Annotated in this window: 57 protein-coding genes and 2 pseudogenes (1 of these 59 running past the window's edge); 43 read left to right on the top strand and 16 right to left on the bottom strand. The window is 62.8% G+C overall.

The annotated features are described in order from the left end of the window. Positions 1 to 60: 60 nt before the first annotated feature. Genes F3K02_RS21370 through F3K02_RS27675 form a run of 3 tightly spaced genes read right to left on the bottom strand, consistent with a single transcriptional unit; the run spans position 61 to position 2,347 of the window. The gene (locus F3K02_RS21370; RefSeq protein ID WP_177137657.1) at positions 61 to 921 is read right to left on the bottom strand and encodes a DUF4942 domain-containing protein; all 861 of its coding nucleotides are present in this window, start codon (positions 919 to 921) and stop codon (positions 61 to 63) included. A 48-nt stretch (positions 922 to 969) separates the two neighbouring features. Continuing rightward, positions 970 to 1,677, bottom strand: a complete 708-nt coding sequence (locus F3K02_RS21375) for an RES family NAD+ phosphorylase (protein ID WP_177137658.1) — start codon at positions 1,675 to 1,677, stop codon at positions 970 to 972. Further along, on the bottom strand, positions 1,670 to 2,347 hold the full coding sequence (locus F3K02_RS27675; RefSeq protein ID WP_246309690.1) for a hypothetical protein: 678 nt from the start codon (positions 2,345 to 2,347) through the stop codon (positions 1,670 to 1,672). Before F3K02_RS27675 ends, F3K02_RS21375 begins: the two co-directional genes overlap by 8 nt. Positions 2,348 to 2,605: 258 nt before the next feature. Between F3K02_RS27675 and F3K02_RS21385 the strand changes: the two genes are divergently transcribed. From F3K02_RS21385 to F3K02_RS21410, 6 genes are all read left to right on the top strand, one after another. Next, entirely contained in the window at positions 2,606 to 4,147 is a 1,542-nt protein-coding gene (locus F3K02_RS21385) for a methyl-accepting chemotaxis protein (RefSeq protein WP_343067128.1), read from the top strand. Between the two features lie 63 nt (positions 4,148 to 4,210). Then, positions 4,211 to 4,693, top strand: a complete 483-nt coding sequence (locus F3K02_RS21390) for a Csu type fimbrial protein (RefSeq protein ID WP_177137660.1) — start codon at positions 4,211 to 4,213, stop codon at positions 4,691 to 4,693. Positions 4,694 to 4,697: 4 nt separating this feature from the next. Then, positions 4,698 to 5,423, top strand: coding sequence for a fimbrial biogenesis chaperone (locus tag F3K02_RS21395; protein ID WP_177137661.1), 726 nt, complete (start codon positions 4,698 to 4,700; stop codon positions 5,421 to 5,423). Further along, positions 5,423 to 7,732, top strand: coding sequence for a fimbria/pilus outer membrane usher protein (locus tag F3K02_RS21400; protein WP_177137662.1), 2,310 nt, complete (start codon positions 5,423 to 5,425; stop codon positions 7,730 to 7,732). The genes F3K02_RS21395 and F3K02_RS21400 overlap by 1 nt, the downstream gene beginning before the upstream one ends. Beyond that, positions 7,729 to 8,229: a Csu type fimbrial protein gene (locus F3K02_RS21405; RefSeq protein WP_177137663.1), complete on the top strand. Its 501-nt coding sequence runs from the start codon at positions 7,729 to 7,731 to the stop codon at positions 8,227 to 8,229. Before F3K02_RS21400 ends, F3K02_RS21405 begins: the two co-directional genes overlap by 4 nt. 237 nt (positions 8,230 to 8,466) lie before the next feature. Further along, positions 8,467 to 8,676: a hypothetical protein gene (locus F3K02_RS21410; RefSeq protein WP_177137664.1), complete on the top strand. Its 210-nt coding sequence runs from the start codon at positions 8,467 to 8,469 to the stop codon at positions 8,674 to 8,676. 116 nt (positions 8,677 to 8,792) lie between these two features. On the opposite strand, the gene F3K02_RS21415 is transcribed toward F3K02_RS21410, so the two are convergent. From F3K02_RS21415 to F3K02_RS21430, 3 genes are all read right to left on the bottom strand, one after another. Further along, entirely contained in the window at positions 8,793 to 9,506 is a 714-nt protein-coding gene (locus F3K02_RS21415; RefSeq protein ID WP_177137665.1) for an SOS response-associated peptidase family protein, read from the bottom strand. Positions 9,507 to 9,509: 3 nt separating this feature from the next. Continuing rightward, entirely contained in the window at positions 9,510 to 9,902 is a 393-nt protein-coding gene (locus F3K02_RS21420; RefSeq protein ID WP_177137666.1) for a hypothetical protein, read from the bottom strand. A 560-nt stretch (positions 9,903 to 10,462) separates the two neighbouring features. Beyond that, on the bottom strand, positions 10,463 to 11,530 hold the full coding sequence (locus F3K02_RS21430; protein WP_177137668.1) for an NYN domain-containing protein: 1,068 nt from the start codon (positions 11,528 to 11,530) through the stop codon (positions 10,463 to 10,465). Between the two features lie 237 nt (positions 11,531 to 11,767). Between F3K02_RS21430 and F3K02_RS21435 the strand changes: the two genes are divergently transcribed. Further along, positions 11,768 to 12,187 carry an HD domain-containing protein gene (locus F3K02_RS21435; RefSeq protein WP_177137669.1) on the top strand — a complete coding sequence of 140 codons (420 nt, stop codon included), beginning with the start codon at positions 11,768 to 11,770 and terminating at the stop codon, positions 12,185 to 12,187. On the opposite strand, the gene F3K02_RS21440 is transcribed toward F3K02_RS21435, so the two are convergent. Continuing rightward, on the bottom strand, positions 12,180 to 12,488 hold the full coding sequence (locus F3K02_RS21440) for a hypothetical protein (protein WP_177137670.1): 309 nt from the start codon (positions 12,486 to 12,488) through the stop codon (positions 12,180 to 12,182). The genes F3K02_RS21435 and F3K02_RS21440 overlap by 8 nt on opposite strands. 157 nt (positions 12,489 to 12,645) lie before the next feature. On the opposite strand from F3K02_RS21440, the gene tnpA reads away from it, so the two are divergent. The 4 genes from tnpA (at position 12,646) to F3K02_RS21460 (ending at position 15,672) form a co-directional block, all read left to right on the top strand. Next, the gene (tnpA, locus tag F3K02_RS21445) at positions 12,646 to 13,047 is read left to right on the top strand and encodes an IS66-like element accessory protein TnpA (protein ID WP_177137671.1); all 402 of its coding nucleotides are present in this window, start codon (positions 12,646 to 12,648) and stop codon (positions 13,045 to 13,047) included. Beyond that, positions 13,044 to 13,385, top strand: coding sequence for an IS66 family insertion sequence element accessory protein TnpB (tnpB, locus tag F3K02_RS21450; RefSeq protein ID WP_009520737.1), 342 nt, complete (start codon positions 13,044 to 13,046; stop codon positions 13,383 to 13,385). The genes tnpA and tnpB overlap by 4 nt, the downstream gene beginning before the upstream one ends. A gap of 95 nt (positions 13,386 to 13,480) precedes the next feature. Continuing rightward, positions 13,481 to 15,172 carry an IS66 family transposase gene (gene tnpC / locus F3K02_RS21455; protein WP_177137673.1) on the top strand — a complete coding sequence of 564 codons (1,692 nt, stop codon included), beginning with the start codon at positions 13,481 to 13,483 and terminating at the stop codon, positions 15,170 to 15,172. Beyond that, the gene (locus F3K02_RS21460; RefSeq protein ID WP_177137675.1) at positions 15,169 to 15,672 is read left to right on the top strand and encodes a hypothetical protein; all 504 of its coding nucleotides are present in this window, start codon (positions 15,169 to 15,171) and stop codon (positions 15,670 to 15,672) included. Before tnpC ends, F3K02_RS21460 begins: the two co-directional genes overlap by 4 nt. Before the next feature lie 163 nt (positions 15,673 to 15,835). Here the strand turns inward: F3K02_RS21460 and F3K02_RS21465 are convergent. Further along, positions 15,836 to 16,504 (bottom strand): annotated as a pseudogene (locus F3K02_RS21465) (RNA-guided endonuclease InsQ/TnpB family protein); the annotation flags it as partial. Between the two features lie 65 nt (positions 16,505 to 16,569). On the opposite strand from F3K02_RS21465, the gene F3K02_RS21470 reads away from it, so the two are divergent. After that, a protein-coding gene (locus F3K02_RS21470) for an IS5 family transposase (protein WP_177137677.1) occupies positions 16,570 to 17,437 on the top strand; the annotation gives its coding sequence in 2 pieces (ribosomal slippage) (positions 16,570 to 16,991 and positions 16,990 to 17,437; 870 coding nt in all). 69 nt (positions 17,438 to 17,506) lie between these two features. Here F3K02_RS21470 and F3K02_RS21475 read toward each other — a convergent pair. Continuing rightward, on the bottom strand, positions 17,507 to 18,739 hold the full coding sequence (locus F3K02_RS21475; protein WP_177137679.1) for an NAD(P)/FAD-dependent oxidoreductase: 1,233 nt from the start codon (positions 18,737 to 18,739) through the stop codon (positions 17,507 to 17,509). A 40-nt stretch (positions 18,740 to 18,779) separates the two neighbouring features. Next, positions 18,780 to 19,487, bottom strand: a complete 708-nt coding sequence (locus F3K02_RS21480) for a GntR family transcriptional regulator (protein WP_177137681.1) — start codon at positions 19,485 to 19,487, stop codon at positions 18,780 to 18,782. Between the two features lie 223 nt (positions 19,488 to 19,710). On the opposite strand from F3K02_RS21480, the gene F3K02_RS21485 reads away from it, so the two are divergent. From F3K02_RS21485 to F3K02_RS21620, 28 genes are all read left to right on the top strand, one after another. Then, positions 19,711 to 20,550, top strand: a complete 840-nt coding sequence (locus F3K02_RS21485; protein ID WP_177137683.1) for an alpha/beta fold hydrolase — start codon at positions 19,711 to 19,713, stop codon at positions 20,548 to 20,550. A gap of 64 nt (positions 20,551 to 20,614) precedes the next feature. Then, on the top strand, positions 20,615 to 20,941 hold the full coding sequence (locus F3K02_RS21490; RefSeq protein ID WP_177137801.1) for a 2Fe-2S iron-sulfur cluster-binding protein: 327 nt from the start codon (positions 20,615 to 20,617) through the stop codon (positions 20,939 to 20,941). Positions 20,942 to 20,982: 41 nt separating this feature from the next. Further along, entirely contained in the window at positions 20,983 to 21,927 is a 945-nt protein-coding gene (locus tag F3K02_RS21495) for a catechol 2,3-dioxygenase (RefSeq protein ID WP_177137685.1), read from the top strand. A gap of 175 nt (positions 21,928 to 22,102) precedes the next feature. After that, a complete protein-coding gene (dmpE, locus tag F3K02_RS21500; RefSeq protein ID WP_177137687.1) occupies positions 22,103 to 22,885 on the top strand; it encodes a 2-oxopent-4-enoate hydratase in 783 nt (260 codons plus the stop codon). 20 nt (positions 22,886 to 22,905) lie between these two features. Then, complete coding sequence (bphJ, locus tag F3K02_RS21505; RefSeq protein ID WP_177137689.1) at positions 22,906 to 23,820, top strand: acetaldehyde dehydrogenase BphJ; 915 nt, start codon at positions 22,906 to 22,908, stop codon at positions 23,818 to 23,820. 17 nt (positions 23,821 to 23,837) lie between these two features. After that, complete coding sequence (gene dmpG / locus F3K02_RS21510) at positions 23,838 to 24,881, top strand: 4-hydroxy-2-oxovalerate aldolase (RefSeq protein WP_177137692.1); 1,044 nt, start codon at positions 23,838 to 23,840, stop codon at positions 24,879 to 24,881. A gap of 93 nt (positions 24,882 to 24,974) precedes the next feature. Further along, positions 24,975 to 26,063 (top strand): alkane 1-monooxygenase, encoded by a 1,089-nt coding sequence (locus F3K02_RS21515; RefSeq protein WP_177137693.1) that lies wholly within the window; start codon positions 24,975 to 24,977, stop codon positions 26,061 to 26,063. Positions 26,064 to 26,145: 82 nt separating this feature from the next. Further along, positions 26,146 to 27,219 carry a 2Fe-2S iron-sulfur cluster-binding protein gene (locus tag F3K02_RS21520; protein ID WP_177137695.1) on the top strand — a complete coding sequence of 358 codons (1,074 nt, stop codon included), beginning with the start codon at positions 26,146 to 26,148 and terminating at the stop codon, positions 27,217 to 27,219. 100 nt (positions 27,220 to 27,319) lie between these two features. Further along, positions 27,320 to 29,056, top strand: coding sequence for a GMC family oxidoreductase (locus tag F3K02_RS21525; RefSeq protein WP_177137697.1), 1,737 nt, complete (start codon positions 27,320 to 27,322; stop codon positions 29,054 to 29,056). 107 nt (positions 29,057 to 29,163) lie between these two features. Continuing rightward, entirely contained in the window at positions 29,164 to 30,627 is a 1,464-nt protein-coding gene (locus F3K02_RS21530) for a benzaldehyde dehydrogenase (RefSeq protein ID WP_177137699.1), read from the top strand. Between the two features lie 314 nt (positions 30,628 to 30,941). Continuing rightward, complete coding sequence (locus F3K02_RS21535) at positions 30,942 to 32,138, top strand: ABC transporter substrate-binding protein (RefSeq protein WP_177137701.1); 1,197 nt, start codon at positions 30,942 to 30,944, stop codon at positions 32,136 to 32,138. 73 nt (positions 32,139 to 32,211) lie between these two features. Continuing rightward, complete coding sequence (locus tag F3K02_RS21540) at positions 32,212 to 33,075, top strand: branched-chain amino acid ABC transporter permease (protein ID WP_177137704.1); 864 nt, start codon at positions 32,212 to 32,214, stop codon at positions 33,073 to 33,075. Further along, positions 33,072 to 34,103 carry a branched-chain amino acid ABC transporter permease gene (locus tag F3K02_RS21545; RefSeq protein ID WP_177137706.1) on the top strand — a complete coding sequence of 344 codons (1,032 nt, stop codon included), beginning with the start codon at positions 33,072 to 33,074 and terminating at the stop codon, positions 34,101 to 34,103. Before F3K02_RS21540 ends, F3K02_RS21545 begins: the two co-directional genes overlap by 4 nt. Beyond that, entirely contained in the window at positions 34,100 to 34,861 is a 762-nt protein-coding gene (locus F3K02_RS21550) for an ABC transporter ATP-binding protein (protein ID WP_177137708.1), read from the top strand. The genes F3K02_RS21545 and F3K02_RS21550 overlap by 4 nt, the downstream gene beginning before the upstream one ends. Then, a complete protein-coding gene (locus F3K02_RS21555; RefSeq protein WP_343067130.1) occupies positions 34,851 to 35,555 on the top strand; it encodes an ABC transporter ATP-binding protein in 705 nt (234 codons plus the stop codon). The genes F3K02_RS21550 and F3K02_RS21555 overlap by 11 nt, the downstream gene beginning before the upstream one ends. Before the next feature lie 80 nt (positions 35,556 to 35,635). Next, positions 35,636 to 36,910, top strand: a complete 1,275-nt coding sequence (locus tag F3K02_RS21560) for an aromatic ring-hydroxylating oxygenase subunit alpha (RefSeq protein ID WP_177137719.1) — start codon at positions 35,636 to 35,638, stop codon at positions 36,908 to 36,910. A gap of 16 nt (positions 36,911 to 36,926) precedes the next feature. Continuing rightward, positions 36,927 to 37,418, top strand: coding sequence for an aromatic-ring-hydroxylating dioxygenase subunit beta (locus F3K02_RS21565; protein ID WP_246309692.1), 492 nt, complete (start codon positions 36,927 to 36,929; stop codon positions 37,416 to 37,418). Between the two features lie 11 nt (positions 37,419 to 37,429). Then, positions 37,430 to 38,338: a VOC family protein gene (locus F3K02_RS21570; protein ID WP_177137751.1), complete on the top strand. Its 909-nt coding sequence runs from the start codon at positions 37,430 to 37,432 to the stop codon at positions 38,336 to 38,338. Continuing rightward, positions 38,335 to 39,147, top strand: coding sequence for an SDR family oxidoreductase (locus F3K02_RS21575; protein ID WP_177137753.1), 813 nt, complete (start codon positions 38,335 to 38,337; stop codon positions 39,145 to 39,147). Before F3K02_RS21570 ends, F3K02_RS21575 begins: the two co-directional genes overlap by 4 nt. After that, positions 39,147 to 40,385 (top strand): MFS transporter, encoded by a 1,239-nt coding sequence (locus F3K02_RS21580; protein WP_177137755.1) that lies wholly within the window; start codon positions 39,147 to 39,149, stop codon positions 40,383 to 40,385. The genes F3K02_RS21575 and F3K02_RS21580 overlap by 1 nt, the downstream gene beginning before the upstream one ends. Further along, positions 40,378 to 41,082, top strand: coding sequence for a TetR/AcrR family transcriptional regulator (locus F3K02_RS21585; RefSeq protein ID WP_177137757.1), 705 nt, complete (start codon positions 40,378 to 40,380; stop codon positions 41,080 to 41,082). Before F3K02_RS21580 ends, F3K02_RS21585 begins: the two co-directional genes overlap by 8 nt. Beyond that, complete coding sequence (locus tag F3K02_RS21590; protein WP_177137759.1) at positions 41,082 to 42,110, top strand: amidohydrolase family protein; 1,029 nt, start codon at positions 41,082 to 41,084, stop codon at positions 42,108 to 42,110. Before F3K02_RS21585 ends, F3K02_RS21590 begins: the two co-directional genes overlap by 1 nt. 104 nt (positions 42,111 to 42,214) lie before the next feature. Next, positions 42,215 to 43,222 (top strand): PdxA family dehydrogenase, encoded by a 1,008-nt coding sequence (locus F3K02_RS21595; RefSeq protein ID WP_218179542.1) that lies wholly within the window; start codon positions 42,215 to 42,217, stop codon positions 43,220 to 43,222. 8 nt (positions 43,223 to 43,230) lie between these two features. Further along, complete coding sequence (locus F3K02_RS21600) at positions 43,231 to 43,638, top strand: non-heme iron oxygenase ferredoxin subunit (RefSeq protein ID WP_246309694.1); 408 nt, start codon at positions 43,231 to 43,233, stop codon at positions 43,636 to 43,638. 61 nt (positions 43,639 to 43,699) lie between these two features. Beyond that, positions 43,700 to 45,034: an aromatic ring-hydroxylating oxygenase subunit alpha gene (locus F3K02_RS21605; protein ID WP_177137767.1), complete on the top strand. Its 1,335-nt coding sequence runs from the start codon at positions 43,700 to 43,702 to the stop codon at positions 45,032 to 45,034. Further along, positions 45,031 to 45,537, top strand: a complete 507-nt coding sequence (locus tag F3K02_RS21610) for an aromatic-ring-hydroxylating dioxygenase subunit beta (RefSeq protein WP_177137768.1) — start codon at positions 45,031 to 45,033, stop codon at positions 45,535 to 45,537. The genes F3K02_RS21605 and F3K02_RS21610 overlap by 4 nt, the downstream gene beginning before the upstream one ends. A 19-nt stretch (positions 45,538 to 45,556) precedes the next feature. Further along, positions 45,557 to 46,405 carry a 1,6-dihydroxycyclohexa-2,4-diene-1-carboxylate dehydrogenase gene (locus F3K02_RS21615; RefSeq protein ID WP_177137770.1) on the top strand — a complete coding sequence of 283 codons (849 nt, stop codon included), beginning with the start codon at positions 45,557 to 45,559 and terminating at the stop codon, positions 46,403 to 46,405. Between the two features lie 134 nt (positions 46,406 to 46,539). Then, positions 46,540 to 47,916: an OmpP1/FadL family transporter gene (locus F3K02_RS21620; RefSeq protein WP_177137772.1), complete on the top strand. Its 1,377-nt coding sequence runs from the start codon at positions 46,540 to 46,542 to the stop codon at positions 47,914 to 47,916. A gap of 45 nt (positions 47,917 to 47,961) precedes the next feature. Here F3K02_RS21620 and F3K02_RS21625 read toward each other — a convergent pair whose 3' ends face one another. Continuing rightward, the gene (locus tag F3K02_RS21625) at positions 47,962 to 48,603 is read right to left on the bottom strand and encodes a transposase (RefSeq protein WP_177137774.1); all 642 of its coding nucleotides are present in this window, start codon (positions 48,601 to 48,603) and stop codon (positions 47,962 to 47,964) included. Positions 48,604 to 48,673: 70 nt separating this feature from the next. On the opposite strand from F3K02_RS21625, the pseudogene F3K02_RS21630 reads away from it, so the two are divergent. Then, positions 48,674 to 50,235: pseudogene (locus F3K02_RS21630) on the top strand (IS3 family transposase). Here F3K02_RS21630 and F3K02_RS21635 read toward each other — a convergent pair. After that, positions 50,217 to 50,492 carry a transposase gene (locus F3K02_RS21635; protein ID WP_177137776.1) on the bottom strand — a complete coding sequence of 92 codons (276 nt, stop codon included), beginning with the start codon at positions 50,490 to 50,492 and terminating at the stop codon, positions 50,217 to 50,219. The pseudogene F3K02_RS21630 and the gene F3K02_RS21635 sit on opposite strands and share 19 nt — an antisense overlap. Before the next feature lie 57 nt (positions 50,493 to 50,549). On the opposite strand from F3K02_RS21635, the gene F3K02_RS27680 reads away from it, so the two are divergent. Together F3K02_RS27680 and F3K02_RS27685 are read left to right on the top strand one after the other, a co-directional pair. Beyond that, entirely contained in the window at positions 50,550 to 50,912 is a 363-nt protein-coding gene (locus F3K02_RS27680) for a hypothetical protein (protein ID WP_246309698.1), read from the top strand. Continuing rightward, complete coding sequence (locus F3K02_RS27685) at positions 50,851 to 51,156, top strand: transposase (RefSeq protein WP_343067127.1); 306 nt, start codon at positions 50,851 to 50,853, stop codon at positions 51,154 to 51,156. The genes F3K02_RS27680 and F3K02_RS27685 overlap by 62 nt, the downstream gene beginning before the upstream one ends. 15 nt (positions 51,157 to 51,171) lie before the next feature. Here F3K02_RS27685 and F3K02_RS21645 read toward each other — a convergent pair whose 3' ends face one another. The 4 genes from F3K02_RS21645 to cobA form a co-directional block, all read right to left on the bottom strand. Further along, on the bottom strand, positions 51,172 to 51,783 hold the full coding sequence (locus F3K02_RS21645) for a recombinase family protein (protein WP_177137778.1): 612 nt from the start codon (positions 51,781 to 51,783) through the stop codon (positions 51,172 to 51,174). Between the two features lie 376 nt (positions 51,784 to 52,159). Then, positions 52,160 to 55,072 (bottom strand): Tn3 family transposase, encoded by a 2,913-nt coding sequence (locus F3K02_RS21650; RefSeq protein ID WP_177137780.1) that lies wholly within the window; start codon positions 55,070 to 55,072, stop codon positions 52,160 to 52,162. A gap of 73 nt (positions 55,073 to 55,145) precedes the next feature. Then, positions 55,146 to 55,370, bottom strand: coding sequence for a phospholipase D-like domain-containing protein (locus F3K02_RS21655; protein WP_246309700.1), 225 nt, complete (start codon positions 55,368 to 55,370; stop codon positions 55,146 to 55,148). A gap of 120 nt (positions 55,371 to 55,490) precedes the next feature. After that, a protein-coding gene (gene cobA / locus F3K02_RS21660) for a uroporphyrinogen-III C-methyltransferase (protein WP_177137782.1) crosses the window boundary here: on the bottom strand, positions 55,491 to 55,571 show its final stretch. Its footprint extends 678 nt past the window's final position; only the last 81 of its 759 coding nucleotides appear in the window; its start codon lies off the right edge, out of view — the gene reads right to left on this strand; it ends in the stop codon at positions 55,491 to 55,493.

Genomic DNA, 55,571 nt, shown 5'->3' on the forward strand with positions numbered 1-55,571 from the left:
CCCCTGCCGCAGCTGCCAACCTCAGCGATTTGGATGCCAAGGCCTCGCAATCAAGCGAATTCAACGAATCGAGCATCGATTGAACTTGCATTGGCCTGTCGCGGCATTCGAGGTCACGGATTCAGGACGAGCGTTTCTTGGTACAGGAAGCGAAGCGCCTCGGTGTTTGGCGATCATCTTGTTCATGGCCTCGACAAGATCCTGTCTTTTGAACCGCACGTGCCCGTTGCCGTTCTTGAACCACGTCAGCCGGATGTAGTCGTCTTCATATTCCCGGGCTGTGCCTTTGTCCATGCATTCGAGAATCGCGGTCCGGATGGCGTTTGCATGGGGCGTAGGCCGGCCGTCCATCACATGCATGAAGCGCAATAGGTCGTCGATCTGGTCACAGGTGCTTCGCCCGGGGAGGCCGCCGCTGTACACGTCGGTCACGTTGGTCAAGTGGATGCGCATACCAAAGCAGGATTGTTCGTTGCGCATGTAGCACGGGTGCAGACTCTCGAAGCACTCGACCACGCTTAGCTCGAACATGGTCACACGATCTTGGTGCAGGCTCGTGAGCGTGCCTCGCACTGCCGCCTCATTGAAGGGTGGTGCTTCGCCTTTTGCGATGGCCAGCCGCCACTCGTGCTTTTTTCGCCCGCTCATGAGATCAAGCACATGGGACTTGTGCAACAGCAGTTCCCACGCGGCCGAGTCCGTCAGCGCCACCGCCTTGGCCGCACCGTCGGGTTTCACAAAATGCGCCATGGGCATGAACTGGTGTGGACTGCTCCCGCAGACCGTGCCCATGTTGTTCTGATCCGCAATGGCCTGTGCCTCGCGAAGCAGGGCGTGCGCCTGCTCGATGCGCTGGGCAATGGAGTCGCGTGCAGTGAGCAGGGCCTCGTAGCCGATGGAGGTGATCAGTTGAGAGTCCATGAAAGCCAGCTTCTCACGCCTTCGACCTCAGTCAAATTGAGCGGCTTGTCAGGTGTTGCCGTCTACCAGATGGACGCCAATTCGGCTGGCCATGTCGACCACGTCGGAATAGGCATCTGCGGCGTACAGAAGATCGCGTGACTCTCCGGTTTGACGAATGGTGCCCGAGGCAACGCGATTCCCGAAGATGACAAAGGCCTTGGAATGGTCGTCCTGGCGTGAGACCCACACCAGACCCTGAGCGCTCGGGCACTGGCGATAGATGGCTTGGGCCCATTGTCGGGTGATGGGGTACTGGTCCTTCTCGGTGTCGATCAGCTGCTTGCGCTGTATGCCCAGCTTGCGAAGAGACACGCTGCCCAGGTCGACAAGTTCCAGCTGCTGCAGCACCTCAATCGTGGAGTGCTGTTGCCTTTCCAGCTTTGCCTTGTCCAGTGTTTTGAACCCTAAGCCGTGGGGCACATCATGAAAGACCGATTCCATCAACGCACAGGCCATGGTGGTGCCGGCGTACAGCGTCGGGATGGGGTTGCCTCCATCGTCCTGGATGGGGCTGAACCTCGCGTTGCCTGCGACACCGCGGTTGAACTGGTCCGCAGCATAGGCGTCGAGGTGAACCCGGTGCAGAACAACACCCGCGAGCACCGAGACCAAAGTGACCTGCAAGCCCTCGGGTGGCGCTGGGGTATCGAAAGACGGAATGCCAGTTGCAGCTGCTGCAGGCTGGTTTTGCGCAGAAGGGGGAGTCCTAGGCATGGGCGATCGCCTGAACCTCGTCTTCGGCCGCCTGGATCACGCGATCGGGTCGTTTGCTCAATAGGTCCTGTGGGCGTTTCCCGCCCAGGAAACTGTTCGCCGAGAGAAACCAGTAGGCCATGCCCCAGTCCTTTTTGTGCCCATCAAAGATCGTGATGATCGTGGCCAGGTCCTTGTACGGTCGAAAGCTGTTGTCGGGGTCAAGACCGTAGCCGGGGTAGTAGTCAACACCATTGTGGTGAATGGCAAAGATCTGGCCCAGCTTCTTCCACTTGTTGGGCTGTGCGCTGGGGTTGCGTGTGCTCAGACCCGCCAGTTCTGCGACCTGAGCAGCGGTCAGCCAGTCACCACTCTCCAACACGGCTTTGCGCGCTTGCACAAGCATGGAGGCCTCTTTGAGAAGGCGTGGTGGGGCTGGAGTGCGAGGCACCAGTACCTCTGCAAGCCTTGAGAGAACCTGAGCCTCCTGGTGGTACAGCATCTCTTCAAACATCGAATTCGCCACCCCAGAGATGTTCGAGGCAAAGTGCTCAAGCTCCTTCTTGTTCACAGACTTGCGCACGGTCAGCAGTACCAAGCGTTGTGAAGTCAGTTTCTCAAGCTGCTTCTTCACATGGTCTGATGTGACCACTACAGCCGAAATATCAGACAGATCATGGAGGGAGGTCATGGTGTGCATCCTTTGATGATGTTGGTTATAACATCTTCAGATATCCATGATAACTGTGCGTGTCTCCCGTGACAGCAGTTGCCTGCTGCAGAGCAGTTCATGGGCTCTGAGGGGCGATGTACTTTGCTAGTGTTTTGTTACAACTCCGACAGCCTTTTCATAAAGACTTCCCCTTTGCTGTCGATACAGCCGGGAGTACAGCCAGCCATACAGGATGGCTCAAGTTGAAAAGGAACTTCAGTGCGTTTGAACCAGCCTGTGACCCAGAGAGAGTTTGCGATTCCCGATGGTGCAACGCTCGTGTCCACCACAGACTTGCAGAGTCGCATCACATACTGCAATCCGGCCTTCATCGCGGTGAGCGGCTACGAAAAAGAAGAACTCATCGGCCAGACGCACAACATCGTGCGCCACCCCGACATGCCGCCCGAGGCTTTTCGGGACATGTGGGCGACGCTTCAGGGCGGCTCCACCTGGTCAGCACTGGTGAAGAACCGGCGAAAGAACGGGGACCACTACTGGGTCATGGCCAACGCCACGCCCATCATTGAAAACGGCCAGCCAGTGGGCTACATGTCGGTGCGCACCACGCCCACGCGTCAGCAGATTGAAGACGCCGAGTCGTTGTACAAACGCATGCGATCCGAACCCGGGAACGGTCGCCCCAGCATCGCCCTGGCCCAGGGCCGTGTGGTGCGCACAGGCTGGATCGGTGCACTGCAGCGCTGGACCCGGCCCACCCTGGGGCGCAAGATGGGCGCGATCAGCCTCGGCTTGGCGTACCTCGTACAGGTTCTTGAAAGCGCTACTGAAGGATTGCCGGATGCCGTGCACTATGCCGCGTTTGGCGTGACCGCCGTGCTCGCGATGGCAGCTGCGGCCTTCATGCGACGTCTCTTGGTGCGACCGGTGGAGGAGGCGGTGATCTTTGCCAACCGAATGGCCGCCGGCGATCTGACAGCTCGGTTCAAGGGGCAGACCACGGGCGAACTGGGCGATCTGGCCAGGGCACTGAACCAGCTCAACGTCAACCTGCAGGCGGTGGTTTCGGATGTCCGCCACGAGGTCGATGGCGTGCAGGTGGCATCGGGCGAAATCGCCAGTGGCAACCAGGATCTGTCAGCCCGTACCGAGGCTCAGGCCAGCAGTCTTGCAGAAACAGCCGCCTCCATGGAGCAGCTCACCAGCACGGTCGAGCAAAGCGCCGCATCTGCGCGAGAAGCATCGGTACTGTCCGAACGGGCGGCTCAGGTGGCGCGGGAGGGCAACGCGGCGATGGGCTCGGTGGTGGCGACGATGGACGAGATCAGTCGTTCATCGGGCCGCATGAGTGAAATCATCCAGGTGATCGAGGGCATCTCATTCCAGACCAACATCCTCTCCCTGAATGCGGCAGTCGAGGCAGCGCGGGCGGGCGAGCAGGGCCGCGGATTTGCAGTCGTAGCCGCCGAGGTTCGCAGTCTGGCGCAGCGCACGTCCACTGCGGCCAAAGAGATCAAGGGCCTGATCGATGAGTCGGTGACCCAGGTAGCGCACGGCGGGCAACTGGTCCACAGCGCAGGAAAGACCATGAACAACATCGTGGATTCGGTTCAGCAGGTCAACAGTCTGGTCGGGGAAATCACGGGCGCGGCATTTGAGCAGTCCAGGGGGCTGGCTCAGATCAATCAGGCAGTGGTTCAACTCGATAACGTCACGCAGCAAAACGCAGCCATGGTGGAGGAGCTGACGGCCGCGGCCAGCTCGTTGAAGACACAGTCGAGCGGGATGAACGATGCCGTTGGCATTTTCCGCTGTTGACCAAATTGGATCTTTTGGAGCCTGCAACGCGTGGTAGCTTCGAGCCATAGGAGGACTCGTGTGATGAAACATCCCGGTAAATTTCTGTTCCCAGCGGCGCTGATGGCCTTGCACGGCGTCGCCGGATCGGCCACCGCGACGGACACCTTGCTGGTCACGGCCACGGTGAGCGCTGCCTGCGTGGTGAGCACGTCCCCGGTGGCCTTCGGGGTCTACAACCCCACCGCGGGCACGGTGCTCGACGGCACGGGCACGGTTTCCGTCACCTGCACCAACGGCACCAGCTACACCGTCGCTCTCGATGGGGGCGGCCAGGCCGACGTGGCGGCGCGTGCCATGTCCAATGTGCCCGACCTGCTGACCTACCAGCTGTACAGCGACGCGGCCCGGACCACCGTCTGGGGCACCACCGGTGGCGAGCTGGTCAGCGACACCGGCACCGGTCTGCAGATCGATCACACCGTCTATGGGCGTGTCGCCGCCAGCCAGAACGTGGCGGTGGGCAGCTACACCGACACGGTCAACGTCACCGTCACCTACAACTGAAGCCATGAGACGCCTGTTGCACTGGGTGATCCCAGTTGGTGCGATGCTGTGCGCGTTGAGCGCGCAAGCCGGCAGTCTGTCGGTCATGCCCGTGGTGGTGGCCTTGTCGGCCCACAAGGTCCGCGAGGCCATCACCGTCACCAACCAGGGCACCGAGCGGGTCACCACCCATGTGGACGTGGTGTCCTGGACGCAGTCCGACGGCAAGGACGTCTTTGCGCCGACCGCCGATGTGTTGCTCAACCCGGGTGTCTTCACGCTGGAGCCGGGGCAGGCCCAGGTGCTGCGCCTGGGGTGGCGGGGCCAGCCGCCGCTCGATACCGAACGCAGCTACCGCATCCTGCTGCGCGAGGTGCCCCCGGCGGCACCGGCGCAGCGCCCCTCGGGTGCCTTGCCCAGCCAGGTGCGTGTGTTGCTGGAGCTGCGCATCCCCATCTATGTCGCGCCCCACCAGGTGGTCCACCGACCCGAATGGCAGACACGGCGCGTGGACGGCGACACCCTCGAAGTCCGCTTCAGGAACCAGAGCAATGTGCACACGGTCGTGCATGACCTGCAACTGGCATCGGGCTCGGGCGCACCCCTGGGCGCCCCCCTGGATGTGCATGCCGCGGTGCTGGCCGGGCAGGAGCGCCTTTGGACCCTGCCCTTGCCCAAAGCCGGTGCCGCGGACCTGACGGTGGACGTGCGGGCCGACCAGGGCCATCAGCGCCTGACCATTCCCCGTTGATGCCGCGCCACTGGTTCGCCGTCCGGATCGCCGCCCTGACGTGCTGGGCCGTGCTCAGCGTTGGCATGGTAGGGGCGCAAGCCCGGGGCCAGGACCGCATCCTGATCCTGGACGTCACCGTCAACGGCCAGCGCCTGAACGGTGCGCAGGAAGTTGGCCAATCCGCTGATGGCCGCTGGTCCCTGCCGGCGGCGCTCTGGGGCGAGCTGCGATGGCTTGCTCCCCAGGTTCTGGTGAGCGAGGGCCCCCTGGCCGGCCATGCCTGGCTCGATCAGGTGGCTGGCGTGCAGCTGGCGTTCGATGCCGAACGCCAGTCGCTGACGATCATGGCGCCAGCGAACGCCTTTGCCACCTACCGCCTCGGCTCTGGCGATCAGGCAGCCCTGGCGCCCGGCGCCAGCGGCACTGGCGCCTACGCCAACTACGAACTGCAGGCGGGGCACTCGAACGGACACACCGCCTGGACCGGCGGCGTGGAGCTGGTGGGCTTTGCGCCCGGCGCGCGCCTGACCGGCAGCGGCTACTACCGCGACCAGGCGCAGGGCGGCGGGCGCTGGGTGCGCCTGGACACGGGCATCGAGTTCAGCGACGCGCCCAGGATGCGGTCCCTGCGGCTGGGCGACCAGATCACCAGCGCCGGGCTGTGGGGGCGTCCGGCCCGCATCGGTGGCATCGGCATCGGTACGCGGTTCGCCATGCAACCGGACTTCGTGCCGTTCGCCCTGCCCACCCTGCGCGGTGAAGCCCTGCTGCCCTCGACCATCGATGTGCTGGTCAACCAGAACCGGGTCACCTCCGGGCAGGTGCCCGCCGGCCCCTTCGAATGGAACCAGTTGCCCGCCCTCACCGGCCGGGGCGACCTGCGCCTGAGCTTGACCGATCTGATGGGGCGCAAGACCGAGATCGTGCAACCCTATCTGGTCAGCGACCAGCTCCTGCGCCCGGGGCTGGTCGACTTTGCGGTCGAGGCCGGCCGCATCCGCGAGGACTATGGCTATCGCAGCGGGCGCTACGGCCGCCATGTGCTGCTGGGCCAATACCGGCGCGGCATCGCCGAGCAGCTGACGGCCGAACTCCGGCTGGAAAGCCTGTCGGACCAGCGCACGACCGGCGCCGGGCTGGCCTGGAAGGTCGGCGGCTGGGCGCTGATGCAGGCCACCGCGGCGGCCAGCGAGCGCGAAGGGCAAGACGGGCATGCCGGGTCCGTGGGCCTCGATGTGCCGGGCCGTTCGGCGAGCCTGCAGCTCCGATCCGCCCGGTCAAGCCGCTTCTTCGCGCAACTGGGCGCCGACGACCCGGATGCGGCCAGCCGGTCGACCGATCGCGTGGGCGTGCTGCTGCCCTGGTCGCACGGCGGCGTCGGCCTGACCTGGGTGGCCCGCCGCTACTGGAACGCCGATCCGCAGCGCTTCTGGATCCTCAGCGCCAGCGCCGCCTTCGGCACCCGGTTCTTCCTGAGCGCCTACCTGCAAACAGCCCACTTCGAAACCCGGCAGCGGGCCGTGGGGGTGAACCTGGTCGTGCCGCTGGAGCCGCACACCCAGGTCTGGGCGCAAGCCAGCCGATCCTCAGGACAGACCACCGGCGGGCTGGGCTGGATGTCCAGCCTGCCGCCGGGCCCGGGCTGGGCTCACCGGCTGTTCGCCGAAACGGACGATCACCTCGCGGCCCGGCTGGAGCGCCGCGGCGCCTCGGCAGACTGGCGCGCCGACCTTGATCTGCGCGACGGGCAGGCCTACGTCGGCTCGGGTGTCAGCGGTTCGCTCGTGCTGCTCGGCGGCCAGTTGCGGCTGGCGCGGCGCATCGAGGGCAGCTTCGCCCTGGTCAAGGTGGGCGACGTTGCGGGTGTCCCGGTCTATCGGGACCAGCACGAGGTGGGCGTTACCGGCGCCGATGGCGTCATCATCCTCAACGACCTGCGCCCGTACCAGAGCAACCGCATCCACGTCGACCCCAACGACCTGCCCATGGACGCCGTCTTCGAACATCTGCAGCTCAAGCTCTCGCCCGCCCTCGGCGCGGGGGTGTACGCCGACCTGGGCGTGCGCCGCGTGCAGCCCATGACCCTGCGCCTGCTCGGCCCGCACGGCCAGGCGGTGCCCCCGGGCACGGTGCTGCAGGTGTCTGGCCTGGCAGCGGAGCGCACGGTCGGCTACGACGGCAAACTGTTCGAGCCCGACGGGGCGCCCGATCGGGTGTACACCGGGTTGGTGGTGGGTCGGCCCTGTCGGTTCAGCGCCGCGGTGGCGCCGGCACCGGGCGAACCCGATGCGCCCCCGACCGTTCACTGTGAGGAGACCTCGCCATGAAAGCCCTTCGCGCCCTGTTGTTGTTTGGCGCGGTGCTGGCCGGCGCGCCCCAGGCCCAGGCCTTGTGCCTGCTGTGCAGCTGCACCGCGAGCACCACGCCGGTGGCGTTCGGGGCCTACAACCCCATCGGCGGCGGCGCCGGTTCAGGCTCGGGCAACGTGCACGTGTCCTGCGCGGGCACGGTGGGCCTGTTTGTGGACTACAACATCTCCCTGGGCAAGGGGGCGTACGGCGCCACCTACAACGACCGCCAGATGGCCAACGGCGCTTCCCGGCTCACCTACCAGCTGTACGGCGACTCCGGCTCGGGCGGCGCCTGTTCGGTGGTCTGGGGCGATGGCACGGGCGCCACCAGCACCGTCGGCGGTTCGCTGCTGATCGTGCTGCTGGGCTCCAACATCAACCGGCAGGTCTGCGGCACCCTGCCCGCCAACCAGGTCAGCGCGACGCCCGGTGGCTACAGCGACACGGTCCAGGTGGTGGTGACCTACAACTGAGAATTTGTGTTCTTAATGCCGAGAACGTCTGTTCGCCAGCTCAATCGGGATTGACCCCTAAGTTCCCTGCCGTCGCTTGCCGCGCAGGGACCGCATCGCACCCCAAATTCATTTTGCGGATGCCGGCTGGTGGACGTTGAACATTTGAAACCACCTTTACCCCGGGGCGGTATACCCAGAAGACATGTGTTTGGAAGATTTGTTTGTCCAAGCCATGTCCCCTGAAAGGTGTTTCACATGGTCAACAAAGAACCCAACCCCCTCGACCCCAAAGTTCTTCAAGCTGCCGGCGTGTCGTTGGATGATGCTTTGTGGATCACAAGCGTGCCGAACAACTGCAAGGTTGCGGCACTCACGCTTTCTCGTGGCGTGTCCATCCTTGATCGGCTGCGCAATTACTTTGGCCGCCAAACAGCGCAAGCACCAGGGTTCACAGGACGCCAATGATCGCTGAAAAGCTATCGAAGCTGGCAACTACTGGGTGGGCTGCAGCGTCTTCCATCGCGTAAGCGAGTGAGCCGTGATCGCGTGCCACTGCCCCACTTCTGCATCATTCAGCCTCTCTAGGCCAGAGGCAGCACCACTCCGGCACCCTTGATTGGGTCTGCGGGGCCATGGCGGAACACACCGATTGGCGGCACCTTGATCAAGGACTCGGCCTCTTCCTTGGTCCCATGCAACCACTGTTCCCAGTCTTCGGCTTCGATGGGCACGACCGCACGCTTGTCCTGTGCGTTCGGTGGCATCTTCGGGTCGGGCTTGTGCATCAGGTTGAGCAGTGGGTGAGCATCACAGTTCTGGGTGCAAATGGTGTAGTTAGGTACCACCTCTCCAGTGACCGGATCGGTCCACTCGCTCCACAGTCCCGCCAGCGCCCAGGCCTTGCCATCGGCACGCCAGAAGCGCCACCAGGTGTTCTTGGTGATCGTCATCGGATCAGCATGACTGATGCCCCAATACGGCTCATCGTAGCTGGTGGCCGGGACCAAGCAGCGCTGGCCTCGCGCCCAAGGTCCTCGGTAGGTCCATGCGGTGGCCATGGTTTCTCGCCTGGCGTTGTTGGTCGACATGCGTCGGCCTTCACGTGTTTTCGGAATGCGCTCTTTGGATGATGGTGGGATCATGCCCCACTGGCCCACCTCGGCTACCCCACCGGCCCTGATGAAAACGCCCCTTCCTAACGGCGATGCAGTGTGGCCCCAACTCTGGCCCGGCAGTTCAACATCGAACTGCAGTTGAAGCGTGTGCTCGTCGGGGATCTCGTAGAGGTTGCACATGACTCAGCGCTCGATGAATTTTCGAACGATTTCTACCGGTATGCCTGCTGGCAGACCGGGGTCAAACCAGTCGACCTGGCGCCACTCGGGCAACGGGTTGCTCAACAACTCCGAGGCCGACGTCAACATGAGCTGTGCATCGATAGCGGCCGTGCCCATCCCGATGGGCAGATCGGGGATGATCGTCATGAAGGTCGCCATGGCCTCTGCACTGACAGTTTCCCCAGAGTCGACCCAATCGCTGGCCCATTCGCCTGCTCCAATGCGACACTGGTACCCGATGTTGCCCATCGCGTCATAGAGCACCAGCCACTGAAAACAGAGCCCGCGATAAAAAACGACAGCGCTGAGAACTGCACTTTGAACAACCATGCGGCAAGGATAGCGCGAGTTCAAGCAATGTGCTTTGCTCCAGCGGGAGCGGTACACCTTGACCGGCTTGTTCGATCACCCTGCAGGCGGCCACGGGCAAACACGAACCAGCGGCGGGCGCGGGTGGATGCGAGATCCGCCCTGCTGGCAGTACTTCAGTCCTTCCGGACCCATCCGCCGGCGCGGCCACAGAAGACAGTTGCGCCGCGACGTTCCATTCGTGCGGCTTCAGAGCTGCGCGTCGTCACGTAGCGATGCTTGACGCGCCTGCGGTCGATGATCTCGCAAAGGTATTCGCCAGGCTGGGAAACCGGGATGTGATGAACGGTGTGCATTGTGCTTCCTTGCTTGTATTGGGTTATGACCACGTTGGCCATGACCCAAGATAAACAGGAAGAACATCGAATCAAGTTTGTAGAAGACGCGAGCGCTCAGAAAACTGGTTCGCTGCTTGTAAAACGAAAATTCGGGTCCTACTGCAAAAAGCTACTCAAGCATACCTCGGCGAAATAGGGGCAAGTCTTGACTCTGATAAGTTGGAGTCGGCTCCGATTTTCCGATGTCCAGCTTGAAGTATCTTGTATCTACTCCGGCATTGTGATCTGCAATGCATCCACATCGCACAATTTTGGCTGTTGATTTTTGTTCTGCTGTTCGAACAATTTCTTTTGCTCCCAGTCGCGCATAAATTCCATTACCGGGACTCCGGTTTCAAGGGAGGCATCGTCCAAAAGAGCGAGGGGTGAGGCATCCCCGAAGTACGGGTTGGGTGCATTCAACCAACGGACGAAAGAGGTGACTGAGCCGCAGGCTACTATACCGAGGCGAAATGCCTCTTCCATCACTTCGGGGTTCTGGTACCAGCTGGTAGGCTTTCGCATGAACTTGCCATTTCCCTTATTGACATGAAGAGGCAGTTGAGCTGACTTTAGTTCGGCTTCAGTAATGTTGGTACGAGACCAGTGCGCGAGTTGAACCAACTCAGCGTTGGGCTTTCGTGTTAGATCCGTGGTCGGTATGACCAAACCGATCTGTGCTTTTGTGTTATTCCTGATCATTTGAAGTGCGGGTGCAACATCTGTATCGTTGGTGACGATAACAACCATGTCGACTTCCTTGGTCAAGGCGTCGTGATACGCCTGTAATGCCAATGCCACATCACTCTTTTTCTCTTCCAGTTTCCATATCTCAACTGGATCACACAAACCCATGGGTTTCTTTGGGTCCTTCGGATCAATTTGCTTGGCCTTGGCCTTGATGAGGGAGTAGTTCCCTAAAACCAGTTTGAGTCGATTGCCACAGTGTGCTTGAAGCGCGGCGTGGTACGCCTTTTGGCTATCGACAGAATCAGGCGCTTTGGCGGCAACCTCTTTGATGGGTGCGGTGTAGTAGAAAAGCAGCGGATCTGTTGCCGATTTCCACGGCGAGGTTGTTGCCACTCCAGCGCCGGGCACTGACGAGGGCAGCACATGAGCCTCGAAGAGGTGGAGCAGATCAAGCCATTTGTGGGGGCTACGCTTCAGGCATCCGTAGTACAGGTTGTAGCCATCGACGTAAATTCGTGTCCGCAAAAGTTTTCCCCCCAGAAGCGAAAAAACCGGCTTGCGCCGGCTTTTCCCCCCATCCGCGCAGCAGTCAAGCTGATGCAGCAAATGGGTTAGTTGTTATGGATGATTCTAGTGTGTGGGAGAGTGTGGTGCAAGGAAAACTTGCAAACTGAGGGTAACAAGGACACCAGCTTTCGAGAAAACAACACGCCAGGACCTACACGGGCGTCTACGAGGAAACCGTCTGGTGACGGTCCACCGTGCACGTGAACTGTGAGTGAAGCGGAGAGCCAGATCAAGCATACGATCAACGCATCTCACCACGGCGTAAAACAACTTCGCATGCCCACACTGGAAAAAGCTCTTGAACTCGCAGCCAGGCACCATGCCGGCCAGGTCGACCAGGCAGGACAACCGTACATCCTGCATGTCCTGCGTGTGGTTCACTCTGTGGATGGGCTGAAAGCGAAGACCGTAGCGGCGATGCACGACTTGCTGGTTGACACCGGAGTGTGCGAGCAGGATCTGCGTGGCGCGGGCTTCGATGACGAGATCGTCGGCGCTGTGCTATCGCTCACCAAAGGGCCGAAAGAGACACGCATCGAGGCGGCCAAGCGAGCCAAGACCAACCCGCTCGCGCGGGAGGTGAAGTTGGCGGAAAACGCCGACGACATGGACCTTACCCGTCTGGTGGACCCCACCGAAAAGGACATGCTGCGAATGCACGAGCACGTCTTGGTGAGAAAGCTCCTGCTCAGCTGAGATTCGTCGGGCCACCCGGCAGGCCTTGGCGTTCCGACAATTCTTCGAGCGGGTCGAGGTCTTCATAGCTGGCTAGCAGGTCTTCGGTCACAACGGCGATCCACCACGTCTGTCGATGCTGGCTCACCCGGGCCTTGATGCTGCCCTGAACGCGTGAGCTCAGCTCTATGCCCTGGATGACCATGCCGTTGCGCGTGATCCTCGTGACGCTGGCGTTCAAAAGTGGCGGTAGGAGGTCGCGCTGGCCTTCAAGCAGCTGCGCTTTGAGCCATGACCGGTCCCCTCGGGTTTCCATGGCCATAGCCAGTGCACCCTGAACAGGTTCTTTGGGGCGGGGCAGGCGGATGCCTTGGTCGAGAAGCCTATAGACAGATGCAAAGTGAGCGTCCAGTCAGCCCATCTTGAAAGCCGGGGCGGTTCATAGGAGCCTCGAGTCCACTTCAACTCTTGGTGGACTCGTGAACACTATCCCCGATCAACAAGCAGGTCCGCGCCAGCGGCGGCGCGTGCACAGCGATGCGTTCAAGGCCGGTGCGGTGGCGGCCTGCGAGCAGCCTGGCATGTCGATGGCCGCAGTGGCAATGGCTCACGGCATCAACGCCAATCTTCTGCGGCGCTGGGTGCACGAGGCCGAGATGAAGTCAAGAAGCGATGTCGTGCGCGCAGACGTCGTGGTTGGAGCCGCAGAGCGAGAGCCCAAGACCGTCTTCGTACCGGTCAGCTTGCCGCCATCGGCGCCACCGGCCCAGGTCCCAGACATTCGCATCGAGCTGCGACGTGGGCCGACGACGGTCACGGTGACCTGGCCGGCAGGTGCCGCCAGCGACTGCGCGGTCTGGATGCGCGAGCTGCTTCGATGATCCGAATCGACGCGATGTGGCTGGCCGCCGACCCCATCGACATGCGCGCCGGCGCCGACCGCCTGCTGGCGCGCGTTGTGCAAGTCTTCGGTGCAGCGCAGGCCCACCACGGCTACCTGTTCGCCAACGCCCGCGGCACCCGCATCAAGCTCCTCGTGCACGACGGCTTCGGCGTCTGGTGCGCGGCACGCCGGCTCAACGCGGGCCGCTTCGCGTGGGTACCGGCCACCACGACATCGCCCATATCTCTGTCGCTCACCAACGCGCAGTTTGACGCGCTGGTCCTCGGCCTGCCGTGGGAGCGGTTGCCCGAATTGAGCACCATCACGCGGGCCTGACAGCAACATCGACGCTGGCACTTGACCGCGCCAGCGTCGACGCAATTCGTACTTGTTCCGATGCGCTGCATACGGCGTCCTGGCACCATGCCGTCATGCTCGGCACGCACGATCTTCCCCCGCTCAACCTGCAGGCACTCCCGCCCGAAGCGGCGGCCTGGGTTGCCCGTTGGCAGCATGCCGAACAGCAACTCGCCCTGCGTGAGCAGGCGCTTGTCGATCGCGACCGCGAGCTGGACCAAGCCAGGGATCTCCTGCAGCGCAAGGACCGCGACATCGCCTGGCGCGATGCCAAGATCGAGAAGATCACCTTCGAGTTGGCTCGCCTGAAGCGCTGGAAGTTCGGCGCCAGCTCCGAGGCGATGAACACCGAGCAGCGACGCCTGTTCGAGGAGACGATCGCCGAGGACGAGGCGAGCCTGCGTGCGCAGCTGGAACAACTGCGACGCGAAGCCGCTGAGACCACTGTCGACGCCAAGCCGAAGGCCGCGCCGCGGCGACCACGCCGTCAGCAATTGCCTGAACACCTGCGTCGCGTCGAACACCGTCATGAGCCCGAGAGCACCAACTGCCCCGCGTCTAACTGCGGTCGACCGATGACACGCATCGGCGAGGACATGAGCGAGCGACTCGACATTGTGCCGGCCGAGTTCTTCGTCCATCGCCACATCTACGGCAAGTGGGCCTGCCGCTGCTGCCAGATCCTCAAGCAGGCGCCGTCCAACCCGGAACTGATCGAGGGCGGCATGGCCGCTAGCGGCCTCATCGCGCACACGCTCATCAGCCGCTGCGTTGACCACCTGCCGTACTACCGGCAAGAGGCGATCAACGCCCGCAGCGGCGTCCACACACCGCGTTCCACGCTGGCGGCATGGGCAGGCCAGGCGGGTGCGGCGCTGGAGCCGCTCTACGAGGTGCACAAGGCCTTCGTCCTCGCTTGCCGGGTTCTGCATGCCGACGAGACGCCCGTGGCGCTGCTCGACCCCGGTGCCGGCAAGACGCGCAAGGCCTACGTCTGGGCCTACGCGAGGAGCTGGCACGACCCCGTGCCCGGCGTGGTCTATGAGTTCTGCCGGGGCCGTGGCGCGCAGTACCCGAAGGCCTTCCTCGCGGGCGATGTGCGACGGGGCCGAGGGCGCTGGTCCGGAACGCTGCTGACGGACCGCTACACAGGCTACGACAGCGTGCTGGACCCGCGCATCCATGCAGATCGCATCAGCGCGGCTTGCGTCGCGCATGCACGCCGTAAGTTCGAGGAGCTGACTCGCACCGGCACGAGCCCGATCGGCGACGAGGCGATCCGTCGCTATGCGCGGATCTATGCGGTCGAGGCCGAACTCAAGGGCATGAGCGACGGCGAGCGCATGTCGCAGCGCCAGCAACTCGCCAAGCCGCTGTGGGCCAAGCTCAAACAATGGCTCGAACTCGAACGACGGCTGGTCGCGGGCGGCAGCTCCGTGGCGGGCGCCATCGACTACACGCTCGGCCACTGGAGCGCGCTGACGCACTACCTCGATGACGGCGCAGTCGCGATCGACAACAACCACCTGGAGCGGCAGATCAAGCCTTGGGCAATGGGGCGCCGGGCATGGTTGTTCGCCGGCAGCGAACTCGCTGGCCAACGCACGGCCATGGTGATGAGCCTGGTGCAGTCGGCACGGCTCAATGGACACGATCCATGGGCATACCTGCGCGACGTGCTGGCGCGCCTGCCGACGCAGCGCAGCAGCCAGATCGAGGACTTGCTGCCGCACAGATGGCAAGCGGCATCCGAGGCGGCACCATGACCTTGCTTACGCAGGCCGTGATGGTCCAGGCGAACATCGACGTCAACCGCATGAGCGCGCAACAGAAGGTTCAGCTGACTGACGAAATCTACGTCCAGCAGCCGAATCTGCTGGCCTCCATCCTCGTGTTGCCTCGCTACGGGGTCGACATGCAGCTGCTTGAGGAGCCGATCCACGTCCTGCTCGTCGCCTTCCAGGCCATGAAGCACTGCGGGCACGCCTTGCCAACGATCTCTGAAGACGTCCAGGAAACCTGCTTGCAGCGGCTGACAGCGACGTTGAAGTTCTCCGAGGGCGTGCCGCCAGATCTCGTCGGGCAGATGATCACGAAGTTCTGTGTCGACCACCCCGAGCGCTACCTCCTGGCGTTCGTATACGGCCACCTTGGCCAGCACGACCTGCTGCACGTGCGAACCGACGCCGAGAAGTACCTGCTGCTGGCCTGCCTCAACCTCGTGGAGTGCGTGGCCTACATCGGTGCACAGCTGCAGTCCAAATGAACCGGGTGCGGCCGGTCAAGATGGGTTGACTGGACGCTCACGATGCAAACATGGTACTGGTTAAATGACCAGTATTATCACGCCGCCACAGCTTGTGGTTCAACCACCTAGGCACAAAACAAAGCCCAATGACAGGGCCATCGGGCTTGACATCCTCCCCGCCCTAAAGGACGGGGATTCCCTCTACAGGCGACACATGTCCGTGCCGGGCAAGGATGTTCAGGGCTGCGTTGGTATCCCGATCATGCGAAACACCACAACCACTGCAAACCCACTGCCTTATTCCAAGGTCTGCGATACCTCTCGGCCTCGAATCGGGCAGTGCGCCACAACTCGAACAGACTTGGGAGCTGAGCGACTCGTTCACTTCCTCGTACCACGCGCCATGCCTAAGGGCCTTGTACGCGAGCATCGAACGAAAGGACGACCAGCTTGCGTCCGAGACGCTTTTCGCCATGCTGGTCCTGGCGAGTTTGGCGGCCGACACGTTGCCCACCGCGATGTAGTCGAACTCACGCACGAGCCGGTTCGAGAGCTTGTGCAGAAAATCTCTGCGTGCATTCACCACCCGGGCGTGGATCTTGGTGGCCTGTCGCTTCTTCCTGGCACGCTGGGCGTTGCCCAGCCGTTCTTCAAGCTGGTGAAAGGGCCTCGGGTTTTCGATGGACTCACCGGTGGAGAGTGCAGCAAAACTCTTGAGACCGAGGTCAATGCCGACACTCTTGACAGGTGCTCTGGCCGCTGGAACGCCCTGAGCATCAGCCGCAACATCAATCACGACGTTCAGGAACCAGTTGCCCCGGCTGTCGCGAGAGAAGTTTGTGCCATCCTTAGAACTTATCCGTAAATAGTAAACTATCGCCCTGAGCCGTACTTCACGCGGCGAGGGGCGAATGCATGGTCACACGCAGGCGGGTCGAATCGTGGGAGGTGAGTGATGAATTCTGGCTCCGGGTCGAACCGTTGATACCGGTGCGAGAGCGCAGCACGGACAAGGCGTATGTGCGCAAGGCTGGAGCGGGACGCCCGCCCAAGCCAGCGCGACAAGTGTTCGAGGCGGTCATGTACGTTCTACGCACGGGCTGCCAATGGAAGGCGCTGCCCAAGGAGCGCTTTGGCAGTGCAAGTGCGGTGCACAAGCGCTTCCTGGAGTGGGAGGCTGCGGGCGTGTTCGAGGCCCTGTGGAAGGCCGGGCTTGCCGAGTACGACCAGATGGAGGGTATCGCCTGGCGATGGCAGAGCATTGACGGGGCCATGTACAAGGCCCCGTTGGCGCAAGAGGCGGTCGGGCGCAACCCGACCGATCGGGGAAAAAAAGGGGAGCAAGCGCCACCTGCTGGTGGACGGGCGTGGCGTCCCGTTGTCGCTCGTCGTGACAGGAGCGAATGCGCATGACGTCACGCAACTCGATGTCGTTTTGCAGGCCATCATGGTCAAGCGCAAGACACCAAGCACGCGGCGCAGCAAGCACCTGTGCGCCGATGCCGGTTACCGAGGGCGGCCGGCCTTGAGGATCATCGAGGGCCACGGCTACATCCCCCACGTCGTTGATCGCAGCAAGGAGGCCGATGCCAAGCGGCGCGACCCGACCAGGAAGGCTCGGCGCTGGGTGGTCGAGGTTTGCCACAGCTGGCTCAATCGCTTTCGCAAGCTGCTCGTGCGGTATGAAAAACTCGAACGCAGTTTCGTCGCACTCAACCACATCGCCGCCGCCATCATCGCGTTCCGCAAAGTGAAGCTCGCGACAAACATAATTTACGGATAAGTTCTAAGTCCGATGAGAGGCATCAGGGCGCACGGATCCGCCGACCTCAGCCGCCTGCCGCGCCTGAGATCACGCCGGTTGCGAGGCTGTGCGGGCGATCAGGTTGCGCAAGTCAATACCAGGGTCCGCCAGCGCTGCGCGGTCGGGCTGGGCGCCGTTGGTGATTAGGCGCTTGAGCGCCGTGAAGTCACGTACGTTGTTGACGCAACTGGCGCCGACGACCTGGCCTCGGGAGAGGTGGATCAGTGAAAATTTGTCACCGGTTGCCATGTCGCCCCGCACGATTTCATCGTCCCCGTTGGTGAGGCCGGCAACCTGAATGCGCAAGGCATACTGCTCGGACCAGTACCAGGGTAGATCGCCGTAAGGCGGCGCTGTCGGGTCAAGCAAAGCGCGTGCGACGGCCAAGCCCTGGTTTTGCGCATTGGACCAGGTCTCGATACGCTCGAAACGGCCGCTCACCGGGTTGCGCTGGCGCGTGACGTCACCGATGGCGTAGACGTTCGGACACGTGGTGCGGCCTCGCCCGTCAACAAATATGCCGTCATCGCAGGCGATGTCCGCGGCACGTGCCAGCGCGTCGTTTGCAGTGACGCCGATGCCGACCACGACCAAGTCGGCATCGATCTGGCTGCCATCATCCAAAACGATTTGGGAGCGGCTGAAGCCCGTGACGGATCGCCCGAACCGCAAGTCGACACCCTGTTCGGCATGATGCCGCGAAACGAATGAGGCCAGCGTTGCCGATGCGCCGCGGCTCATCAATCGGGGTAGAAACTCGACCAAAGTGACGGCGACACCGAGGGTGCGCGCCGTGGCGGCCAGTTCGAGCCCGATCACTCCACCGCCGATCACCAGTAGCCTGGCGCCGGGTACCAGGCCGTCACGGATGCGCTGCGCGTCACCCAGCGTACGCAATGTCAGGATGGGCATCGGTGCGCCCTGCAGCGCTGGCAGGACGCGTGGTGATGCACCGGTGGCGAACACCAGCGTGCCATATTTCAGGCAGCGGCCATCGGCCAGGTGGACTTCACGTGCGTGGGTATCCACCCGCTGCGCCGCCACGCCGCGCAGCCATTCGACGTCAGGCGAGCGGCTCAGATCAAGGCGAATTTTCTCGGTGGTGCCGTCACGCAGAAAATCTTTTGACAAGGGCGGGCGGTCGTAGGCAGGTTCGAGTTCGTCGGCAACGACGGTGATGGCGCCTTGAAAACCGGCAGACCGCAAGCCGCCGGCAAAGGAAACACTGGCCAGGCCACCGCCCAGGACGACCACCGGGGCCAAGGCCGAATTGTTGTTCATGTTGTCGGGCTCCTTTCGAGCCGAGTTTGAAAATCGATGATTACTTGAGAAAACCGGCCGTTCTGATCACCGTCAGGGCTCGATGGATGTGAGCGGACAGAAAGGCTTTTGCCTTGGCGGCGTCGCGCGCCATGACGGCGTTGAAGATATTGCGATGCTCTTCATGCACCTCAACCGGCGGCGGCCCCTTCAGCGCCGAAAGTCGCCGATACCGTTCAGACTGTTGATAGAGCTGCGCGCGGAGTTTGCGCAGCCAAACCGACCTGCATGCGCCAACCAGTGCTTCGTGGAACTGACGATTGCGCGCCTCCCATTCGTCAAAGGTGCCGGCGGCATCGGTGTGCAAGCGTTCCTCGGCAAGCGAGAGCTTGTGAAAGGCGCTGACCAGATCGGCTTCCCAGCTGTCCCGGCCCAGGCGGATGCTCTCCTCGACCGCCTCGCATTCCAGCAGCACCCGCACGCGAGTCAGGTCTTCAAGGTCCGCTAGAGACATGGGCGCCACGTGAAAGCCGCGTTGCCCCTGCGACACGACCAGGGAGTCAGACACCAGCAGCGCCAGCGCCTCCCTCAGCGTTCCGGCGCTCACCTGGTACTGGAATTTCAGATGTTCGACGCGCAATTTCTGCCCGGCAGGATGCAGGCCGTCGATGATGTCCCGCCGCAATTGACGGTAGGCCGTCTCAATGAGGGTTCGGGGTTGATCCCCGATGTCTGTGTCGGCCAAAAGATCGGGAAAGTCAAGAGACATGGTTGTGTGCAAGGGCTATCTGTGAACGAAAACTTGGCGAGCAAGAGGCTGTAAAGACGTCGAGTAGCGTGGTTTGAAGCTTAACGTCTTGGATTCTCGATAATGATTGGGGTTTTCACTAGTATGCAAACATAGTCATATTAATGAATAATCTCGACAAATATTCAATGCGCTACAAATGCAGCCGTTTCCTGCAAGCCGGAGAACTTTTCATGGAGATACGATGACCCCACAACAATCCCCCGAGATCGGCAAAAGCATTTTGGCTGCCGGGCTGCGCACCAATTACCACGACCAGGGGCAAGGCTTCCCGGTGCTCATGATCCATGGCTCGGGTCCGGGGGTCAGTGCCTATGCGAACTGGCGGCTGGTGATGCCGGTGCTCGCCAGGTCGCGTCGCGTCATTGCGCCGGATATGGTGGGCTTTGGCTTTACCGAGCGTCCCGAGGGCATGGCGTACACGATGGACGCCTGGGTGACGCAGGCCGTCGGCCTGATGGATGCGCTCGATCTGGAGCAGGTCGATCTGGTGGGCAACTCCTTCGGTGGCGCGCTGTCGCTGGCCCTGGCCATCCGCCATCCAGAGCGTGTGCGTCGCCTGGTATTGATGGGGGCGGCCGGTGTCCACTTCGACATCACCCCCGCGCTGGATGCGATCTGGGGCTACACCCCGTCGTTCGAGAACATGCGCAAGGTGATGGACATGTTTGCGTATGACCGCAACCTGGTCACGGACGAACTCGCGCAGTTGCGCTACGAGGCCAGTATTCGTCCGGGTTTTCAGGAGTCGTACGCGGCTATGTTCCCGGCGCCGCGGCAGCGCTGGGTGGCGTCGCTGGCGAGCCAGGACGAAGACATTCGGGCCTTGCCGCACGAGACCTTGATCATTCACGGACGGGAAGACCAGGTGCTGCCGCTGTCGAATTCGATTCATCTTTCGCAGCTCATCCTGCGCTCGCAACTGCATGTGTTTGGCCGCTGCGGACATTGGACGCAGATCGAGCATGCGGCGCGCTTTGCCCAGCAGGTGGGAAATTTTTTGGCTGAGGCCGACGCCGTCTGAGGTCGTGATGCAAAAGATCGTCACTACGCCGACCAGTCATGCCCCAAGCGGCACCAATCCCTGCATGCGGTCGATTCATGTGGAGCAGACCGGGGAAACTTACCTTTGCAGCGAGGTTGAAACGCTGCTTGAGGGCATGACCCGATTGGGCAAGCGGGGCATTCCGGTCGGCTGTGTCAATGGTGGTTGCGGCGTTTGCAAGATCAGCATTCGCTCTGGCCGGGTGCGCAAGGTTGGGGCGATGAGTCGCGCCCACGTGTCAGTCGAAGAAGAAGCAAAAGGGGTGTGTCTGGCCTGCCGTGTGGCGCCCCTTGAAGATGTGGCGGTCGAGGTGGTGGGCAAGATGACCAAGGCCTTCACCCTTGCAAGTGTTGTTGGCGCTTCATCCTGAAGTGTTGGCGTTCTAAACCAGTCAATAAAAGGAGATATGCAATGGGAATTATGCGAATCGGCCATGCCAGCCTGCGGGTGATGGATATGGCAGCCGCCGTCAAGCACTATGAAAACGTGCTGGGCATGAAGAAAACCATGGAGGACAAGCAGGGCAACGTGTACCTCAAGTGCTGGGACGAGTGGGATAAATTTTCCGTGATTCTCACCCCATCCGACCAGGCCGGCATGAACCATGTGGCCTACAAAGTCAAGCAGGATGCTGACCTCGACAGTTTGAAAGCCAAGATTGAAGCCTACGGCATCGCCACGACGGACTTGCCCGAAGGCACGCTGCCCGCCACCGGGCGCATGCTCCAGTTCAACCTGCCCAGCGGCCACGAAATGCGCTTGTATGCGATGAAGGAGTGCGTAGGCACCGAAGTCGGCTCGATCAATCCCGATCCGTGGCCCGACAACATCAAGGGTGCCGGTGCGCACTGGCTGGACCATGTGCTGCTCATGTGCCCCTTCGATCCCGCCGCGGGAGTCAACAAGGTAGCCGAGAACACCAAGTTCTTTCTTGACGTGCTGGATTTTTTCCAGACCGAACAGATCACCGTGGGTCCAGGCGGCGCGTTCCAGTTGGCATCGTTTGTCTCATGTTCCAGCAAGCCGCACGACATCGCGTTTGTCGGTGGGCCGACGCCAGGCTTGCACCATGTGTCATTCTTCCTGGATTCCTGGCACGACATCTTGAAGGCCGGCGATGTAATGGCGAAGAACAAGGTACGCATTGATGTGGCGCCCACCCGTCACGGCATCACGCGCGGCGAGACCATTTACTTCTTCGACCCCAGTGGCAACCGCAACGAGACCTTTGCAGGTCTTGGTTACCAGGCTCAGCCTGACCGCCCCGTGACGACCTGGACCGAAGATGAAGCGGCCCGGGGCATTTTCTATCACACCGGGGTGCTGCCTGGATCGTTTACCGAAGTCTATACCTGAAGCCTGGCGTAGCACCTATCGTTGTCCGGCGCGGCATCGATCGACTGCGCGGCTGCATCAGCAATCGTGCAGTCGGCGGTTCGGACCGCGCTGCCATTGACTTGGCGTGACCTCCCTGACAGCGTGCCGTCAAAAATATGAACCAGCCCCCCATCTCTGGAAAATCCGAACCGACATGACCCCTGAACTGATCGAAACCCTGGGCGACGAGCTCTACAGCGCCCTGTGCGCGCGCACCGTGGTCGAGCCGCTGACCAGCCGCCACCCCGACATCACCATCGAGCACGCCTACCACGTCCAGCAGCGCATGATCTCGCGCCGCCTGCAGGCCGGCGAGCGCATCGTCGGCAAGAAAATCGGCGTCACCAGCGCGGCCGTGATGAACATGCTGGGCGTCTACCAGCCCGACTTTGGCTACATGCTCGACGGCATGATCGTCAGCGACGGTGGCAGCATCGCCATGTCCTCCCTGATCCAGCCCAAGGCCGAGGGCGAAATCGCCTTTGTCCTGAAAAAAGACCTGATGGGCCCCGGTGTCACCAACGCCGACGTGCTGGCCGCCACCGACTTCGTCATGCCCTGCTTCGAGATCGTCGACTCGCGCATCCGCGACTGGAAGATCAAGATCCAGGACACCGTGGCCGACAACGCCTCCTGCGGCATGTTCGTGCTCGGCAGCACCGCCATGGACCCGCGCAAGGTCGACCTGATGACCTGCGGCATGGTGCTGGAGAAAAACGGCGAGATCATCGCCACCGGCGCCGGCGCCGCCGCCCTGGGTTCACCGGTCAATGCCGTGGCCTGGCTGGCCAACACCCTGGGCCGCCTGGGCATCGGCCTCAAGGCCGGCGAAGTGATCCTCTCCGGCGCGCTGGCCGCCATGTTCCCGGCCAAAGCGGGCGACCACTTCCGCGTCACCATCGGCGGCATCGGCGGCTGCTCGGTGCGCTTTCACTGACTTTCCTGGAAATTTCGAACATGACGAAAAAAATCAAATGCGCCCTGATCGGCCCCGGCAACATCGGCACCGACCTGCTGGCCAAGCTGCAGCGCAGCGCGGTGCTCGAACCCGTCTGGATGGTCGGCATCGACCCCGAATCCGACGGCTTGAAGCGTGCCCGCGAGATGGGCATCAAGACCACCGCTGACGGTGTTGATGGCCTGATTCCCCACATGAAGGCCGACGGCGTGCAAATCGTCTTCGACGCCACCAGCGCCTACGTGCACGCCGACAACAGCCGCAAGGTCAACGCCCAGGGCGCCCTCATGATCGATCTGACACCCGCCGCCATTGGCCCATTTTGTGTGCCGCCGGTCAACCTCAAGGAACATGTCGGCAAGGGCGAGATGAACGTCAACATGGTCACCTGCGGCGGCCAGGCCACCATCCCCATGGTCGCAGCTGTCAGCCGCGTGCAGCCCGTCGCTTACGGCGAAATCGTCGCCACCGTGTCCAGCAAATCGGCCGGACCCGGCACGCGCAAGAACATCGACGAATTCACCCGCACCACCGCCAGCGCCGTGGAAAAAGTCGGCGGCGCCAAAAAAGGCAAGGCCATCATCATCCTCAACCCGGCCGAGCCGCCGCTGATCATGCGCGACACCGTGCATTGCCTGACTGAGACCGAACCCGACCAGGCCAGGATCACCGAATCCATCCACGCCATGATCAAGGAAGTGCAGAAATACGTGCCCGGCTACAAGCTGGTCAACGGCCCGGTGTTTGACGGCAAGCGCGTCTCCGTCTTCCTCGAAGTCGAAGGCCTGGGCGACTACCTGCCCAAGTACGCCGGCAACCTCGACATCATGACCGCCGCTGCGGCCCGCACCGCAGAAATGTTTGCCGAGGAAATCATCGCTGGCCGCCTCACGCTCAAAGCCACGCAGGCTTGAACCCCCAGGAGAACACCATGAACTCGCAACTTAGAAAAATCACCCTGCACGACATGACCCTGCGCGACGGCATGCACCCCAAGCGCCATTTGATGACGCTGGACCAGATGAAAAGCATCGCCTGCGGCCTGGACGAGGCTGGCATCCCGCTGATCGAAGTCACCCACGGCGACGGCCTGGGCGGCTCCTCCGTCAACTACGGCTTTCCGGCGCACACTGACGAAGAATACCTGGGCGCGGTGATCCCGCTGATGAAGCAGGCCAAGGTGTCGGCGCTACTGCTGCCCGGCATCGGCACCGTCGACCACCTGCTGATGGCCAAAGACTTGGGCGTGAGCACCATCCGCGTCGCCACCCACTGCACCGAAGCCGACGTCTCCGAGCAGCACATCACCAAATCGCGTGCCTTGGGCCTGGACACCGTGGGCTTTTTGATGATGGCGCACATGGCCAGCGCCGAGAAGTTGGTCAGCCAGGCGCTGCTGATGCAGGGTTATGGCGCCAACTGCATTTATGTGACGGATTCCGCCGGTCACATGCTGCCCAAGGATGTGAAAGAAAAGCTCACGGCCGTGCGCCAAGCGCTCAAACCCGAGACCGAACTGGGCTTTCACGGCCACCACAACCTGGCCATGGGCGTGGCCAACTCGCTGGCCGCGATTGAAGTTGGTGCCAACCGCATTGATGCGGCGGCGGCCGGGCTAGGTGCCGGCGCTGGCAACACACCGATGGAAGTGCTGGTGTCGGTGCTGGACCTGATGGGAATCGCCACCGGGGTCGACGTGTACAAGATTCAGGACGTGGCCGAAGACCTGGTGGTGCCGATCATGGACTTCCCGATCCGCATCGACCGCGACGCTTTGACGCTGGGCTACGCCGGTGTCTATGGCTCGTTCCTGCTGTTTGCCAAACGCGCCGAGAAGAAATACGGCGTCAGCGCCCGCGACATCCTGGTCGAAATGGGCCGCCGCGGCATGGTCGGCGGGCAGGAAGACATGATTGAAGACACGGCCATGACGATGGCGCGTGAGCGTAATAACAGCAGCACGGTAGCCGCATGAAACTCGACACCGCAGTCAGATGGCTTATTGCGTCCCTGACGATATGTCGCCTCAACACACTGCGTAATTTCTAAAATTAAAGGAGACAAACTCATGGACACTTTACGGTATTGGCTTATTGTTCCAACGACAACATTTGCAGGTGTGTTGGGCTTTGCGCTCGGCGGACCCTGGATATGGCTGGGTCTTGCGACCTTCCCAGTGCTATTTATTCTGGATTTGCTGCTGCCACGCGACCTCGCGGTTCGCCGGATCAGCATGCCGTGGCTGGTCGACGGGGCGCTTTATGCCCACTGCCTTTTTATCATTGCGGTGTGGGTGCTATTCGTGATGTCCGTCGCCAATGGTTCAAATCCACTGAACGGCCCCGATGCGGCCTGGTCCATAGGCGGCAGCATCGCCACCCTGGCATGGCTCAGTGCCGTGCCCAACCTGCCGGTAGCGCATGAGCTGATGCACCGGCGGCACTGGTTCCCGCGCCGCGTGGCGCAACTCGTGAGTACTTTTTACGGCGATCCGAACCGCGACATCGCGCACGTCAAAGGGCATCACCTGGATCTGGACACACCGGCGGACTCGGACACGGCCTATCGCGGTGAACTCATCTACACCTTCATTTTCCGTGCCAGCTACGGTGCTTATTCAGAGGCGATCAAAGGCGAAGCGCAACGCTTGCGCCGGCTTGGTTTGTCGCCATGGAACTGGCGCAATCGCACCTACCAGGAAGTCGTGTTGCTGGCCTTGGTTCCTGCCCTTTGTGGCTACTTTGCGGGCAGCATGGCAGCTGGCGTGGCCGTGGCCTCGATGCTGATCGCCAAGGCCCTGGTCGAGGCTTTCAATTATTTTCAGCATTACGGACTGCAGCGCATGCCGGGCGCGCCGATCGGGATACAACATGCCTGGAACCATATGGGCGCCATTGCACGACCGATTGGCGTGGAGATTACCAATCACATCAATCACCACCTCGATGGACACACCCCGTTCTACGCCTTGAAACCGGAACCCGAAGCGCCGCAGATGCCCTCGCTTTTTGTCTGTTTTCTCAGTGGCATCCTGTTCCCGCCCCTGTGGTTTTCCATGATCGCCAAGCCGCGTCTGGCGCAGTGGGACCGCCAGTTCGCCAGCGAGGCAGAGCGCAAGCTGGCCGAAGAGGCCAATCGGCGCGCGGGCTGGGTCTGAACGACTCCCCATGATCGATATGCAGGCACGGTCTTTCCGCTGCCACCGTTGTTTTGCTTGAGCTCATCCACTGGAAGTTTTGATGTTAAAGAAGTTATTCGGCAAGCGTGAAGTGCCTGTGGTCGAGCTGGCCTCGCACGGCCTGAAGTTTGAGGTTCCACGCGGCAAGACGCTGCTCGAGGCCGCGCAGGATGCCGGTATTGGTTTCCCCTGCGACTGCAAGGTCGGCACCTGTGGCACCTGCCGCTTCAAATTGCTCGACGGCAAGCTCAGTGAGCTCAACTCGGCGGCGGTCTGCCTGAGCGGGGAAGACTTCCGGGACGGCTGGCGCCTGGGTTGCCAGTCGATTCCGGTCACCAGTCTGCGCATCCACCTGGCAGGTTTGGTCAGCGAGGTCGGGCCGCCGCCCAGCTTGTTCGAGGGCAAGGTCGCTTCGGTGACCCCGTTGTCGCACGACATTGTCGAGCTGCGTCTGCAATTGAATCGGCCGCTCACGTTCATCCCGGGCCAGTACGCCGATCTTCGTATCGATGGCATCGACGGTGCGCGCAGCTATTCCTTCGCTGAAGCGCCTGAGCAAGGCAGTACGGATCGTCCTTGTTTTCATGTTCGCCGGGTGCCGGGTGGTGCCTTCACGACCTGGCTCTTCGAGGGTGACCGGGTGGGCTTTGCGCTTACCCTGCGCGGGCCGCTGGGGCAATTTCGCCTGCGTCAGGCGGACGGCCCGATCGTCTGCGTCGCCGGCGGCAGCGGCTTGGCACCGATCAAGTGCATGCTCGAGAAGGCCTTGCTTGACCAGTGCGTTCGACCGGTCACTTTGCTCTACGGCGGGCGCGAGCAAAGAGATCTGTACTGCCGTCATGCCATCGCTGAACTGGCCGCCAGTTGGCCAGCACCGTTTGACTATATTCCTGTGCTCTCGACTGAGGATGCGCAGAGCGATTGGACGGGTCAGCGCGGCCTGGTGGCCGACAAGCTGCTCGGGCTGCCGGAGCTGGCGCAGTCGCAGATCTATCTCTGCGGACCACCGCCCATGGTGGACGCAGCCGAGTCGATTGCACTGCGCGCCGGCGTGCCGTCCGATGCCGTGTTCGCCGACCGGTTCTTCGACCGCAGCAAGCCGGGGGCAATCAGTTCTGGTACTGGCACTGCCTGAAAGTGGAGCCCATTGAGCGCACGACGCAGTCCCACCCATTTTCTAAATCACGGCTCAATCGTCCTATGAAAACCTTTACCTTCACCAATAAGGAGACACAATGAAAAACGACAACCATCAATCCACGTTTCGCCAAGGTGACGCCATCGACGCCGCCGAATGGGCCGCAATGCGTGGTCGGCTCGACCGGCGCGGCTTTCTGGGTGTGCTTGTCAGCGCCGGCTTCTCGTTCGCGACGGCTGACGCCATGGCCCAGCAGGCGGTGGCGGTGCAGGCCAACCAGGAAGCGCTCGCGAACGCCTTGCAGGCAAGCTACGACTACATCGTCGTCGGAGCAGGATCTTCTGGTTGCGTGGTGGCGCGGCGGCTGGCAGAGAATCCGGCGGCCAAAGTCCTGCTCATCGAAGCCGGTGGCAGCGACGACGTTGACAGCGTCAACAACCCCGGCATCTGGTTCAGCAACATTCGATCGCCCCTTGACTGGGGATTCACGGCCGAGCCTTCCAAGGCCGTGAACGGCAGGGCGCTGATTCTGCCGATGGGCAAGGTCATTGGTGGTGGCAGTTCGATCAATGGCTCGATTTATGTGCGTGGTCACAAGAGCGATTACGACGGCTGGGCCCGGGAATCCGGTGACGCCATGTGGGGCTACGAGCATGTGCTGGACATCTACCGAAGAATCGAAGACTTCCAGGGCCCGGCCGACGCGCAGCGCCGTGGTCGTGGTGGGCTGTTCCATTCGCAGATCGCCAATGACCCGAACCCCGTCGCCCCGGCGATGGTCAGGGCGGCCAAGAGCGTTGGGATTCCCAGCTTTGACGACATCAACGGTGCCATGATGGAGGGGCCCGGTGGTTGCGGGCTGGCACAGCACACCATCAAGGACGGCCGGCGCCATAGTGTGGCCAAGGTTTATCTTCACCCGGTGATGGCGCAAGCCAATCTGACGGTTCTGACTGGCGCCGAGGTGGGGCGGTTGAACCTATCGGGCAAGCGTGTCACAGGCATCGAGATGACCTGGCGTGGCAAGACCCAGAAGATAGGGGCAAGCAAGGAAGTCATCCTTTGTGCGGGCGCCATCAACAGCCCGCGCATCTTGATGCATTCGGGCATTGGTGACGAAAAAGAACTCAAGGCGGCAGGCATCCATGTGGCCCATCATCTGCCGGGTGTCGGGCGCAACTTCCAGGACCATGTGCTGGTGGCAGGCTGCATCTGGGAGTATCCCAAAGCGAGACCCCCGCGCAACAACGCGGCGGAATGTACGCTTTTCTGGAAGAGCGATTCCAGGCTTGCGAGTCCCGATATGCAGCCGATCCAGGTCGAAATTCCGTTCGCCAACGAAGTCACCGGCAAGCAGTTCAAGGTGCCACCGGCCGCCTGGAGCATCGCCCCCGGCCTGGTCAAGCCGAAGAGTCGGGGCCGGCTCACGGTGCGCGGTGCCAGCCCGAAGGATGGCGTGCGCATCGAGGCGAATTTTCTGCAGGACCCCGCCGACCTGAAAGCCCTTGTCCGGGCTGTCGAGTTGAGCCGCGAGATCGGAAACTCTCTCGAAATGCGCGAGTTTGTCAAGCGCGAAATCATGCCTGGTCCGATGAAGGGCAAGTCCCTGGAAAACTTCGTGCGCAATGCGGCCAGCACGTATTACCACGAGGTGGGTACCTGTCGCATGGGGCGCGATGAACTTGCGGTCGTCGATGCACAGTTGCGCGTGCGCGGCATCGACGGGTTGCGTGTAGCTGACGGTTCCATCATGCCCGAGATCACCGGAGGCAACACCATGATGCCCTGCGTCATCATCGGCGAGCGCATGGGCGAAATTCTCAAGGCAGCCTGACAAGGGTCGCCATCGCACTTCAAAAAGATAGCCCTATGAAGTGCATCCGTGAAAGCGCTGCATTGAAGCAGCGTTAACTATTTCTTCATAACCAGGAGACACAAGACATGAACACACCCGTTAAAACAGAACGCTGGAGCGGCAAGATTTTCACCGGCAGCTGGGTTGCCGCCCGAGGCGGCGTCGCCCCTGTGCTCGAAGCAGCCACCGGTGCGGCGCTCGGCGAAGTCGGCGTGGCGTCGCCAGAGGACGTGGATGCGGCGGCACGCTCCGCCCAGGCAGCCCAAAAGGCGTGGGCCGCCACACCGTTTGACCAGCGCGCCGCCATCGTGCGCGAAGCGGCGCGGCTGCTCAAGGAGCGCGCTGCCGAGTTCACCCAGTGGAACGTGCGCGAGTGCGGCTCCATCGTGCCCAAGGGGGAGTGGGAGGTGGGCATCACCCATGAGCAGATGCAGCAGGCCGCGGCCTTGGCCGGCTTGCCCAACGGCATGATGTTTCCGTCCAGCGTGCCGGGACGAACCAATTTGTGGCAGCGCGTCCCGCTCGGTGTGGTGGGCGTGATCGCGCCATGGAATTTCCCCCTGTTCCTGGCGATGCGCTCGGTGGCGCCAGCCTTGGCGCTGGGCAACGCCGTGTTGCTCAAGCCGGACCTGCAAAGCGCCGTGACGGGCGGCGCACTGATTGCCCGCCTGTTCGAGGATGTCGGCCTGCCGCCGGGCGTGCTGCAGGTCTTGCCGGGCGGTCCTGCCACCGGCGACGCCGTGGTGCGCCATCCCTGCGTGAACATGGTCTCCTTCACCGGCTCCACGGCGGTCGGTCGCCAGATCGGCGAATTCTGCGGGCGTGCGCTGAAGAAGGTGGCGCTTGAGCTGGGCGGGAACAACGCCATGATCGTGCTCGATGACGCTGACCTCGACGGCGCCAGCAGTTGCGCCGCCTGGGGTGGTTTTTTGCACCAGGGGCAAATTTGCATGGCGGCGGGCCGCCATCTGGTGCACCGCAGCGTCGCCGACGCCTATGCCGCCAAGTTGGTCGAGCGCGCGAAGAAGCTGTATGTGGGCGACCCCCATGCTGGCCCGGCGCACCTGGGTCCGCTGATCAATGACCGCCAGACCGAACGCGTGCACCGCATCGTGACCGAGTCGATCGCGGCCGGCGCCACCTTGCTCGCCGGCGGCACGCACGAAGGGCGTTTCTACCAGCCCACTGTGTTGTCGAACGTGGCTGTGGACATGCCCGCCTTTGCCGAAGAGATTTTCGGACCGGTGGCGCCGATCACGGTCTTTGACACCGACGAGGAAGCGGTCGCCCTGGCCAACAGCAGCGAGTACGGGCTGGCCGCAGCGATTCATTCCAAGTCAACTGCCCGCGCCTTGCGCATGGCCTCGCAACTGAAATCGGGCATGGTGCACATCAACGACCAGCCGGTCAACTGCGAACCCCAGGTGCCGTTTGGCGGCATGGGGGCGTCGGGCAGCGGTGGCCGGTTTGGCGGCCCCGCCAGCATCGACGAATTCACGCAGGCCCAGTGGGTAAGTGTGAGCGAGAAAGCGGCGCAGTATCCGTTCTGATTCGTCGTTCGGTTTTTGATCACAGCAAAGCTTGTCATGCACAGCCATCAAACGGTTTGTCGTTCGATGGCTGTGATCAAAGCATGGTTTCCATAAATATCGATAAAAGCTAGGGTTATCGATAATATGAAATTAAAAAAATAAAAATAGAATTTCTCAATGGTTCATTTGAGAAAGAAAAGGTTGATTTTTTTCCAAGCTGGCTTTTGAGTTTGGCGGCAGTTAAACAAGCTAGCCTGTTTGTTTTTTTTGCTCAAGTTCAGATGAGATCGGGGTTGATTCAAACCCGCCCGGTAACAACAAAAGGAGATAACATGAAAGTATTCAAGAATACCGTTTTGGCAACTGCGATGACTTTGTCGTTCGCGGTTTGCGCGCCCGCTAGCGCCCAAGGCAAAGACCTGAAGGTGGGCCTTTTGCTACCTTTTTCGCAGGTTTTTGCCGCGTACGGCGAGGCCATCAAGGAGGGTTTTGACCTGGCCATCGAGGAGGCTGGTGGGCAGGTTGCGGGCAGGAAGATCGTGGTTCTCAAGGAGGATAGCAAGGAAGATCCCAAGGTCTCGCTGCAAATGGTGCGCCGTTACACCAAGGACGACAACGTTGATTTCATCGTCGGGCCGATTGCTTCGCACGTGGTGGCGGCCATCCGCGACGAGGTGCACCGGTCCAAGACTTTTTTGCTGGTGGCCAATGCCGGCAATAACGAGATCACCGGCAAGAACTGCAGCCCGTACATCGTGCGCACCTCGTTCTCGAACTGGCAGGTCAATCACTCGATGGGTCAGTACGCGGCTGAAAACATCGGCAAGTCGGCGCTGACGGTCAGTGCCAACTACGATTCCGGCCGGGAGCAGGCGGGTGCGTTCCGCCAGGGCTTCATGGAAAAGGGTGGCAAGGCGCCGCAGGAGGAGTGGCCGGCCCTGGGCACGGCTGACTTCGCGCCTATCATCACCAGTATCCGCGCCAAGCAGGCCGAGGTTGACATGGTGTGGTCCTTCCTGGCCGGCAGTGCCGCGCCGCGATTCATCACACAGGTGACCCAGGCCGGCGTGCGTGGGCCCAAGCTCAAGCTCATGGGTCCGGTTTACATGGCCGATGAACTGTTTTTCCCCGCGATGGGCGACGCGGCGCTTGGCGTGCTGGTCAGTGGCCATTACATGGCCAGCCTTGACACGCCGCGCAACCGCGCCTTCCAGGCCCGTTTCCAGAAGAAATACAACAAGGTCGCGCATGTCATGCACGTGCAGGGTTACGACACGGCCAAGCTGATGCTGGCCACCGTGGAGGCGCTCAAGGGTGATCTGAGCGACAAGGCCAAGGTGCGCAAGACCTTGACCAGCATCCAGGTGGACAGCCCGCGCGGCTATTTCCGCATCGACCCCAGGACCGGCAACGTGGTGCAGAACATCTATATCGGTGAAGTCATCAAGCGCGCTGACGGTGCGCTGGGCCACAAAATCCTCAAAACTTATGAGCAGGTGACTGACAAGGGCGAGGGCTGCGCGCTGTAAGGTCGATCAGCTATTCCCCTCCGCGCTACGGCTTTACTGGCGTGCGCGGCTTGCCCCAACACTTGCCACCACCATGCAGATCATCATCGAACAGATTCTCAACGCCTTGCAAATGGGTGTATTGCTATTTCTCATCTCGTCTGGCCTGTCGCTCATTTTCGGCCTGATGCACGTTGTCAACCTCGCGCATGGGGCGCTCTACATGGTGGGGGCCTATTTCGGCATCACGATTGCACAGGGCCTTGGCAACTTCTACCTGGCCGTGCTGCTGGCCCCCTTGCTCACGGCGGTGGTGGGCGTGCTGGTCGAGCGCACCTTGCTCTCGCGCACCTACGGGCGTGGCATGTACCCGCAGGTGCTGCTGACGCTCGGGCTGGTGTTTTGTTTTGACGAACTGGTACGCATCGTTTGGGGGGCCCCGATCCAGACGCTGCCGCTGCCGCCCGGGCTGGCCGAGTCGGTGACGCTGGCTGGTGTCTCGCTGCCGATTTACCGGGTCTTCGTGGTGGCGGTCGGCGTGCTGGTCATCGTGGCGTTGCTGCTGACGTTTGGTCGCACCCGGCTGGGTGCCATGGTGCGCGCGGGTGTTGACGACCGTGAAATGGCCGAGGCCCTTGGCATCAATGTACGCCGGCTCTTCGGCGGCGTATTTGCCGTGGGTGCGGCCTTGGCCGGGCTGGCTGGCGTGCTGGCGGTGCCGATTTTCAACGCTTATCCCGGCATGGGCAGCGAGATCCTGATTTCCGCGCTGGTGGTGGTGGTGGTCGGCGGCATGGGCTCGCTGGCCGGCGCGCTGATCGCGAGCCTGCTGATCGGTGCGGCAACCGTGGTCGGTCAGGTCTTTGCCGCCGAGTTCTCCACTGCGGTGATCTATCTGATCCTGGTGGCGGTGTTGCTGATTCGGCCGCAAGGCATCATGGGGAGTGTGGCCCGATGAATAACAAGTACAAGTACTGGCCGCTCCTGGCGCTGCTGCTCATCGCCGTCGCGCTGCCGCATTTCACGCGCGGCACGCAGACCGAGTTCGCGATCGAGATCCTGGTCACCGGCATGTTCGCGTTGAGCCTGAACATCCTGATCGGTCGCCTCGGTTTGATCAGTTTTGGCCACGGCCTGTTTCTGGGTCTCGGTGCCTACCTGGCCGCCTTCATGTTGCGTCATGTGGCCGAGAACCTGTTTGTGTTGCTTGCGGTGGCGCTGCTGGTGGGCGTCATGGTGTCGCTGCTCGTGGGGGCGATGGTGCTGCGGCTGGGGGGCGTCGGCTTTGTCATGATCACGATCGCCTTCTGCCAGTTGTTCTATGTGCTGGTGTTGTCGACGCAAGCCTGGTCGGGTGGCATCAACGGCATTTCATCGATCCCGCGTCCTTCGCTGTGGGCGGGGGATGGTGTGCCTGACTGGTTGTCGCTGGACAACGGCATCACCTTTTACTACGTCGCGCTGCTGCTGCTGATCGCGCTGTTGCTGGGCCTCAAGCGCCTGGACGCTTCCCCGCTGGGCGCGGTTTTTTCCGGCATCCGCCAGAACCCCATGCGCATGCGGGCGCTCGGCTACCCGGTGCGGCGCTTTCAGTTGATCGGCTTCGTGATGGCCGGTTCGGTGGCTGCGGTGGCCGGATCCTTGCACGCGAGCCTGTTCAGTCTGGTGGACCCGGCGCTGCTGTTCTGGACCACCTCCGGCGAAGTCATCCTGATGGTGATTCTGGGCGGTATCGGCAGCCTGTACGGCCCGCTGGTCGGGGCCGCGTTGTTCCTTGCGTTGTTTCATTATCTGGGCGCGCTGACCGACCATTGGCGCCTGGTGCTGGGCATGATTTTTGTGTTGATGGTGCTCTATGCACCCAACGGGCTGGTGCCGCTATTGGCCAACGCCTGGCGCCGCTGGCGCCGCTGGCGCCGACCGGACCTGCGCCGGCCTGGCGCCGAGGCCGTCCCGACGCTGACGAAAGAGGGGGGTGAGGCATGACGGCACCGGTACTGGAGACCCGCGGTCTGACGCTGGCCTATGGCCGCTTCCTGGCCTTGCGCAACGTCGACCTGCAACTGCTGCCCGGCCAGCGCTACGGCGTGCTCGGCCCGAACGGCGCGGGCAAGACCACGCTGCTGAACCTGCTGACCGGCACCCTGACGGCTACCTCGGGATCGATCCACCTCGACGGCGCCGACATCACGGCGCTGTCGGCCGAGCGGCGCAGCCATCTCGGGATTGGCCGCAGCTTCCAGAAGACCAGTGTGTTCACCGAATTCAGTGTGCTGGAGAACGTGCGGCTGGCGGTGCAGTCGCGCGAGTTGCGGCGCAGTTTTGATTTCTGGACGCCGCGCACGCGCGACCGCCACCTCGACGAGCGTGCCATGGCTTATGTCGAGAGGGTCGGCCTGGCCGCCAAGGCGGCGGCACTGGCCACGGCGCTGTCGTATGGTGAGCTGCGTCAACTCGAGATTGCCCTGGCGCTGGCGACCGAGCCGCGGCTGTTGCTGCTGGATGAGCCCACCGCCGGCATGAGCGAAGAGGAAACCCATGCGGTGGTCGACATGCTGCGCGCCAGCCTGCCCCGGGCGCTGACCCTGGTGATCATCGAGCACGACCTCAAGGTGATCGAAGGCCTGACCGACCACGTGTTCGTGTTCGAGCAGGGCGCGTTATTCGAACAGGGCAATCCGACGCAAATTCGCGACAGCGCGCGGGTGCAGGAGATCTATTTCAAGGGGCGCCATCTTGATTGAGCTGCAGAATATTTCCGCTGCCTACGGTGTGACGCCAGTACTGCACGGCGTCAGTCTGCGCGCCGACGCGTCCACCTTTCTCGGCCTGATCGGCCGCAACGGCGCGGGCAAGACCACCACCCTGCGCAGCATGGTGGGCTTGATGCCGCTGGCCGCCGGTCGGGTGCTGTTCGATGGCCAGCCCCTGGCCGGGCGGGCTACGCACGAAATCGCGCGTCTGGGCATCGCGTATGTGCCCGAGAACCGCGGCGTGTTTCCGTCCCTGACCGTGATGGAAAGCCTCACGCTGGCGGCGCGGCCACCCGCCAACGGCGCGACTGGCTGGACGCTGGAGCGTGTGCTGGATGTCTTTCCCCGCCTTGGCGAGCGCCGGCGCAACCGCAGCGACGCCTTGTCCGGCGGCGAGCAGCAGATGCTGGCCATTGGCCGTGCGCTGCTCACCAACCCGCGCTTGCTGATTCTTGACGAACCGACTGAAGGACTAGCCCCGTTGATCGTCCGCGAAATTCAGTCGGTGCTGCGTTCGCTGCGCGGCAGCGGCATGGCGCTGATCGTGGTTGACCAGAACCTTGATACCGTGTTCAACGTGGCCGACGAGATTGCGGTGATGTCGCGCGGCACCGTGGTCGCGCAGGGGCCGAGCGCCACGTTGCGCGCCGACCAGGCCTTGTTGAACCACTACCTCGGGGTGTGATGCACCGTCTCTGTACCCACACCCACCTTGCCCCAAATTTCAGACCATCATCTCGCCCACTTGCAAAAGGAAAATCCTACATGAAAGACATTTCCAAAGTCATCAAGCTGCATGTCGACACCACGCAAAACCTGTTCAAGGTGCCGCGCGCGTCCTTTGTCAGCACCGACGTGTTCGACGCCGAGCGCGACGCCATCTTCAATCACTGCTGGTTGTACCTGGGGCACGCCTCGGAGCTCACCAAACCGGGTCAGTTCGTCACCCGCACCGTGGCCGGGCGCAACCTGATCTTCAATCGTGATGTCGATGGCCAGGTCAATGCTTTCATGAACACCTGTCCGCACCGTGGCGCCACCGTGTGCCGCGACCGCGCGGGCACGGCCAAGAATTTTCAGTGCTTCTACCACGGCTGGGTGTTCGGCAGCGACGGCACGCTCAAGAGCCAGCCCGGCAAGGAGTCCTACTGTGAGGGCTTTAACGACCACGGCGGCGCCAATCTGGTGCGGGCCCCCCGGCTGGAGGAATACCGCGGCTTTTACTTCGTCGCCTTTGACCAGGGCATCGTCGACCTGCCGACCTACCTGGGCAATGCGCGCGAATACCTTGATCTGGTGGCCGACCAGTCCGAGGCCGGCATGGCTATCGTCGGCGGCACGCAGGAATACAGCATTCGCGCCAACTGGAAGCTGCTGGTCGAAAACAGCATCGACGGCTACCACGCCGCGACCACCCATGCGAGCTACCTGGACTACCTCAAAGGCACCGCCGGTGCGCTGGCGGCAGCGCCGCTGTCGGGCGTTGGCCGCGACCTGGGCAACGGCCATGCGGTGATCGAATACACCGCCCCCTGGGGCCGCCCGATCGGGCAGTGGATTCCGGCCTGGGGCGAGCAGGGCAAGGCCGACATCGAGCGCATCGTCGCCGGTCTGACGCAACGCTTCGGCGAGGAGCGGGCCCAGCGCATCGCGCTGAAGAACCGCAACCTGCTGATTTTCCCCAACCTGATCATCAATGACATCATGGCGATCACGGTGCGCACTTTCTATCCGTTGGCGCCCAATCAGCTGCATGTCAATGCCTGGGCGCTGGCGCCGGCGGACGAAAGCGAGTGGTCGCGCAAGTCGCGGCTGGAGAATTTTCTCGAATTCCTGGGGCCGGGCGGCTTTGCCACGCCCGACGACGTTGAAGCGCTGCAGCAGTGCCAGGCCGGCTACGAGAACGTGCGCGAGGCCGGCTGGAACGACATCTCCAAGGGCATGGGCAAGGCGCAGCCGGCGATGGACGACGAAATCCAGATGCGCGCCTTCTGGACCGAGTGGAACGCCCGCATCGAACAAGCCAACAATGCACGCTGAAGAAGAGGAGCCCACCATGCAAGCACAAGCATTCACCCGCAGTGAAATCGAAGACTTTCTGTACCACGAGGCGGCCCTGCTCGACGACTGGCAGCTTCTGGAGTGGCTGGCCCTCTACACCGCCGACGCCCGCTACGAGGTGCCGGCCACCGACCTGCCCAAGGACGCATCCCCGGAAAACAACCTGTTCTTCATTGCCGACGATGCCTTTCGCCTGAGCGAGCGCGTCAAGCGGCTGATGAAGAAAACCGCCTTTTCGGAATACCCGCGCTCGAAGACCCGCCATCTGGTCAGCAACGTGCGCATCCTGGACAGCAGCGGCGACCGTTGCCGGGTCAGCAGTGCCTTCGTCACCTACCGCACCAAGTCCGGGGTGACCGATACCTACATCGGCAGCAGCGAACACACCATCGTGCGCAGTGACGCCGGCCTGCGCATCGCCAAGAAGCGCTGCACGCTCGACCTCGATTCATTGCGTCCGCAAGGGCGCGTCAGCATCATTCTCTAAGGCCATTCACCATGATCCCTTTTCGCTACCGCAAGCTGGGCTATGTGGCCCTGAATGTGACCGACCTGGAACGCTCGGTGCGTTTTTATACCGACATGGTCGGACTCGATCTGTCGGAGCCGCCCGGTGCCGGCCCGGCGTTTTTGCGCTGCGGCACCGATCACCACCATGTGGTGCTGTATCCGGCCGCCGAGCCGGGCATCAAGCGCGTAGCCTTCGAGCTGGAGAGCCGGGCCGAGATGGAGCACGCACGCAAGCACCTCGCGAGCCTGGGGCTGGTGGTCGAAGATATACCGGTTGAAGAACGCGCCGCGTTGCGCCAGGGCGACGGCCTGCGTTTTGTCGAACCGAACTCGGGCCTGACCTTCGAGCTGTACACCCGTGTGTTGCAAATGGCGCTGCCGTTTCGCCAGAGTCTGACCAAAATCGTCCGCCTAGGCCATGTGGTGCTGTCGGTCGAGCGGTTTGACGAGATGACTGACTTTCTGACCACGCAGCTCGGCTTCGCGGTGTCCGATTTCGTCGAGGGCCGCTTCGCCTTCCTGCGTTGCCAGCCCAACCCTTTGCACCACTCGTTTGCGATCGGCCGCTCGGCGGCGGGCAACCACCTCAACCATGTGAACTTCATGGTCAGCGACATGGATGACATCGGCATCGCGATGAACCGGCTGCAAAAGCATGAGGTGCCGGTCGTCTTCGGGCCGGGCCGCCACCAGCCCTCGGGCAGCATCTTCCTGTACTTCCTCGATCCCGATGGCATGTCGTTGGAGTACAGCTTCGGCATGGAGGAGTTCCCGGAAAAGGGTGCGCGCGAGCCGCGCATGCTGGAGGCGCATCCGCTGGCGCTCGATACCTGGGGCAGTGTGCCGCAACCGGCCTTCGGCAAGGTCGGCGCGATTGAGCCGGAGGTGCGGACATGAACCCCACCAATACATCGAACCCTGAGCCACAAGAGGCCCCTTGGGCCACCCAGGCCCAACCCCACCGCGGCCGGGTGGCGGTGGTGACCGGCGCGGCGCGCGGCATCGGGCTGGAGATTGCCTTGCGGCTGGCGCGCGACGGCGCCCGCCTAGCGCTGGCCGATACCGATGGCGAGCAGCTGGCGGCCGCTGCCCAGGCGGTGCGCCAAGCCGGCGCCGAGGTCATCACGCAGGTCGGCGACCTGTCGCTGGAAGCCACAGCCAACGAATTGATGGCCGCCGCGCTGGCCGCCTTTGGCCGCATCGACATCCTGGTCAACAACGCTGGCGGCGGCGTGATCCTGCCGTTCCTGGCGCACACGCCCGAAACGCTGAAACGCACCATCGACCGCAACCTGTGGACGGTGCTCTGGTGCTGCCGCGCCGCGCTGCCGGTGATGCAGGCGCAGCGCTATGGCCGCATCGTGACGCTGGGCGCCGACTCGGTGTACAGCGGCCTGTGGGACCACGCCGCCTACAACGCCGCCAAGGGCGGTGCGCATGCGCTGGCCACCGGCCTGGCGCGCGAGTTTGCGCGCGACGGCATCACGGTCAACACGGTGGCGCCCTGCGCGGTCAGCACGCCGCAACTGGTCGAGCTGGGGCAGAAGGATCCGGCGCTGGTGGACAAATTCCTCAGCATCATCCCCATGGGCCGCGCCGCTGACATGGCCGAGGTCGCCTCGATGGTTAGCTACGTCGCCTCCGAGCAGGCCTCGTTCGTCACCGGACAGGTGATCAGCGTCAACGGCGGCAGCACGATGCGCTGATGACAGGCGTGAAGCCCGCGATGACTCAGGCAGATTCGATGGATACCGACTGGCCGCGCGTTGCACTGCTGATGCTGTGTGGCGTGTTTGTGGCCACCCAGGTCGGCAAGCTGCCGCCCGCCATGCCCGGGCTGCGTGAACACTTCGGCGCGAGCCTGGTGCAACTGGGCTGGATTTCCTCGGTGTTCAATCTGGTCGCCGCGCTCGTCGCGCTGGCCACCGGTCTGGTCGCCGACCGTGTCGGGCGGCGGACCATGCTCAAGCTCGGCCTGCTGGCGCTGGGGATCGGCGCCCTGCTCGGCGCCAGCAGTGGCGGTATCGGCTGGCTGCTGGTGTCGCGGGTGATGGAAGGTCTCGGCTTTGTCGGCATCGTCGTGGCCGCGCCGGCGCTGATGCGCGAGGCGGCCGGGCTGTCGCGCCAGCGCCTGGTGCTCGGCTTGTGGAGCAGCTACATGGCGTTGGGCATGACGGCGATGCTGCTGGCCGCACCGTGGTTGATCGGCCTGATGGGCTGGCGCGGCGGGTGGTGGACCGGGGTGATGGGGTCAGCGCTGCTGTTGCTGTTGGTCTTGCGTGTTTTTCCGGGCAGCAGGCGCGCATCAGCGGCGCCGCAGGCCGCCTCCGGCCTGTTGCACGGTCTGCGCGTGGCCACGCCGTGGTTGCTGGCCGGCTGCTTCGCCATCTACACGCTGCAATGGATGGCGATGATGGTGTGGCTACCCACGTTCCTGCACGATGAATTCCAATTGGGCCTGGGGCAGGCCACCGTCATTGTCGCGGTCGTGATCGTTGCCAACGCGCCGGGCAACTGGCTGGGTGGCTACCTGTCACAGCGTGGCCTGGCGCCTGCGCGCCTGATTCTGGCCTCCGGCCTGGTGATGGGGGTGACTGGCTGGGCTGCTTTCGCCGCCGATCTCGATCCGGCGTTGCGCTTTGCGCTGTGCGTGGTGTTCTCCTTCATTGGCGGGGTGCTGCCGGCCTCCATCTATGCCTGTGTGCCCGCCGTCGCCGCGCGGCGGCAGAACTTTGCCTCCGTCAACGGTCTGGTGGTGCAAGCGTCGAATATCGGTGCGCTGCTGGGCCCGCCGCTGGCGGCGGCCCTGGTGGTGAGCAGCGGCTGGCGCGGGGTCGGACCGGTCTACCTGATGACGGCTGCGGTGTCGGCGCTGCTGATCGTGCTGGCCGCACGGGCACCTGAAATGCGGCCGACTGCAAGCGCGAGGAGGGTTCATGGCTGAACTGTTCAACGCAACGCACGCGACGCGCGGCAGGGCGCCAACGGTGGTGCGGCCCAAGGTGCGGCGCACGCAGGAGGCGCGCAGCGACGAGATGAAGCAGCGCATCCTTGCCGCGGCCTTTGAGGTGTTGAAGGAGCGTGGCATCGCCGGTTTCACCACGCCCGAAGTCGCGCGTCGCGCAGGCGTTTCGCGCGGCGCGCAGGTGCACCACTTTCCGAGCAAGCACGAACTCGTGGTCGCGGCCATGGAGCATGTGTTCCAGTTGGCGCTCGCGCACGGGCTTGAGCTGGCGAAAACCGCGAAGCAGTCGAATCGACCGCTCGAGGCCTTGATCAAGGACGCGTCGGCGTTTTATTTCAGCGACTATTTTTATGTCGGGCTGGACATGCTGCTGGCCGGCGGCAAGGACCCGGCGCTCAAGGACGCCGCCGTGCAGGTGGTGCGTAATTACCGGCGGCCGGTCGAGCAGGCGTGGTTGTCGGTGATGCGCGAACTCGGTCTGCCCGAGGCGGCTTCCGAAGACCTGTTGCTGCTCACCGTCAGCCTGGTGCGTGGCCTGGGCATTCGTGCGCTGTGGTCGCCCGAACCCGAGCGCGTGGCGCAACTGCTGTCGCTGTGGCAGGCCATGGTGGGCGCCTACATCAAATCCACCGGCCCGTTGCCGCACCAACCCGAACCCCTCCAGGAGCGCTGTTGATGAAACCCTCCGCCATCCCCGCTGGCAATGTCGATATTCATACGCACGTCGTGCCGGCGGAGTTTCCGTCCTATCTCGGTCATCGGCTGGGCGTGCGCTGGCCGTCGATGGCCGAGGCGCAGCCCTGCCACCGCCATGTGATGCTCGATGGCAAGGTCTATCGCACCGTGTCGCATCAATGCTGGGACTGTGCCGTGCGGCTGGCCGACATGGACGCCATGGGCATCGCGCGGCAGGTGCTCTCGCCCATGCCCGAGTTGCTCTCGTATGGGCTGGACGGCGACGATGGGCAAGTCTTGTCGCGCTTTCTGAATGAGGCGATTGCCGGCATGGTGCAGGCCGCGCCGACCCGCTTCACGGGTCTGGGCGCGGTGCCGCTGCAGGACGTGGATATGGCGATCCGGGAGCTGGATTTTCTGCTGCATCAGCTCGGTCTGGCTGGGGTCGAGATCGGCAGCAACATCAACGGCGTGAGCATTGGCGATGCGCGCTTTCTGCCGTTCTTCGAAGCCGCCGAACGCTGGGGCGCCGCCATCTTCGTGCATGCGCTGCGGCCGGCCGGCATGGAGCGGCTGGTCGGGCCGCCCATTCTGGAGCAGGCGCTGGCCTTCCCGGGCGAGGTCGGCCTGGCCGCGGCTTCCCTGCTCACCGGCGGTACGCTGGCGCGCTGCCCGAACCTGCGCATCGCCTTTAGCCATGGCGGCGGCACGCTGGCGCAGTTGCTGCCCCGCTTGCAGCATGCCTGGGAGTGCTTCCCCGCGCTGCAGGCGGCAATGCCGACCGCGCCGCGCGAGGCCGCCCGCACTCTGTACTATGACGATCTGGTTTACGACACGTCCACCATTGCCTACCTGCTGCAGACCTTCGGGCCGACGCAGCTCATGCTTGGCAGCGACTACCCGTTCGCGATCATGGACCCAGACCCGGTCGGCCGCCTGGCCGCTCTGGCGCTGGACGAGCCGGTGCTGGCACTGCTGCGCCACGGCAACGCGGCGCGCTGGCTGGGCCTACAGGCAACGGCGGCCTGATGCTGATCGACACAGGGATGCTGGTTAACACCTATTCTTTTTTATTCTTATTGAGTAAAAATATTAATATTTAGAGGAGGCGGACAGTGAAGGATCCAAGCGGGATGATGGCGACGGCAGCGCCGATGGACGCAGTCAGCCGGCCACTGGTGGGCGTGGTGATTGGCGACCCCTGCGGCGTGGGGCCGGAAGTGGTGGCCAAGGCCTGGGCGTCGGGGCGGCTGCATGCGGTGTGCCGTCCGGTGCTGATCGGCAGTGCCGCCGCCATGCGGCAGGCGATCCAGATCGCCGGGTTGACGGCGAGTGTGCGCGTGGTCGCCGGGCCCGAGGACATTCTGGACAGCAGCGATGTGCTCGACATCATCGACTCAGGCGCACTGGCGCCGGCCGACATCACCCCGGGCTTTGACAACGCAGCCTGTGGTCTGGCGGTTGCCACCTGGCTGGACGAAGCCGACCGCCTGGCGCGGGCCGGTCGCCTGGGGGCCACCGTCATGGGGCCGATCAGTGCCGAGGCCATGAGTATGGCCGGGGTGCTGGACCGTGTCATCAATGTCAAGCCCGGCGAGAGTTATCTGCTGCTGGCCTCGGGCCCGCTGCGGGTGGCGCACCTGACAGACCACCTGCCGCTGCGCGACGTCTCCGCCCTGATCATGGCCGAGCTGATCACGCGCGCCTTGCACCAGCTTGATGCTGTGCTGCGCCAGTGGGGCATCGCCCAGCCGCGTATCGCGGTGGCGGGCTTCAACCCCCATGCCAAGGGTCTGGAAGACGAAACGCAGATTGCGCCGGGCGTGGCGCAGGCCCGCGCCGAGGGCGTTGACGTGGTCGGTCCGGTCAGCCCCGACACCGTGTTCCGCCAGGGCATCGAGGGCCGTTACGACCTGATTCTGGCCATGTACCACGACCAGGGCCATATCGCCATCAAGACCTGGGGCTTTTCCGGCAACATCGCGCTGGTCGTCGGGCCGCCCTATGTGCATGTCACGGTGGCGCATGGAACGGCTTATGACATTGTGGGGCGCGGCGTGGCGGACCCGTCGATGCTGCGCAACGCCATTCTCACCGCCGCCTCGCTGGCCGCCGGGCGTGGCTTTGCCAGCTTGGCATGAGCACAACTATGACCATGCGCCTTGAAACAACTTTATCTGGAAATCAGGAGTCTTTTGTGAGTATTGCGAGTATTACCCAGCCCATGACCTTCATCGCGCGCACCACGGACGTGGAGCCCGGCTGCGCCCTGCAGGTCAATCTCGGGGGCCGTCCCCCCGTGGCCCTGGTGCGCCTGGACGATGAATTTTTCGTGATCGACGACACCTGCACCCACGGCGAAGCGTCCCTGTCGGACGGCGAGATCATCAATGGTGACATCGAGTGTCCGTTTCACAGTGGCTGCTTTGATATCCGCACCGGTGCCGTGACCGCCTTTCCGTGCGCCAAGGCCTTGACGGTGTATCCGGTCAAGGTGGAAGACGGCCAGGTTTTCGCGGCGCTCGATGCCGGCAGTTGTGCCGACACCCCGGTTTGAATGTTTTTATGGAGGTGGAGGCCATGCCACCACCGGTCGTCAACCTGAAGGAGAAAATCTCATGAGTACTGCCCCGAACCCTTTGCTGGAAGAGTTCATCCAGCACGAAGACGGACTGCGCGCCGTCGACCGTCGAATTTTTGCTGATCCGGAACTGTTCGAGCTTGAGCAGAGCCAGATATGGGAAAAAGTCTGGGTCTATGTCGCGCACGAGAGCCAGTTGCCCAAACCCAAGGACTACCTCACCAGCTGGATCGGCCGCGCGCCGATTGTCGTCAACCGCGACAAGAGCGGCCAGTTCAATGCCTTTGTCAATATCTGTTCGCACCGCGGCGCCACGCTGTGCCGCACCTCCAAGGGCAGCGCCAGCAACTTCGTCTGCTCGTTCCACGGCTGGGCTTTTGATGCCCAGGGTAATCTGCTGGCGGCGATGAACGAGAAGGGTGCCGGCTACCCCGAGGGCTTTGACAAGAGCAAGCGCGGCCTGACCAAGGTGCGGCTGGAAAATTACCGCGGTTTTCTGTTCGCCACGCTGAACCAGCAGGCCGAGCCGCTGCAAGACTATCTGGCCGAGAGCAAGGTATTCATCGACATCGTGGTCGATCAGTCGCCCCAGGGCATCGAGGTGCTCAAAGGCCGCTCGGTCTATACCTTCAACGGCAACTGGAAGCTGCAGGCGGAGAACGGTGTGGATGCCTACCACGTGGATTCTGTGCATGCCAACTACGTCCAGATGATCCAGAACCGCGCCAAGATCAATGCGGCGGGCAAACCGCTCAAAGTTCTGGCGGTGGGCGACTACAACCTCAACGCCACGGGCTACTACGACCTCGGCAACGGCCATACGGTGATCTGGACCCAGATGACCAATCCGCAGGACCGGCCTGTCTATGCCCAGCGCGAAGAGCTGGCCGAGCGCATGGGCCAAGTCAAGGCTGACTGGGCCGTCAACCGGGCGCGCAACTTGTTGCTCTATCCGAATGTGTTCCTGATGGACCAGATGGGCACACAGATACGCATGTTCCGCCCACTGTCGGTCGACAAGACCGAGGTCACAATTTACTGCTTTGCGCCGGTGGGTGAAACGCCGGTCGAGCGCGCCAAGCGCATTCGCCAGTACGAGGACTTCTTCAACGCCTCCGGCATGGCCACGTCCGATGACCTGACGGAATTCAATGAGTCGCAGAAGGGCTGCAGCAATTACAGCGTCATGCGCTGGAGCGACATGTCACGCGGTGCGTCGCACGAGATTGCCGGCCCCGACGAACTTGCTGCCGGCCTCGGCATTGCGCCGACCACCAGTGGCGCGAAAGCCGCCGACGAAGGTATTTTTATTGCCCAGCATCAGCGCTGGGCCGAGCTGATGAAGACACCAACCACGGGAGACAAATCATGAGTGATAGCGCATTGCTGAATTCTGTGACCGCCTTGCTGTACCGCGAGGCCGAATATGTCGATGAGCGCCGCTGGGACGAATGGCTGGCCCTGTTCGACCCCCAGGCGGAGTACTGGATTCCGTCCTGGGATTCAGAAGACGAGTACACCCGCGACCCGCAGACCGAAATCTCGCTGATGTACTACGGCGACCGCACCGGCCTGGAAGACCGCGTGTTCCGGCTGCGCACCGGCCGTTCGGCCGCCTCCACGCCGATGCCGCGCACCTGCCACATGGTGTCGAACGTGCGTGCCACCCTGGACGCCGAGGGCCGCTGCATCGTCAAGGCGAACTGGGTCACGCATCTTTTCCGCAACAGCGTCTCGCAGAGCTTTTACGGGCACTACGAATACCTGCTGCTGCCGCAGGCCAAGGGTTCGGGCAGCGACTGGTTGATCGGCAAGAAGAAGATTCTTGTGCTGAACGACTTGATCGACACGGTGCTCGATATCTACAGCGTCTGACGCGATTCATGGAGGGCCCATGGCCACAACCAAAAAGACAGAAAAAAAGCCCGTGACACAGGTCGCAACAAAGGCCGAGCCCCAGCGCAGCCGCTTGCGCTTTACCGGAAAAACGGCCGTCATTACCGGCGCAGCGCAGGGTATCGGCCGTGCCGTGGCACGGGCCATGGCGGAGGAGGGAGCCCACGTCGTGCTGGTCGATCGCTCGAAGCTCGTGCAGGAAGTGCGTGACGAGTTGCTGGCTGCGGGCCACCGGGCGACGGCCCTGCTGGTCGATGTCGAGAAGTACAAGGACTGCAAGAAGGCGATGGCCAAGGCGCACGCGCTCGACGGACGCATCGATGTGCTGGTGAATAATGTCGGCGGTACGATCTGGGTCAAACCCTTCGAGCATTACAGCGAGGAACAGATCAGCGCCGAGATCAATCGCTCGCTGTTTCCCACGCTGTGGTGCTGCCATGCGGTGCTGCCCCACATGCTGGCGCAAGGCGGCGGTAGCATCGTGAACGTTTCTTCGACCGCCACCCGCGGCATCCATCGTGTGCCGTACTCGGCGGCCAAGGGCGGGGTCAATGCACTCACGGTCTGTCTGGCGTTCGAGTATTCGCAGCAGGGCATCCGCGTCAATGCCGTCGCTCCGGGTGGCACCGATGTCGGGGCCCGGCGCATTCCCCGCAATACCGAATCCATGACGGAGCAGGAGCGCACCTGGTACCAGGCGATTGTTGATCAGACACTGGATGTGGCTTTCATAAAGCGCTATGGCACGCCCGACGAGCAGGCGGCCGCCATTTTGTTTCTGGCTTCGGACGAGGCCAGCTACATCACCGGCGTGACGCTGCCGGTGGCCGGTGGTGATCTGGGCTGACGCTGTCAGTACCGGTAGCCGCACGCCGGTGAGCGGCGAGAGGTCGCTCAGGTGTTGGCTTCAAGTCCACGGATTAAGAATTCTCATTCATTGGTAATAAAAATATATTCACATCAAAACGAGGAGACAAGAAAATGAAATCCAAATTAAATGCGCTTGGCGTCATTGCCGCGGCCTGCCTGGCCTCTACATCTCAAATGGCTCACGCCACAGACGTCTTCCGGCTGGAAGGTTTCGGACCCATCTCCCACGCCATGGGCGGGGCGGCCACGGCATTCAATGTAGGTGCCGCTGGCATGATGACCAACCCGGCAACGCTGTCGTTGATCGCCCCAGGTTCTGAATTTCATCTGGGGCTGGATCTGATCACCGCCGACATCAATGTGAAAAACCAGGCGACTGGAGAAAGTGTCTCGTCCAGCAACCGCTCCAATAACCGCGGACCCTATCTGGCTCCCGAGGCTGCTTATACCTACCGAAATGGCGCACTGGCACTTGGGGTTGGCGCCTTTGCCCAAGGTGGATTGGGCACCGAATATGGCAAGAGCAGCTTTCTTTCCCGTGCTACTGGCGGCCTGGACACCGGGCTCGAAAACTCAAGCCGTTTGCTGGTATTGAACATACCCTTCGCTGCGAGCTACCAGGTCAACGACAAACTGGCTGTCGGGGGAAGTATTGATGCGATGTGGCAGGGTTTGAACCTCGATGTGTTACTTGGCGCGGACCAGGTTGGTGCGCTGATTGGCGCCGGGCGGGTGAGCGGAAGTCTGGTGCCTGTGCTCGGTGGTTTGCCCGATTTGCGTGGTGCCCACGTCAGCCTGACCAAGAACCAGCCCCTGGCCAGCGGCGTTGACGCCTGGGGTTTTGGTGGGCGTATCGGGATGACTTACAAGGTGTCGAATGACACCTTGTTTGGCGCTGACTATGCCATGGAAAGTAAAGTGAATGACATGCAAGGACGGGCTACGCTCACTGCGATCGATGGGATTGCGGGACAGATCCCTCTGCAGGGCAATATCAAGGTGCGTAATTTCCAGATGCCCGCCAAGCTGGATATTGGCTTAAGCCACCGCTTCAACGATCAGTGGATGATGGCCGCCGATGTTTCGCAAGTATTTTGGAAGCATGCAATGAAAGATATCAATGTCGGTTTTGTCTCAGACAGTGGGGGCACCCTTGACATCCTATTGCCGCAAAATTACATGAATCAGACCATCCTTGCAGTCGGTATAGCCTACCAGACGGGTCGCTGGACACTGCGTGGCGGTGGTCGAATTGCAACTCAGTCGCTGCGCTCAGAGACACTGCTTGCTTTGATTCCTGCGACTCCTAGAAAACACATTTCGGCCGGTTTTTCTTATGCTTTCTCCAAGATGGGTAGTATTGACTTTGCCTATTCCCATGCCTTAAAAGAATCGATTGGAAACGAGAGTCTGCCGAATACTTCAGCGCCGATTCAAGTTATCCATTCACAAAACAATATGACCATCGGTTATACGCACAGGTTCTAAACAGGGGGAAAAATGGCTCAATGCCGAATTGCATGGAACTTGACCTCAACACCTGTGCGTGCTGAGGCCCGCGAAGCGCGGCGCAGCGTGTTCGAACGGATTGGCCGGCAGATGCTTTAGCTTGGACATGCGCAAATACGCAATGGCGATGAAGTTCGTGCTCGTTCTGAACCCGCGGGCGGCGCGCTTGGCGTTCTGCATGAGTCCGTTCATGGCTTCCACAAACGCATTGCTGCGCCCTTGCTTCATGCCCGCGATCACACCTTCAAAGTGCGTCCTGAGCGTGCGCGCCAGCCGCTTGAACGGCTCCAGGCGCGAGCGCATGGCCCAACCGATCCAGCTCTCAAGCCCGGTGCGCGCCACCTCCTCGCTCTGACTGTGCGCAGCCGCCTCGTACACACCGCGCAGCGCCACCTTCAGCCGCCAGGCCCGTGCGCTTTGCAGGTTCGTGCGCTGCAAGGCGTACATCGCTTGCATGTGCCGCTCGTTCCAGCCCGCGTGGTGCGTGCGCATCGCCCAGCTCAGACAACGCCGACTGGCGCGGTCCAGCTCTCCCAGCGCAAGCGCCACGGCGTTGGGGCGCGCCTTGAACTCGGCCGCGCGCACCTCGTCCATCGCCTTGCCCGCCAGCGCGGCCACATGAAAGTGGTCGTAGCAGATGGCCGCCTGCGGTAGTTGCTGCTGCACCCCCCCCCGCGTCAGAATAGTTGTCGCCCCGATAGAACCAAGAACCCGGGGGCGGCGATGAAGGACGACAGTGGCTCGATACGGACAAGCATTCAAAGACAAAGCAGTAGCCAGGTTGCTGCCACCGGAGAGCGCGCCGGTGGAGGTGATCTCGCGCGAGGTTGGTGTGGGAACGGGAACTCTGGAGCGTTGGCGCGAGGAAGCGCAGTCCAGGCCCGCCCGAGGGCGGGCCTGGACTGCGGGCGCCCGGCTTGAGGCCGTGATCACCACTGCGGCGATGAACGAGGCGAGCAAAAGCGCCTGGTGTCGCGAGCATGGTGTGTACCCGGCCGATCTGGACAAATGGCGGGTGAGTTGCACCACCGCACTGGTCGACCCGCAGGCTGCGCCAGCCAGTGCGCAGGCCACACGCGCGGACCGCAAACGCATCAAGGAACTCGAACGCGATCTGCTGCGCAAGGACCGAGCGCTGGCTGAGACAGCCGCGTTGCTGGTGCTTTCAAAAAAAGTCTCGGCGATCTTCAACAAGGGCGAGGACGAATGATCGGCCTCGAAGATCGCCAAGCCCTGGCCAGAGACATCGAGGATGCGCATGCAGCCGGAGCCCGATTCGCGCCCGCCTGTGAGATCGCCGGCATTGAGCTGCGCACGCTTCAGCGCTGGAAGGCCAGCTCGGGCCTGACAGCGGGCGATGGCAGGCCGCTCGCCGTGCGCCCGATGCCCAGCCATGCCTTGAGTGCGGCCGAGCGCGTGGCGCTGCTGACTGTTGCCAACGAACCGCGCTTTGCCTCGGTGCCGCCTGCGCGCATCGTGCCCATGCTCGCTGACGAGGGCGTGTACCTGGGCAGCGAGTCCAGCATGGCACGTGTGCTCAAAGCCGCCGGGCAGAACAAGCGCCGTGGTCGCGCCAAGGCGCCCAAGGCAACAAGGCCGCCCACCACCCACATCGCCACGGCCCCAGGACAGGTGTGGTGCTGGGACATGACTTACCTGCCCGCCAGGGTGATGGGCCGCTGGTTCCACCTGTACCTGATCCTGGATTTGTACAGCCGCAAGATCGTGGGTGCCGAGGTGCACGACAGCGACGACTCTGTGCATGCCGTGCATCTGGTGCGGCGCACCGCGCTGGCTGAGGGCATCGCGGCGATGGACAGCAAACCTGTGCTGCACGGCGACAACGGCTCCACGCTCAAGGCCACCACGGTGCTGGCCATGCTCAACTGGCTGGGCATCAAGCCCTCGTACTCGCGGCCCCGGGTGAGCGACGACAACGCGTTTGCCGAGTCGCTGTTCCGCACGGCCAAGTACCGCCCAGAGTTCCCGGCGCAGGGCTTTGAGACGCTGGACGATGCCCGCGCCTGGGCCGCCGAGTTCGTGCGTTGGTACAACGTGGAGCACCGCCACAGCGGTATCCGCTATGTGAGCCCGCAGCAGCGTCACGCCGGGCAGGATCAGGCCATCCTGGCGGCACGACACGCGCTGTATCGCCAGGCCCAGCAGCGCCATCCGGCACGCTGGTCGGGCGCCACAAGGAACTGGTCGCTCATCGACGTGGTGACCCTCAATCCCGAGCGCGACGAGGTGGTCAAGATGGCTGCCTGCGTTCAACATACTCAGCTCAAAGCTGCGTGACTCAGGCGACAACTACCTTGACGCGCGCCGACCCCCTTGAGGTAGGCCGCACTCATGTCCATGCTCACATGGCTGATGGCTTGGGCACTGCCGCCGTGCTCGGCCAGGTCCTTGGCAAAGGCGTCCAGCGTTTGATGGTCGCGCCCCTCGGTGACAAAGAGCAGGCGCTTTTGCTGCAGATCGTGCACGCTGGTGACGTAGTCGACCCTGAAGGACCCCTGCAGCCCGCATGAATGCTGGTGTTTTGGGGTGATCACCGGTATTCGAAACTCCCGGATTGGTTTCCAATAGCCATCAGTTTCTGGGAGATTTTGATGTTTGCTGATGCCGCCACCGACGACTTCTTTCGCGCCCGCCTGGACCACATGATCGACCTACGCCACTCGCTGGCGGTGCTGGCCTCGCGCATGCCGTGGCAGCAGATCGAAGCCTCTGTGGCGCATCTTTTCTCGCGCAAAGCGCACGCTGGGCAGGCCATGCCCGATCTGGACCTGTTCGGTGAGGCGCCAGCGCCCGTGGGCCGCAAGTCCAACGCCGGGCGCCCGCGCGTGCCCCTGCGCACCATGATCGCGCTGCTGTACCTCAAGCACGCGTTCAATCGTCAGCGACGAGGCCGTGGTCGAGCGCTGGAGCGATTCGCCCAACTTCCAGTTCTTCTCGGGTCAGGCCTACTTTGAACCCCGCCTGCCCTGCGACGCCACCACCCTGGTCAAGTTCCGCCGCCTGCTCGGCGAAGAAGGCGTGGAGGAGCTGCTCGCGCAGACGGTGAACCTGGCCGTCTCGCTCAAGCTGATTCCGGCGTCCGCGCTGGCCACCGTGGTGGTGGACTCCACCGTGCAGGAGAAGGCCGTGGCGCACCCCACGGACTCCAAGCTGCTGGAGACGGGGTTCGGGGAGCAATGGAACAGTAAACCGACTTAAGGCCAGCGCGCTGGGTCACGGTGGACTGATCGTGTCGTGCCGACGCGCATGTTTTCCGACTTCGACACCACGCTGCCGGAGGTAGCTGTACAACGTGCTCTTGGCGATGCTCAATCGTTTGGCGATGTCGTTCACGCCCAGGCGTCGCTCGCGGTACAAGGTTTCGGCGGCCATCGCTGTCGACTCGGCGTGCGCCGGCATGCCTTTCGGGCGGCCCCCCACGCGTCCGCGCGCCCGAGCCGCCGTCAGGCCGGCCTGCGTGCGCTCCCGGATTAACTCACGCTCGAACTCGGCCAGCGACGCGAATAAATTGAACACCAAGCGCCCCTGCGCACTGGTAGTGTCGATCGGGTCATTCAGGCTGAGCAGGCCGATGTCACGAGTCACCAGATCGCCGACCAGATCGACCAGGTGCCGCAGTGATCGACCCATGCGGTCGAGCTTCCAGATCACGAGAACATCGCCTGCCCGCAGCTGCCCCAGCAACTCGTCAAGCGCCGGCCGCGCGGTCTTCGAGCCGCTCGCCACGTCCTGGAAGATTCGCTCGCAGCCCGCGCGCTTCAGCGCGTCGACCTGGCGGTCCAGTTTCTGATCGCGCGTACTAACGCGCGCATAGCCGATCTTCATAAAAGTCTCGAATACTCAACTGTTGGATAGAATATCGAACTTTGATTTATAAAACCAGTTATTCGAACCATCGTTGCCCGGACGACGTGCAGCAGCTCAGCGTGGCCACCATAGTCTTGTAAAACAATCGTTTAATCGGACTTACTTGCAATGCCCGTCGCAGTGCCTTATAAACACCCATACACATAAACACCGATCTAGCCATGAACACTGTCCGCTGGAAGGGGTCTCCTTGATTTCGGTGCAAAAAGTGACGGTTCGACCGATGAGCATTGGCGCGGGCTCTGGCGGTTCGTCACGCGCAAGTGCTTGTCAGCCATTGAGTTTCTGTTGGCCCTCCAAATACGCTACAGCCCGCACCAATGCTGGGTTGATTTCAGCCGCTGGTACTCGTTTTCGCTGCTGTTTGTGACGGCAGGATCTGCCCCGCGTAGCGCTCCAGCGGGAAGCGGAAGACACCGCGCAGGTTGATGCCCTCCAGGCGCGTCGGTGCGATGCGCCCGGTCAGCTCCGGCGGCACGATCTGACGCCTGTTGGCCCAGCGATCCAGCACCGCCTGCATCTGCGCCGTGTTCCACGCCATCACGACGTTGGCCAGCAAGCTCAAGGCGTCGGCCACCGCCTGCATCTCGTCGGATCGGCGCGCCTGAGCCGGCCCAACGCGGCCGGTGTAGATCGCGCGTTTGAGGGCGTTCACCGCCTCGCCCCGGTTGAGCACCCGGCGCAGTTCCCTGCGGAAGCTGGCATTGATGAAGTAGTCCGTCAGGAACGCCGTCCTGAGCAGCTTGCCCAGCTGCACACCGGCGTCGTAGATCGGGTCTCCCCGTGCCGCAGACCCGAACCTGGCCAGCGCCGTCACCGCGCTGGCGTGGCCCGACATCACCGACGCAGCCAGATGCACCAGGTTGTCCCAATGGGTTTCGATCAGTGCCGTGTCAACGCTGGCCTCGCACACGGCGGCAATCTCTTCGGGGATCTTCATTCCTCGAGGCACGAACAGGTGGCGTTGCCGCAGTTCGCGCAGCCGCGGGCACAGATCGAAGCCCAGCAGACGCGACAGCGCCATCGCGAAGTCGGTGTAGCCGTGCGTGTCGACGGCGAGCTGGGACGTCTCGATGCGTTCCTGCCGCACGACCCCTTCGATCGCCGCACCGGCCTGCCGCTCGTTGAGCACGATCGGCTGGGCGTGGAAGATCCCCCAGCGATCGCGCACGTGGCTGTACACGCCGATGGAAGCTGTCTGACGCCGTGGATCCTGGCGTGCCTGCCATACGCGGCGGCTGGTCTCCAGGCTCATCATGTCCGACGAGGCCAGATCGGCGCGGCCCCAGGTCGATGCAATGGCATGACGTTGCATGAACTCAAGTACCGCCTGGCAGGCCAGGGCCAGGCGTCTCTCATCGCCCGCCCATCGCATGGCCTGGCGGATGCTGGTGGCCGACAGTTGCGGGATCATGCGCGCGCACTCTGCAGCCGTCAGGCTCGTGCCGTGCGCCAGGATGCCGGCGTAGGCCATCAGCAGTTCCTGGCCTGATCTTGGCTCGCGCCCGAGCATGATCCAGCTGAAGCGCACCTGCGCGTCCACGGCCAGGATGACCTCGGGCAGTTGCACCTCGCCGATGCGCTGGTCGAGTCGCGCGCGCAACTTGGTGACTTCGGGGTTCTCTTCGTCGGCGGCCAGCGGCGCCAGGTGGAGTTCGTCGTCCACGCGCAGTGAGCCTGTGCGCGTGGCGGCAGCTACCGCGTCGACGCCGGCGCGAACGCGTGCAAGCAGCGGCGCGAGGAAGTCGCTCGCCTTGGCCGGCAGTTGCAGCCGGGCGTAGTGCCGCCGGGCCTCAGCTTGCCAGCGCTCGTCGGGCAGGAACAGCCGCTCGCGGCCGCGGAAGCTCAGGGAATGCTCAATCCAGACCGAGCCGTTGCGCAGCGCTCGGCGCAGGGCGAACAAGGTGGCGACTTCCAGCGCCCGGAAGGCACGGTCGCGGTCAAGGTCGGCAATGGCTTCTCGCCATGCCGGGCCCAGGCGCGGCGCCGTGACCTCGGCCGGCAGGCTCTTGGTGCCGGCAGCGTACTGGACGCGCAGCTTGTCCAGCGCGTCGAGCACAGGATGCTCGCCTGTGGCCTGCCAGGGCAGTCGGCTGACCGCCACCAGCAACGAGCGCACCGGTGCAATGGCATCGATCAGGTGCTGGCGGATGATCGACGCCCGACTGGGTGCGCGCCTGGCGCGCTTGGCCGCGATCAGATCGCTCAGGCGCGAGCGCAGTTCGGCATCCGGCACCGTCTCCTGAGCTGCAAGATCGGCCAGCTCCTGAAGCAACTGCTGGTACTGCTGGGCCCAGTCGACAGTGGCGTTCACGCCGTCGGCGCAGTGCCGCCACAAGTCGGCGACGCGGCGCTGGAACATGAGGATGAGCTGGTCGGTGGCTGTCAGCAGGCAGTAGCGCAGGAAGCAGGCCATCTCGACAGTGCGCGCCGGCTCTTTGATCCGGGCGCTGACCGAGGGCGGCCTGGTGGCCATGCGCCGCGCATAGCGGCGCACCAGCACGTCGTTGAGATCACCCAAGTGTTGATCGATGCCCAAATCCGTCAGGAAGGCGATGCGTTCGAGCACCTCGGCGATCTGGCGCGTGGAGTGCTTGGCCGGGGCGCTCCACAGCCAGCTCTGGAAGTGCTGGCCGTCCGCTCGGGTGCTGTCCAATGCCGACGACCAGCGCTTCAAGGTGGCGGCCGGCGCCGCGGCTCGGATGGACTGGGCCGTGACGGCCTCGAGCTCGGACAGTGCCGCAGCCACCAAGCCACGGATGACGCGGTCGTGCACGATGAGCAACCGGTGTTCGTAGAGCCAATGCCGGGCATGCAGGAGCAGCCGTTCGCGGTCGGCGCTGTGGGCCACTTCGTCACGCAGGATCCGCACCAACGCCCTGCGCTGGTGCTCGGTCATCCAGGCAAACCCCAGGGCCTCGCAGGCCTGCTGTTGGTGGTCGAACAGGGTTCGGCCCCGAGCGTACAGCGCGCGCAGCGATGCCAGGTCTGGCGTCACGATGTCCAGCATCTGGCCCAGGTGACGCAGCAACACGGCCGGCACGGCACGCACGCTGTTCAGTGGCCGGCCGCTCATGCGCACGAAGCCAATGTGCAGCGCCAGGCCAAGCCTGTGGTTGTCGCCCCGCCGTCGGGCGATCAGCTCAAGCTCGGCACGACTGAAGCTGAAGAAGGCCTGCAGCTCGAACTCGGTGAGCTCACGCGGGAGATCGCGCAGGCCCAGGTACGGTGTCTGCCAGCCTTGCATCGCCGCTGCTCCTTGTGACTCGGGAAGCAGCCAAAGATACGCCCCGCCGCAGTGAACAGCAATCCTTTTGAAATCAACAACTTATAAAACCAGAGCCGCGCCGTTGCTGGCGATCGGAACCGTCACTTTTTGCACTGAAATCAAGGGGATCCCACACGATGCGCACGTCGATCTTCAAGCGGTTCTTGTCCGCCAGAAGCTCCTTCATACGGTCGTTGAGTTTGAGAAATGGGCTGATCAGGATCAGGCGGTCGGATGCCCCTTTGATTAACTCTTCCAAATGGTAGTTGGTGCCCAAACCGATCTGTGCTTTTGTGTTGTTCCTTGGCTGCCGTAAATTTGCCCGAATACTCAAACTGCTTATTGCGCCAGGCAGTAGCGATCAACTCCATGGAGGGCCAGCGCCCTTGCCGTCAATTCAACCAAGCGCATCTTCTTCAAATGACGGGCTCAGCCGCACCGTTTCGCCAATGATCAGCAAGCCCGGTCGTGGACCATA

Origin of the sequence: Hydrogenophaga aromaticivorans, assembly GCF_013387465.1 — a bacterium.
In the GTDB taxonomy this organism is placed as follows: Bacteria; Pseudomonadota; Gammaproteobacteria; order Burkholderiales; family Burkholderiaceae_C; genus Hydrogenophaga; species Hydrogenophaga aromaticivorans.

What these genes read in the sequence shown, in the direction of transcription:
- F3K02_RS21370 (WP_177137657.1), bottom strand. Translation starts at nt 921, where the DNA reads ATGGACTCTCAACTGATCACCTCCATCGGCTACGAGGCCCTGCTCACT.
- F3K02_RS21375 (WP_177137658.1), bottom strand. Translation starts at nt 1,677, where the DNA reads ATGCCTAGGACTCCCCCTTCTGCGCAAAACCAGCCTGCAGCAGCTGCA.
- F3K02_RS27675 (WP_246309690.1), bottom strand. Translation starts at nt 2,347, where the DNA reads ATGACCTCCCTCCATGATCTGTCTGATATTTCGGCTGTAGTGGTCACA.
- F3K02_RS21390 (WP_177137660.1), top strand. Translation starts at nt 4,211, where the DNA reads ATGAAACATCCCGGTAAATTTCTGTTCCCAGCGGCGCTGATGGCCTTG.
- F3K02_RS21395 (WP_177137661.1), top strand. Translation starts at nt 4,698, where the DNA reads ATGAGACGCCTGTTGCACTGGGTGATCCCAGTTGGTGCGATGCTGTGC.
- F3K02_RS21400 (WP_177137662.1), top strand. Translation starts at nt 5,423, where the DNA reads ATGCCGCGCCACTGGTTCGCCGTCCGGATCGCCGCCCTGACGTGCTGG.
- F3K02_RS21405 (WP_177137663.1), top strand. Translation starts at nt 7,729, where the DNA reads ATGAAAGCCCTTCGCGCCCTGTTGTTGTTTGGCGCGGTGCTGGCCGGC.
- F3K02_RS21410 (WP_177137664.1), top strand. Translation starts at nt 8,467, where the DNA reads ATGGTCAACAAAGAACCCAACCCCCTCGACCCCAAAGTTCTTCAAGCT.
- F3K02_RS21415 (WP_177137665.1), bottom strand. Translation starts at nt 9,506, where the DNA reads ATGTGCAACCTCTACGAGATCCCCGACGAGCACACGCTTCAACTGCAG.
- F3K02_RS21435 (WP_177137669.1), top strand. Translation starts at nt 11,768, where the DNA reads ATGCCCACACTGGAAAAAGCTCTTGAACTCGCAGCCAGGCACCATGCC.
- F3K02_RS21440 (WP_177137670.1), bottom strand. Translation starts at nt 12,488, where the DNA reads ATGGCCATGGAAACCCGAGGGGACCGGTCATGGCTCAAAGCGCAGCTG.
- tnpB (WP_009520737.1), top strand. Translation starts at nt 13,044, where the DNA reads ATGATCCGAATCGACGCGATGTGGCTGGCCGCCGACCCCATCGACATG.
- tnpC (WP_177137673.1), top strand. Translation starts at nt 13,481, where the DNA reads ATGCTCGGCACGCACGATCTTCCCCCGCTCAACCTGCAGGCACTCCCG.
- F3K02_RS21460 (WP_177137675.1), top strand. Translation starts at nt 15,169, where the DNA reads ATGACCTTGCTTACGCAGGCCGTGATGGTCCAGGCGAACATCGACGTC.
- F3K02_RS21475 (WP_177137679.1), bottom strand. Translation starts at nt 18,739, where the DNA reads ATGAACAACAATTCGGCCTTGGCCCCGGTGGTCGTCCTGGGCGGTGGC.
- F3K02_RS21480 (WP_177137681.1), bottom strand. Translation starts at nt 19,487, where the DNA reads ATGTCTCTTGACTTTCCCGATCTTTTGGCCGACACAGACATCGGGGAT.
- F3K02_RS21485 (WP_177137683.1), top strand. Translation starts at nt 19,711, where the DNA reads ATGACCCCACAACAATCCCCCGAGATCGGCAAAAGCATTTTGGCTGCC.
- F3K02_RS21490 (WP_177137801.1), top strand. Translation starts at nt 20,615, where the DNA reads ATGCGGTCGATTCATGTGGAGCAGACCGGGGAAACTTACCTTTGCAGC.
- F3K02_RS21495 (WP_177137685.1), top strand. Translation starts at nt 20,983, where the DNA reads ATGGGAATTATGCGAATCGGCCATGCCAGCCTGCGGGTGATGGATATG.
- dmpE (WP_177137687.1), top strand. Translation starts at nt 22,103, where the DNA reads ATGACCCCTGAACTGATCGAAACCCTGGGCGACGAGCTCTACAGCGCC.
- bphJ (WP_177137689.1), top strand. Translation starts at nt 22,906, where the DNA reads ATGACGAAAAAAATCAAATGCGCCCTGATCGGCCCCGGCAACATCGGC.
- dmpG (WP_177137692.1), top strand. Translation starts at nt 23,838, where the DNA reads ATGAACTCGCAACTTAGAAAAATCACCCTGCACGACATGACCCTGCGC.
- F3K02_RS21515 (WP_177137693.1), top strand. Translation starts at nt 24,975, where the DNA reads ATGGACACTTTACGGTATTGGCTTATTGTTCCAACGACAACATTTGCA.
- F3K02_RS21520 (WP_177137695.1), top strand. Translation starts at nt 26,146, where the DNA reads ATGTTAAAGAAGTTATTCGGCAAGCGTGAAGTGCCTGTGGTCGAGCTG.
- F3K02_RS21525 (WP_177137697.1), top strand. Translation starts at nt 27,320, where the DNA reads ATGAAAAACGACAACCATCAATCCACGTTTCGCCAAGGTGACGCCATC.
- F3K02_RS21530 (WP_177137699.1), top strand. Translation starts at nt 29,164, where the DNA reads ATGAACACACCCGTTAAAACAGAACGCTGGAGCGGCAAGATTTTCACC.
- F3K02_RS21535 (WP_177137701.1), top strand. Translation starts at nt 30,942, where the DNA reads ATGAAAGTATTCAAGAATACCGTTTTGGCAACTGCGATGACTTTGTCG.
- F3K02_RS21540 (WP_177137704.1), top strand. Translation starts at nt 32,212, where the DNA reads ATGCAGATCATCATCGAACAGATTCTCAACGCCTTGCAAATGGGTGTA.
- F3K02_RS21545 (WP_177137706.1), top strand. Translation starts at nt 33,072, where the DNA reads ATGAATAACAAGTACAAGTACTGGCCGCTCCTGGCGCTGCTGCTCATC.
- F3K02_RS21550 (WP_177137708.1), top strand. Translation starts at nt 34,100, where the DNA reads ATGACGGCACCGGTACTGGAGACCCGCGGTCTGACGCTGGCCTATGGC.
- F3K02_RS21560 (WP_177137719.1), top strand. Translation starts at nt 35,636, where the DNA reads ATGAAAGACATTTCCAAAGTCATCAAGCTGCATGTCGACACCACGCAA.
- F3K02_RS21565 (WP_246309692.1), top strand. Translation starts at nt 36,927, where the DNA reads ATGCAAGCACAAGCATTCACCCGCAGTGAAATCGAAGACTTTCTGTAC.
- F3K02_RS21570 (WP_177137751.1), top strand. Translation starts at nt 37,430, where the DNA reads ATGATCCCTTTTCGCTACCGCAAGCTGGGCTATGTGGCCCTGAATGTG.
- F3K02_RS21575 (WP_177137753.1), top strand. Translation starts at nt 38,335, where the DNA reads ATGAACCCCACCAATACATCGAACCCTGAGCCACAAGAGGCCCCTTGG.
- F3K02_RS21580 (WP_177137755.1), top strand. Translation starts at nt 39,147, where the DNA reads ATGACAGGCGTGAAGCCCGCGATGACTCAGGCAGATTCGATGGATACC.
- F3K02_RS21585 (WP_177137757.1), top strand. Translation starts at nt 40,378, where the DNA reads ATGGCTGAACTGTTCAACGCAACGCACGCGACGCGCGGCAGGGCGCCA.
- F3K02_RS21590 (WP_177137759.1), top strand. Translation starts at nt 41,082, where the DNA reads ATGAAACCCTCCGCCATCCCCGCTGGCAATGTCGATATTCATACGCAC.
- F3K02_RS21595 (WP_218179542.1), top strand. Translation starts at nt 42,215, where the DNA reads ATGATGGCGACGGCAGCGCCGATGGACGCAGTCAGCCGGCCACTGGTG.
- F3K02_RS21600 (WP_246309694.1), top strand. Translation starts at nt 43,231, where the DNA reads ATGACCATGCGCCTTGAAACAACTTTATCTGGAAATCAGGAGTCTTTT.
- F3K02_RS21605 (WP_177137767.1), top strand. Translation starts at nt 43,700, where the DNA reads ATGAGTACTGCCCCGAACCCTTTGCTGGAAGAGTTCATCCAGCACGAA.
- F3K02_RS21610 (WP_177137768.1), top strand. Translation starts at nt 45,031, where the DNA reads ATGAGTGATAGCGCATTGCTGAATTCTGTGACCGCCTTGCTGTACCGC.
- F3K02_RS21615 (WP_177137770.1), top strand. Translation starts at nt 45,557, where the DNA reads ATGGCCACAACCAAAAAGACAGAAAAAAAGCCCGTGACACAGGTCGCA.
- F3K02_RS21620 (WP_177137772.1), top strand. Translation starts at nt 46,540, where the DNA reads ATGAAATCCAAATTAAATGCGCTTGGCGTCATTGCCGCGGCCTGCCTG.
- F3K02_RS27680 (WP_246309698.1), top strand. Translation starts at nt 50,550, where the DNA reads ATGTTTGCTGATGCCGCCACCGACGACTTCTTTCGCGCCCGCCTGGAC.
- F3K02_RS21645 (WP_177137778.1), bottom strand. Translation starts at nt 51,783, where the DNA reads ATGAAGATCGGCTATGCGCGCGTTAGTACGCGCGATCAGAAACTGGAC.
- F3K02_RS21650 (WP_177137780.1), bottom strand. Translation starts at nt 55,072, where the DNA reads ATGCAAGGCTGGCAGACACCGTACCTGGGCCTGCGCGATCTCCCGCGT.